Source organism: Pseudomonas sp. GP01-A4, from assembly GCF_058780865.1.
Genome location: NZ_JBYSWF010000001.1, coordinates 1 through 57,671, shown reverse-complemented (window position 1 = coordinate 57,671; position 57,671 = coordinate 1). Strand labels below are relative to the sequence as shown.

Annotated in this window: 46 protein-coding genes (1 of these 46 running past the window's edge); 21 read left to right on the top strand and 25 right to left on the bottom strand. The window is 62.2% G+C overall.

Translation table 11 applies throughout. From position 1 onward, the window contains the following. Together recG and AC3WKX_RS00225 are read left to right on the top strand one after the other, a co-directional pair. Positions 1–836, top strand: partial view of an ATP-dependent DNA helicase RecG gene (gene recG / locus AC3WKX_RS00230; RefSeq protein WP_102604141.1) — the end only. It extends 1,240 nt beyond the left edge of the window; only the last 836 of its 2,076 coding nucleotides appear in the window; the start codon falls outside the window, past its left edge; its stop codon occupies positions 834–836. A gap of 78 nt (positions 837–914) precedes the next feature. Beyond that, the gene (locus AC3WKX_RS00225; protein WP_087693715.1) at positions 915–2,315 is read left to right on the top strand and encodes an aminoacyl-tRNA deacylase and HDOD domain-containing protein; all 1,401 of its coding nucleotides are present in this window, start codon (positions 915–917) and stop codon (positions 2,313–2,315) included. A 135-nt stretch (positions 2,316–2,450) separates the two neighbouring features. Here the strand turns inward: AC3WKX_RS00225 and AC3WKX_RS00220 are convergent, their stop codons facing one another. The 13 genes from AC3WKX_RS00220 to tagH form a co-directional block, all read right to left on the bottom strand. Next, positions 2,451–2,831, bottom strand: coding sequence for a hypothetical protein (locus tag AC3WKX_RS00220; RefSeq protein WP_008439448.1), 381 nt, complete (start codon positions 2,829–2,831; stop codon positions 2,451–2,453). A gap of 125 nt (positions 2,832–2,956) precedes the next feature. Next, a complete protein-coding gene (tagQ, locus tag AC3WKX_RS00215) occupies positions 2,957–3,880 on the bottom strand; it encodes a type VI secretion system-associated lipoprotein TagQ (RefSeq protein ID WP_008439449.1) in 924 nt (307 codons plus the stop codon). An 84-nt stretch (positions 3,881–3,964) separates the two neighbouring features. Next, positions 3,965–5,677, bottom strand: a complete 1,713-nt coding sequence (locus tag AC3WKX_RS00210; protein ID WP_063033839.1) for a formylglycine-generating enzyme family protein — start codon at positions 5,675–5,677, stop codon at positions 3,965–3,967. After that, positions 5,670–6,854, bottom strand: coding sequence for an ABC transporter permease (locus AC3WKX_RS00205; protein ID WP_102604060.1), 1,185 nt, complete (start codon positions 6,852–6,854; stop codon positions 5,670–5,672). The genes AC3WKX_RS00210 and AC3WKX_RS00205 overlap by 8 nt, the downstream gene beginning before the upstream one ends. Then, positions 6,854–7,558, bottom strand: a complete 705-nt coding sequence (locus AC3WKX_RS00200) for an ABC transporter ATP-binding protein (RefSeq protein ID WP_102604059.1) — start codon at positions 7,556–7,558, stop codon at positions 6,854–6,856. The genes AC3WKX_RS00205 and AC3WKX_RS00200 overlap by 1 nt, the downstream gene beginning before the upstream one ends. Beyond that, positions 7,558–10,566: a serine/threonine-protein kinase gene (locus AC3WKX_RS00195; protein WP_102604058.1), complete on the bottom strand. Its 3,009-nt coding sequence runs from the start codon at positions 10,564–10,566 to the stop codon at positions 7,558–7,560. The genes AC3WKX_RS00200 and AC3WKX_RS00195 overlap by 1 nt, the downstream gene beginning before the upstream one ends. Further along, a complete protein-coding gene (locus AC3WKX_RS00190; protein ID WP_003213320.1) occupies positions 10,563–11,282 on the bottom strand; it encodes a PP2C family protein-serine/threonine phosphatase in 720 nt (239 codons plus the stop codon). The genes AC3WKX_RS00195 and AC3WKX_RS00190 overlap by 4 nt, the downstream gene beginning before the upstream one ends. Next, the gene (tagF, locus tag AC3WKX_RS00185) at positions 11,283–11,936 is read right to left on the bottom strand and encodes a type VI secretion system-associated protein TagF (protein WP_008439457.1); all 654 of its coding nucleotides are present in this window, start codon (positions 11,934–11,936) and stop codon (positions 11,283–11,285) included. After that, a complete protein-coding gene (gene tssM, locus AC3WKX_RS00180; RefSeq protein ID WP_102604057.1) occupies positions 11,933–15,433 on the bottom strand; it encodes a type VI secretion system membrane subunit TssM in 3,501 nt (1,166 codons plus the stop codon). Before tssM ends, tagF begins: the two co-directional genes overlap by 4 nt. Then, positions 15,430–16,719 carry a DotU family type VI secretion system protein gene (locus tag AC3WKX_RS00175; RefSeq protein WP_003213328.1) on the bottom strand — a complete coding sequence of 430 codons (1,290 nt, stop codon included), beginning with the start codon at positions 16,717–16,719 and terminating at the stop codon, positions 15,430–15,432. Before AC3WKX_RS00175 ends, tssM begins: the two co-directional genes overlap by 4 nt. A 6-nt stretch (positions 16,720–16,725) precedes the next feature. Beyond that, complete coding sequence (tssK, locus tag AC3WKX_RS00170) at positions 16,726–18,060, bottom strand: type VI secretion system baseplate subunit TssK (protein ID WP_003213330.1); 1,335 nt, start codon at positions 18,058–18,060, stop codon at positions 16,726–16,728. Positions 18,061–18,074: 14 nt separating this feature from the next. Further along, positions 18,075–18,581, bottom strand: coding sequence for a type VI secretion system lipoprotein TssJ (tssJ, locus tag AC3WKX_RS00165; protein WP_003213332.1), 507 nt, complete (start codon positions 18,579–18,581; stop codon positions 18,075–18,077). A 52-nt stretch (positions 18,582–18,633) separates the two neighbouring features. Continuing rightward, complete coding sequence (gene tagH / locus AC3WKX_RS00160; protein ID WP_102604056.1) at positions 18,634–19,965, bottom strand: type VI secretion system-associated FHA domain protein TagH; 1,332 nt, start codon at positions 19,963–19,965, stop codon at positions 18,634–18,636. 403 nt (positions 19,966–20,368) lie between these two features. Between tagH and tssA the strand changes: the two genes are divergently transcribed. The 12 genes from tssA to AC3WKX_RS00100 all read left to right on the top strand — a co-directional run bounded on the left by tssA (position 20,369) and on the right by AC3WKX_RS00100 (position 37,489). Further along, entirely contained in the window at positions 20,369–21,388 is a 1,020-nt protein-coding gene (tssA, locus tag AC3WKX_RS00155; protein WP_102604055.1) for a type VI secretion system protein TssA, read from the top strand. Between the two features lie 54 nt (positions 21,389–21,442). Next, complete coding sequence (tssB, locus tag AC3WKX_RS00150) at positions 21,443–21,949, top strand: type VI secretion system contractile sheath small subunit (protein WP_003213340.1); 507 nt, start codon at positions 21,443–21,445, stop codon at positions 21,947–21,949. A gap of 2 nt (positions 21,950–21,951) precedes the next feature. Then, a complete protein-coding gene (gene tssC / locus AC3WKX_RS00145) occupies positions 21,952–23,448 on the top strand; it encodes a type VI secretion system contractile sheath large subunit (RefSeq protein WP_003213343.1) in 1,497 nt (498 codons plus the stop codon). A gap of 153 nt (positions 23,449–23,601) precedes the next feature. After that, positions 23,602–24,090 carry an Hcp family type VI secretion system effector gene (locus AC3WKX_RS00140; RefSeq protein ID WP_003213345.1) on the top strand — a complete coding sequence of 163 codons (489 nt, stop codon included), beginning with the start codon at positions 23,602–23,604 and terminating at the stop codon, positions 24,088–24,090. A 78-nt stretch (positions 24,091–24,168) separates the two neighbouring features. Next, positions 24,169–24,684, top strand: a complete 516-nt coding sequence (tssE, locus tag AC3WKX_RS00135) for a type VI secretion system baseplate subunit TssE (RefSeq protein WP_003213348.1) — start codon at positions 24,169–24,171, stop codon at positions 24,682–24,684. Beyond that, positions 24,681–26,540 carry a type VI secretion system baseplate subunit TssF gene (gene tssF / locus AC3WKX_RS00130; protein ID WP_063033828.1) on the top strand — a complete coding sequence of 620 codons (1,860 nt, stop codon included), beginning with the start codon at positions 24,681–24,683 and terminating at the stop codon, positions 26,538–26,540. The genes tssE and tssF overlap by 4 nt, the downstream gene beginning before the upstream one ends. After that, positions 26,504–27,547 (top strand): type VI secretion system baseplate subunit TssG, encoded by a 1,044-nt coding sequence (gene tssG, locus AC3WKX_RS00125; protein ID WP_008439466.1) that lies wholly within the window; start codon positions 26,504–26,506, stop codon positions 27,545–27,547. Before tssF ends, tssG begins: the two co-directional genes overlap by 37 nt. After that, positions 27,540–30,197, top strand: coding sequence for a type VI secretion system ATPase TssH (gene tssH / locus AC3WKX_RS00120; protein WP_102604054.1), 2,658 nt, complete (start codon positions 27,540–27,542; stop codon positions 30,195–30,197). The genes tssG and tssH overlap by 8 nt, the downstream gene beginning before the upstream one ends. A gap of 158 nt (positions 30,198–30,355) precedes the next feature. Beyond that, positions 30,356–32,296 (top strand): type VI secretion system Vgr family protein, encoded by a 1,941-nt coding sequence (locus AC3WKX_RS00115; protein WP_102604053.1) that lies wholly within the window; start codon positions 30,356–30,358, stop codon positions 32,294–32,296. Between the two features lie 15 nt (positions 32,297–32,311). Then, a complete protein-coding gene (locus tag AC3WKX_RS00110; RefSeq protein ID WP_003213356.1) occupies positions 32,312–32,746 on the top strand; it encodes a DcrB-related protein in 435 nt (144 codons plus the stop codon). Positions 32,747–32,758: 12 nt separating this feature from the next. After that, complete coding sequence (locus tag AC3WKX_RS00105) at positions 32,759–37,066, top strand: RHS repeat-associated core domain-containing protein (protein ID WP_102604052.1); 4,308 nt, start codon at positions 32,759–32,761, stop codon at positions 37,064–37,066. 15 nt (positions 37,067–37,081) lie between these two features. After that, the gene (locus tag AC3WKX_RS00100) at positions 37,082–37,489 is read left to right on the top strand and encodes an Imm44 family immunity protein (RefSeq protein WP_102604051.1); all 408 of its coding nucleotides are present in this window, start codon (positions 37,082–37,084) and stop codon (positions 37,487–37,489) included. Between the two features lie 117 nt (positions 37,490–37,606). On the opposite strand, the gene AC3WKX_RS00095 is transcribed toward AC3WKX_RS00100, so the two are convergent. The 3 genes from AC3WKX_RS00095 to AC3WKX_RS00085 all read right to left on the bottom strand — a co-directional run bounded on the left by AC3WKX_RS00095 (position 37,607) and on the right by AC3WKX_RS00085 (position 39,438). Continuing rightward, the gene (locus AC3WKX_RS00095; RefSeq protein WP_003213368.1) at positions 37,607–37,882 is read right to left on the bottom strand and encodes an HU family DNA-binding protein; all 276 of its coding nucleotides are present in this window, start codon (positions 37,880–37,882) and stop codon (positions 37,607–37,609) included. A 191-nt stretch (positions 37,883–38,073) separates the two neighbouring features. Next, entirely contained in the window at positions 38,074–39,222 is a 1,149-nt protein-coding gene (locus tag AC3WKX_RS00090; protein ID WP_087693724.1) for an NAD(P)/FAD-dependent oxidoreductase, read from the bottom strand. 48 nt (positions 39,223–39,270) lie between these two features. Beyond that, the gene (locus AC3WKX_RS00085; protein WP_003213373.1) at positions 39,271–39,438 is read right to left on the bottom strand and encodes a rubredoxin; all 168 of its coding nucleotides are present in this window, start codon (positions 39,436–39,438) and stop codon (positions 39,271–39,273) included. 195 nt (positions 39,439–39,633) lie between these two features. Here AC3WKX_RS00085 and AC3WKX_RS00080 point away from each other — a divergent pair, with 195 nt between their 5' ends. Together AC3WKX_RS00080 and ubiA are read left to right on the top strand one after the other, a co-directional pair. Continuing rightward, on the top strand, positions 39,634–40,197 hold the full coding sequence (locus AC3WKX_RS00080) for a chorismate--pyruvate lyase family protein (protein ID WP_003213376.1): 564 nt from the start codon (positions 39,634–39,636) through the stop codon (positions 40,195–40,197). Further along, a complete protein-coding gene (gene ubiA / locus AC3WKX_RS00075) occupies positions 40,197–41,087 on the top strand; it encodes a 4-hydroxybenzoate octaprenyltransferase (RefSeq protein WP_003213378.1) in 891 nt (296 codons plus the stop codon). Before AC3WKX_RS00080 ends, ubiA begins: the two co-directional genes overlap by 1 nt. A gap of 33 nt (positions 41,088–41,120) precedes the next feature. Here ubiA and AC3WKX_RS00070 read toward each other — a convergent pair whose 3' ends face one another. Further along, a complete protein-coding gene (locus tag AC3WKX_RS00070; RefSeq protein ID WP_003213380.1) occupies positions 41,121–41,501 on the bottom strand; it encodes a COG4315 family predicted lipoprotein in 381 nt (126 codons plus the stop codon). A 152-nt stretch (positions 41,502–41,653) separates the two neighbouring features. Between AC3WKX_RS00070 and phoB the strand changes: the two genes are divergently transcribed. The 3 genes from phoB (at position 41,654) to AC3WKX_RS00055 (ending at position 45,174) form a co-directional block, all read left to right on the top strand. Then, a complete protein-coding gene (phoB, locus tag AC3WKX_RS00065) occupies positions 41,654–42,343 on the top strand; it encodes a phosphate regulon transcriptional regulator PhoB (protein ID WP_003195617.1) in 690 nt (229 codons plus the stop codon). 43 nt (positions 42,344–42,386) lie between these two features. Then, on the top strand, positions 42,387–43,709 hold the full coding sequence (phoR, locus tag AC3WKX_RS00060) for a phosphate regulon sensor histidine kinase PhoR (protein WP_003213382.1): 1,323 nt from the start codon (positions 42,387–42,389) through the stop codon (positions 43,707–43,709). Between the two features lie 124 nt (positions 43,710–43,833). After that, the gene (locus AC3WKX_RS00055; RefSeq protein WP_003213385.1) at positions 43,834–45,174 is read left to right on the top strand and encodes a hemolysin family protein; all 1,341 of its coding nucleotides are present in this window, start codon (positions 43,834–43,836) and stop codon (positions 45,172–45,174) included. Between the two features lie 117 nt (positions 45,175–45,291). On the opposite strand, the gene AC3WKX_RS00050 is transcribed toward AC3WKX_RS00055, so the two are convergent. From AC3WKX_RS00050 to AC3WKX_RS00015, 8 genes are all read right to left on the bottom strand, one after another. Continuing rightward, on the bottom strand, positions 45,292–45,942 hold the full coding sequence (locus AC3WKX_RS00050) for a M23 family metallopeptidase (RefSeq protein WP_102604050.1): 651 nt from the start codon (positions 45,940–45,942) through the stop codon (positions 45,292–45,294). A gap of 236 nt (positions 45,943–46,178) precedes the next feature. Next, the gene (locus tag AC3WKX_RS00045; protein ID WP_003213389.1) at positions 46,179–47,078 is read right to left on the bottom strand and encodes a response regulator; all 900 of its coding nucleotides are present in this window, start codon (positions 47,076–47,078) and stop codon (positions 46,179–46,181) included. Between the two features lie 124 nt (positions 47,079–47,202). Further along, positions 47,203–47,964: a phosphate signaling complex protein PhoU gene (gene phoU, locus AC3WKX_RS00040; protein ID WP_003213392.1), complete on the bottom strand. Its 762-nt coding sequence runs from the start codon at positions 47,962–47,964 to the stop codon at positions 47,203–47,205. 72 nt (positions 47,965–48,036) lie between these two features. Continuing rightward, on the bottom strand, positions 48,037–48,870 hold the full coding sequence (gene pstB, locus AC3WKX_RS00035) for a phosphate ABC transporter ATP-binding protein PstB (RefSeq protein WP_003213395.1): 834 nt from the start codon (positions 48,868–48,870) through the stop codon (positions 48,037–48,039). Positions 48,871–49,009: 139 nt separating this feature from the next. Beyond that, positions 49,010–50,680 carry a phosphate ABC transporter permease PstA gene (gene pstA / locus AC3WKX_RS00030; protein WP_008439475.1) on the bottom strand — a complete coding sequence of 557 codons (1,671 nt, stop codon included), beginning with the start codon at positions 50,678–50,680 and terminating at the stop codon, positions 49,010–49,012. A 15-nt stretch (positions 50,681–50,695) separates the two neighbouring features. Continuing rightward, positions 50,696–52,729 (bottom strand): ABC transporter permease subunit, encoded by a 2,034-nt coding sequence (locus AC3WKX_RS00025; protein ID WP_173406109.1) that lies wholly within the window; start codon positions 52,727–52,729, stop codon positions 50,696–50,698. A 430-nt stretch (positions 52,730–53,159) separates the two neighbouring features. Further along, a complete protein-coding gene (locus tag AC3WKX_RS00020; RefSeq protein ID WP_003213401.1) occupies positions 53,160–54,149 on the bottom strand; it encodes a phosphate ABC transporter substrate-binding protein PstS in 990 nt (329 codons plus the stop codon). A 329-nt stretch (positions 54,150–54,478) separates the two neighbouring features. Continuing rightward, positions 54,479–55,768 (bottom strand): MFS transporter, encoded by a 1,290-nt coding sequence (locus tag AC3WKX_RS00015; RefSeq protein ID WP_003213403.1) that lies wholly within the window; start codon positions 55,766–55,768, stop codon positions 54,479–54,481. A gap of 457 nt (positions 55,769–56,225) precedes the next feature. On the opposite strand from AC3WKX_RS00015, the gene AC3WKX_RS00010 reads away from it, so the two are divergent. After that, entirely contained in the window at positions 56,226–56,630 is a 405-nt protein-coding gene (locus tag AC3WKX_RS00010; RefSeq protein ID WP_003176975.1) for an acyl-CoA thioesterase, read from the top strand. Positions 56,631–56,688: 58 nt separating this feature from the next. Continuing rightward, the gene (locus AC3WKX_RS00005) at positions 56,689–57,588 is read left to right on the top strand and encodes a D-hexose-6-phosphate mutarotase (RefSeq protein WP_102604048.1); all 900 of its coding nucleotides are present in this window, start codon (positions 56,689–56,691) and stop codon (positions 57,586–57,588) included. Positions 57,589–57,671 lie beyond the last annotated feature (83 nt).

Sequence of the window (57,671 nt, the reverse complement as noted above, 5' to 3'; positions counted from 1 at the left end):
TGGGCGGCCGCATGAGCCCGCACCAGTTGATCATGACCGCCACACCGATCCCGCGCACCCTGGCCATGAGCGCCTACGCCGACCTCGACACTTCGATCCTCGACGAACTGCCGCCGGGCCGAACGCCGGTCAACACCGTGCTGGTCACCGACACCCGCCGCGTCGAAGTCATCGAACGGGTGCGCGGCGCCTGCGCCGAAGGCCGTCAGGCGTATTGGGTGTGCACGCTGATCGAAGAATCCGAAGAGCTGACCTGCCAGGCCGCCGAAACCACCTATGAAGACCTCACCAGTGCCTTGGGTGAACTCAAGGTCGGGCTGATCCACGGTCGCATGAAGCCGGTGGAAAAGGCCGCAGTAATGGCCGAGTTCAAGGCCGGCAACCTGCAATTGCTGGTGGCGACCACGGTGATTGAAGTCGGCGTCGACGTCCCCAACGCCAGCCTGATGATCATCGAGAACCCCGAGCGCCTGGGCCTGGCCCAACTGCACCAATTGCGCGGCCGCGTCGGCCGGGGCAGCGCCGCCAGCCACTGTGTGCTGCTGTACCACCCGCCGCTGTCGCAGATCGGTCGCCAGCGCCTGGGGATCATGCGCGAAACCAACGACGGCTTCGTGATCGCCGAAAAAGACCTCGAACTGCGCGGCCCCGGCGAGATGCTCGGCACCCGCCAGACCGGCCTGCTGCAATTCAAGGTCGCCGACCTGATGCGCGATGCCGACTTGCTGCCCGCCGTGCGCGACGCGGCCCAGGCGTTACTGGAGCGTTGGCCGGAACACGTCAGCCCGCTGCTGGATCGCTGGCTGAGACATGGGCAGCAATACGGCCAAGTGTGACGGCTGACTCACTTAGACAACCCTCACTTGTATCAAGCTGGTTATACTCCAATGACTGTAGGAAATTGGATTCAGGCCATGTCAGAAGTTGCCCTCGCCACAGCCCCACCGACTGCACCCTCGGTGATTCGGACGCTGCTTGCAAAGCTCGCCATCAGCTACACGGAAGTTGCCGAACGCCCCGGCCTGAACCCGGCGCAGAAGGTTCAAGCCGTACTGCTCGATGATGCCGTGGGTGCACTCATGGTGCTGTTTCCACAGAACCAGTTGCTGGACCTTAATCGCCTCGCCGAGCTCACCGGTCGGCGCCTCACGGCCGTGTCGCCGGAGCGCCTGGAGCGCATGCTCGGCAAGCACAGCCTGAGCCTGCTGCCCGGCCTGCCGCCGCTGACCAGTTCTCCCTGCCTCTACGAAGAAAGCCTGTTGCGTGAGCCGACCGTGCTGGTGCACTCGGGCGAAGCCGGGCTGCTGCTGGAGATTTCCAGCGACGCGTTCAAGAGCATGCTGACCAAGGCCAGCGCCGCGCATTTCGGCGAGCCGCTGAGCAACATCCGGCCAAACCTGGATCGCCCCAACGACGACCGCGAGGAAATCACCCAGGCGATGCAGGCGTTCACCGCCCGCCGTATCCAGCAGCGCCTGGAAGCCACCATCGAAATTCCGCCGCTGGCCGATACCGCGCAAAAGATCATCAAGCTGCGGGTCGACCCCAACGCCACCATCGACGACATCACCGGCGTGGTCGAAACCGACCCGGCCCTGGCCGCCCAGGTGGTGAGTTGGGCCGCGTCGCCCTACTACGCCTCGCCGGGCAAGATCCGCTCGGTGGAAGACGCCATCGTGCGCGTGCTGGGCTTTGACCTGGTGATCAACCTCGCACTCGGCCTGGCCCTGGGCAAGACCTTGAGCCTGCCCAAGGACCACCCGCAACAGGCCACGCCGTACTGGCACCAGTCGATCTACACCGCCGCCGTCATCGAAGGCCTGACCCGCGCCATGCCCCGCGCCCAGCGCCCGGAAGCCGGCCTGACGTACCTCGCCGGCCTGCTGCACAATTTCGGCTACCTGTTGCTGGCCCACGTCTTCCCGCCGCACTTCTCACTGATCTGCCGGCACCTGGAGGTCAACCCGCACCTGTGCCACAGCTACATCGAGCAGCATCTGCTGGGCATCAGCCGCGAGCAGATTGGTGCGTGGTTGATGCGCTATTGGGACATGCCGGACGAACTGTCCACCGCCCTGCGCTTCCAGCACGACCCGACCTACGACGGCCAATATGCGGAATACCCGAACCTGGTGTGCCTGGCCGTGCGCTTGTTGCGCAGCCGCGGCATCGGCTCGGGGCCGGATGAATCCATCCCGGACGAACTGCTTGAGCGCCTGGGGCTGACCAGGGACAAGGCAGAGGACGTGGTGAGCAAGGTGCTGGACGCGGAAACGTTGTTGCGCGAGTTGGCGTCGCAGTTCAGCCAGGGATAAATCGGGCGCCTGTTACACCGTATTCGCGAGCAAGCCCGCTCCCACATTCGACCGAGTTCCAACTTTGGAATGGGATTGAATGTGGGAGCGGGCTTGCTCGCGAATGCAGGCGACGCAGTATTGCTGAAGAACCCCCTAGCCTTTGGGCTTTTTCTTCGGCTTCAAATACTTGGTCAACCCCTGGAACCAGATCACCAGCGCCGGGTTGCCCTTGATCTGGATCGACTTGTCCTGAATCCCCGTCATGAACGCCAGTTGCTTGTTCTTCGCCTGCATCGTGGCGAAGCCGTAGGCGGCGTCTTTGAAGGCGATGGCAAACGCAGGCGCGGGATGAACACCCGAGCGGCTGGTAATGCGCTGGTCTTTGACGATGAAGTGACGGGCAACCTTGCCGTCGAGGGTCTGCAACTGGAACGCCAGGTCCTTGTCACCCAACTGCTGCTGGAACGCAGGGTTGGTGCGGCTGGCTTTGCCCATCAACAGGCCAAGCATCCAGAGAAGAAAACGAAATTTCATGCACACGGCCTCAGTGTAATTATTGGGTGGCCGCAGCAGTTTAACGATTTGTGCAAATAACGCTACCGATCTCCCGTTTTAGCAGGAGATCGGCTGGCGTTTAACGCTTATAGCAACAAATTTCCTCAGACGTTAGGGCAAGGAACCGGTGCCCAATCCGCCAGGTTTGGATCACGGCAAGTGCCTTCGATCTGCGCTTTACCGGCGCTGGCAACCTGCTTGCTTTCAGCTTGCTTGGTCTGGGCGGTCTGGATGGTTTTCTCGGTGGCTACGGCTTCTTTCGGCACGGTTGGCAGTACCGGCTTTTTCGCGACTTTTACCGGCTTCTTGCCTTTGGTTGGCGTCACCACCGGCGTGGTATCGGCAGTCGCAACAGTGACCACGTCGGCGCGTTGTACGCCCACTTGTTGCAGATCCTGTTCGTACGCCTGGGTGTAGTTGTTCAGGTCTTCGCTGGCCTTGCCGTTCACCGCGACGATCAGGTCGTTGGACTCTTTCAGGCCCGAGACGATTTCTGCCAGGCGCTTGCGGCCTTCAACGTCGTTGACGGTCTTGGCCTTGCGGTCGGCCACCAGCTTGGTGAACGCGCTCTGGTAGCACTGCTGGGACGCCTTGGCGTACGCGGTGCTGCGGTCGATGTCGGAGGCACGCTTGTTGACGTCGGTGGCGTAGGAGGCGATGCGCTGGTTGTCATCGGTGATCTGCTTCTGGCGCTCGGTGTAGTAACCCGCTGCACCACCGGCCAGGGCGCCGCCCGCTGCACCGATGGCAGCGTTGCGGCCGCGCTTGTCGGAGTCGCCGGTCAAGGCGCCCAGCAATGCACCACCGGCCGCACCCAGGGCGGCACCGGTGACCACCGACTTGGTCAGGTCCGAATCGGTAGCACGCAGGTGCTGCACCGGCTCGTAGCAGTTCGGGTAGTACTCGACCTTGGTGGTCGAGGCGACCTTGTTGGTCGGTGACGTTGCGCAACCGGTCAGCACCGTGCTGAAGCCTGCGGCAATCAGCAGCAGATGACGCTTGGAAACCGCCTTACGGGAAAAAATCATCGTTGTGTTCTCTTTTAAGTTTGACTTGCCCAGCGCGGCCCACCGCCGCCTGAGTCCCTTCCAAGCTCGCTGTACAACCAGCGGTCAAGACCGCTGACCGCTCGCTGCGAGCAATTCCTTCAAAATCGTCGCCGGGTCGGCCCGCTGTTGCTTGCGGTAGTTGCCCACATGGCGAACGAATAACGTCGCACGCGTCACCAGGCTCTTGCCCAGTACCGGCTTGCGATCCAACTCTTCCTTGATCCGTTGAAACTGCGCCTGGATCACCGCATCGGTGTAGCGCGTGCCGGTGGCCAGGTTGTCGATGTAGATCGCCACCGCGCCGTCCAGCGCACTGCGCCCATTGGTGATCGCCGTGGCGAACAGCTGCGCGCTGGCCTCATCCTTGGCGTCGATGGCCTGCTGGCGGCTCTTCTGCAAATTGATCAGGCGGATGTTGTAGTTGTTGATGGTCTCGGCCACCAGGGCCGCGGACTGAATCAGGTTGCCGGCCGCTTCTTCGCGCTGCTGGGCGATCAGCGAGACGTTGCGCTTGAGCTCTTCGTTGACGAGGCCGAGCTCGGCTTGCAGGCGCGGGTCGACGCTGGCGGCAATGATGCTGTCCAGGCGCTTGGTCGGGTCCTGGGCGTCGTCGATGGCATCGGTCAGCGAGGCCAGGCGACCTTCCTTCTGCCACTGGGCGAACAGTTCCTTGTAGCGCGAACGCGGTGCCGACAAGGCGCCAATCGCCACGCGAAAGCCGGTGGTCTCGTTGCTTTGTTCGGTGCCGTCGGCGGCGAACAACGGGTACTCGCGGCGCATGCCGGTGAACAGCGTGCCCTCGCCTTCCAGATAATTACCGCCCTTGACCACAAAGCCACCGTAGGTGCCCTGACGACGCCCGGCGTGCACCAGTTGGAAGGATTCCTGGACCATTTCCGCTGCGTTGCCGATCACATCGAACATGCCGATCGGGTTGGGCAGCTTGGTGCCAATGGGCATCAGCCGTGCGGCTTGGCCGGTGCCACCCGCGACCTGATTGAACACCGCGTAATCGGCAAGGGGGCCGTCGCTTTCGCTGCCCTCGGTACGCCGTGGAAACAGCCGGCCTTCCAGGTCCTGACGGCTCACCGCCTGGCCACCGCGCGCGGCGAACTCCCACTCCACTTCGGTAGGCAGGCGCACAAAGCCCAGCCCGCCGTCATCTGCCGAAGCACCGCGACCACTCACCGGCAACAGCTCGCGGTGATATTTCATCAACCAGGCGCTGTACACCGCCGAGAAGCGTTCGGCTTCAAAGCGCGACAGCTTGACCTTGGGCAAGCGCGCCGCCATCCCGGTAGGTACATCGCACGCCGGGGCGGGTTCGCCACTGGCCAGGGATTGCGCCTGGGACATGACCTGCGCATATTGCCGCGCAGTGACTTCGTACTTGCCGATGAAGTACAGCATCGGCTTGAGCGGGGTCTTGGCGTCGGTCTTCGGCATCAGCGGCGCAATGACCTTGTTCCAGTCCTTGGGCAGGTCCTTGAGGGTGAACTGGCCGTTGATGAAGTCGCGGCGATAACCGGAAATGAACGACTGCTGATAGCCCGCTTCACCTTCGCTGAACGGGTAGCCGAGGCTGATCTCGCGGTCATCCAGGGTGCCCTGGGCCAGCACGTAGGCATAGCGAAACACCATGTTGCCTTCGCAGGGCAGCGGCAGGCTGACGTCGTCCGGCAACGGCTTGGGGTTGTCCAGCTTGTCGCTCGCCTCATCGGCCCAGGCCACGCAGGACAGGGTCAGCGCCACGGCGGCGCCCAGTAACTTATACATCTCTGATTCCTTCAGAAGCCTGGATACGCGCCACACGCCAACCACCACACGCCGCCGCCACGGCGCTGACGCCGAGGACAGCTGCCAGGGCCAGGCCGTAGTGACGCGCCAGCAGGTGACTGGCGTATTCGCCCGGCACCTGCACGAATAATTGGTTCAGGCCGGACTCTGCCAAGCCATATAAAAGCCCACTCAATACAGCGGCAAACCCCGCGCTGTAGAGCGCCTGCAACACCACAAACAGCAACAACCCGGCGGTGGAAAATCCCAACAACCGCAATACCGACAGCTCCCGGCGCTTGCGTGCAACCGACGCCAGCGCCGCGGCAAAGATCGCGGCAAACGCGCCCGCCAACGCCAGCCCGGCGATGATCCAGAACACGATCGACAGGTTGCGGCTCAACGACTGCACCTGGGCGATGGTCTGGGCCTGGGTCGACACCAACAGATTCTGCCCGGCGAAATACACCCGCAGCGGCTCCACATCCACCAGGCGCCGCGCATACAAACGGAACGCCGGGTATACCCGTTGCTCGCTGACGCCCACCGCATCGCCGTCCCAGCCAAACGCCGGCACCGCGCGGCCATCGCGATAATCTTCCGCTGCTTCCAGCAAGCCCAAGGGTGCAAACAATCCATCCCGGGCGAAGGCTTCCAGCGGCGCTACCTGCAGCACTTGAACCCGCAGGCGTTGCGACTCGACGCGCCCCGCCACCTGGCGCCCAAAACTCGCCTCCAGCCAATCCCCGGCCTTTGCCCCGAGCTTTTCGGCAGCGGTGTGGCTCAGCACGATCTGATCCAGGCCCTTGGGCATCGGCAGGCCGGCCAGCAATGGGTCGTTGGCGGCGGTCGGCAGCATCTCCACCGTCACCGCCCCCAACTGCGCCGTCGCCGCAATCTGCCGGGTGCGCGGCAAGGCGAACGCCACGTCGCTGCGCTGGCGGAGCTGCTCGACAAATTCACTGCTGAATCGACCACCGCCCAACGGAATAATTTCCCGGGTGGCCGGGTCGTTCTCCAAACGTTCGGTCAAACTGCTAACCAGTCCAAATTTCAGGCCGAACAACACCAGCAACGGCGCGATCACCGCCACCAACGCCAGCACCGAACACAACGACAGCCACGCATCGTTGCGGTAATCCTGCCAGGCCAGGGAAGCCACCAGGGCGATACGCATCAGCACGCCTCCCCAAGGGTGGCGGTGACGCCGCCGTCGGCGTCGCGACGGCAACTGATGCGCCGCACCTGCAAGCCGCTGGCCCGGGCCAGGGGTTCATCATGGGTGGCGATCACGCAGCACGTGCCGTTATGCCGGGCCTGGGCCAACAGCGCCTGCATCACCCGCTCGGCGTTCAACGGGTCGAGCGCAGCGGTGGGCTCATCCGCCAGCAACAGCTGCGGACCGTGGGCCAGGGCTCTTGCGCAACTGACCCGCTGACGCTGGCCGACGGACAACGCCGCCGGCTTCTTGTCCAACTGATCAGTGATTTCCAACTGCTCGGCCAACCGCGCCACGCTGCCGTCGTCTTTCAAACCCAGGAGTTGCCGCGACAACGCAATGTTGCCGCGCACATCGAGAAAACCCAGCAGGCCGCCGGTTTGCAGCACGTAACCCAGGTGCCGACTACGCAGGTCCGCCAGCGAGCTTTGCTGATCACTACGCCAAAGCCCGGCAATGTCGACGCGGTTGAAATCGAACTGCCCGACCTGATCCGGCGCCAATACCAGCGCGAGCAAATCCAGCAAGGTGCTCTTGCCACAGCCACTCGGCCCGACCACCGCCAACTGTTCACCCGCACGCAGTTGCAAGCCCGGTATCACCAGGCTGTAGCGCTGGGCACCAACGCCCCGGCTCTTGTGCACTGCGCTCAAGTTCAGCATTACGGCAGCGTCGACAGCGGCACGCGGTACAACGCATCACCCGGCTCGGCATCGCCGAAACGGACCCAGTTGGCCACATCGTTATGGAAGGTTTCGTAGAGGCGGATCTTCGAGTCCAGCTCGTCGATAAAGTCTTCCTGCTCGGCCACGCTCAACGACAGCCACAAATCCTGGGTCATGTTCAGCGACTTGCTGCGGTACGGCAGGCCTTCCAGGTATTCGCCAAGGATGCCGCCGTCCGCCAGGTTGCCGCCTTTTTTCAAGGCCTGTGGATCACGGCTCATATAGGCCGAGGCGCTGGCGATTTCCTGGAAGAAATCCTTCGGTGAGGTCTGGGTTTTGCGCGCGGCGTCGACGATCAGTTTCAAGGACTGCTGCAAATCGTTGAGCTGCAATTTGGTCAGCATCACGCACACCTGAAAGGCCGGCAGCGCGGTGTTGGTCAGGTCGCGATCGGCGGTCCAGGCACTCACCAGTTGCGGCGCCTGGCTCGCGGTTTTGCGGCCAAGGAAATCCATGTGCATCGCGTAACCGACGGCGGCGGATTTGTCCGTCAGGGTCGGCGCGGCACTGAGCAGCGGCACCGGCTGCGGTGTGTTGCTGCGCACCTGATGCACCAGGTTGGCGAACACCGTGCCGATCTCGTCGACCCGCTCGCCGAACTTGCGTACATCGCCACCGGGCACCGGCGTGTACAGGTCGCCGATCTGCGGGTTGGCGTCGGCGGTAAGTGTTCGATACTGGGTTTCGGCGCCGCTGTGGGTTTTCTTCCCGGCGTCGGTGCGCAGGTGCAAGGCGTAGATCTTGATCTGCTTGCCCAGCGCCGCCTGGCGGACTTCGGCTTCGTTCATCTGGGTGGTGGCGAACGGGTCGTTCTTGCGCAGCGCACCGGCGTCGGTCACCAGCAGGATCAAGCGCCCGCCGTAGCCGGACCAGTCCATGCCTTCCACCGCCTGCATGACACCGGCGAACGCGTCTTCGTTGAACGAGTGGCTGGACACCGTCGACGCTTTGACCTGCCGCGCCATGTCGAGGAAGCGCTGCGGGTCGCGCCCTTGGTCGAGGGTGATCAGGGTCTTGGCTACATACTCCAGGCCGGGGGTTTTCTTGATGCTGTTGCGAAAACCCACCAGGCCAAAGCTCACGCTGTCCAGTTCGCCACGCTCGGCGATGCGGGTTTGCAGCTCGTGGACCACGTCGCGAACCTGGTCGATGTAGGGCTGCATCGACACCGTGGTGTCGACCACCAGCACCACCGCAGTGCGGAAGGCATCGGCGCTGGCGTCGGTCACCGGCGTTCGAGCGACAGCCTTGGCGATGACATCAGGTGTGCTGCCAGGGTCGATGGAGGCGACGTTGAGCAGCTGCACCGGCTGGCCGTTTTCGTCGAAGCTCTCCTTGGAGTCGAAGATCGGCAGCAAATAGAACTGGTTCTGCGGGACGGCGCTTGCGGTCGGCTCCAGGGCCAGCACCTGCTGGTTGTCCTCGGTGTTTTTCTGCACCTTGAGCAGCAGGTTTTTCGCCGCTGCGGGATCGGCTAAAAGCTTCTCCACTTCAGCGGACTGACGCAGGAACATCACCGGCGCCCGACCCGAACGCTCGGTGAACTTGAGCACCAGGCTCTGCTTCCAGTCGCTGGCTTGCGCCGCCGGCAGCCAACCGTCGCTGCGCCCGTCGGTGGCGGCGCCAACCCGCAGCCAGGGGCTGCCGTCGACGTCCTTGCGTTGGTAGACATAGAGCACGGAAAACGCCGGCAAACCTTCGCCAGGCGCCCCGCCCGCTTCGTGGGAAAGCTTGGCGCCAGGCTTGCTCAGTACCCGCTGGAACAGGGTTTTCTTGCCGGCCATCAGCAACGGGCGTTGACCGCCGTCAACCTGCGCCGCTACCGGTTGCGCGGCAGGCGGCGTGACGGCCTTGGCCGCCTCGACAACCGGCGGCGCGGCGGCTGGCGCGTCATCTTTCAACCACCAGTAACCTGCGCCCGCAATTGCCAGCGCGACCGCCACGGCAACTGCCGCCAACGCCAGCACCGGCCCACGGTTTTGTCCGGACACGGCCGAGTGTTGCGTCGGCGTCACCACCGGTTGCCGCACGGGTTGTGGCTGCGGCTTTTCGGTCGGGATTTCGATGGAAACCGGCGTGAGTCCGGCCAGGTCATTGGAGACCGCAACCGGAATCGGCAGGGGCCGAATCAACGTCGCCTCTACCTGCTCCTCCTTCGGCAACTGATCCAGCGCCAGCAGCAACGCCGCCGCATCCGGGAAGCGCTCCGCCGGGTCCTTGGCCAGCAGCTTGCGCAGCACCTCCTGATAGCGCCCGTGGTGCACCGGCAATTCCGGCAGCGGTTCAGTCAGGTGTGCCAGTGCTGTGGAAAGCGCATCGGTGCCGTTGTAAGGCAACTTGCCCACGAGGATTTCATAGAGCACCACGCCCAGCGCATACAGGTCGGCGCGCCCGTCAATTTCCTGGCCCCGGGCCTGCTCCGGGCTCATGTAGCTCGGCGTGCCGACGGCAAATCCGGCCTGGGTGAACTGCGTGCGGTCATCCAGGGACTTGGCGATGCCAAAGTCCGACAACACCGCCGTGCCATCCGCGCGGAACAGAATGTTCGCCGGCTTCACATCGCGGTGTACCAGGCCCTGGGCGTGGGCATAACCCAGCGCCGAGGCGATCTGGCGGATATACGTCAGCCCCTGCTCCGGCGTCAGTCCCGCGGCGATCCGCTCCTTGAGCGTGCCATTGGGCAGGTATTCCATGGCCATGTAGTACAGCTCACCGACATTGCCGATGTCATGGATGGTCACGGTGTGCGGGTGGGACAGGCGCGCCAGGGTCTTGCCTTCGCGCAGGAAGCGCTCGCAGAAGCTCGGGTCGGCCGCCAGCGCCGCCGCCATGATCTTCAGCGCCACCTTGCGCTCCAGGGAACGCTGGGTCGCCAGGTACACGCTGGCCATGGCGCCAACGCCGATTTCGCCTTCGATGTCGTAGCCGGGAATGATGATGTTCATGTCGACACCTTCACAACGATGGCGGTGATGTTGTCCGGCGCGCCGCGATTGAGCCCCAGGTGCACCAGGCTGCGGACGATTTCGTCCGGCTCGGCATGGCTTAGTACTTCGCGGATCTCGTGGTCTTCGACGGTCTTGTTCAGGCCGTCGCTGCACAGCAGGTAACTGTCGCCGGGGGCGATCAACAGGTCGACCGACGACAACGCCAACTGTGCTTCCACGCCAATCGCGCGGGTGACGATATTCGCCCGTGGATGCACCCGCGCATCGGCTTCGCTGAGCAGGCCGCTGTCCTGCAAGTCCTGCACGTAGCTGTGGTCGCGGGAAATGCTTTCCAGCAGGCCGTCGCGCAGGCGATACAGGCGGCTGTCGCCGGCCCACAGGCACACGCCGCGCAAGCCTCGGGTGGCGAGCAACACCACGGTGCTGCCCATCATGGTCACGCCACGGTGGGCGGTTTCTTCGCGCACCGCGCCGTTGACTCGCAACAGGTCGCTGCGCAACGCCGCCGTGTATTCCTCAAGGGAACGGCCCACGGGAATGCTGCGCAGGCTGTCGACAATCAGGCTGCTGACGTAATCCCCCGCCGCGTGCCCGCCCATGCCGTCGGCCACCACCCACAGGCCGTTTTCCGGCAGGTCGAGGCAAGCGTCTTCATTGACTTGGCGAACCATGCCGACGTGGCTTTTGCTGGCGGATTTGAACGTGGACCGCATCTACACAACACCTTCTTGGCCGAGCAAAAATTGCGCAAAATCGTCGGCAGCAGGCAAGCCCTGACACCGCATTAAACCGGGAGAAATCTGTTGCGAACCACGGCCCCACCACAGGCTCGCGCCTTCGCAGGCCTGTTCGGCAAGCGCAGTCATCCGCGCTTGGGGGTCTGTGGCGTTGACACGCTGCAAGCCCGCAAAGCGACTACCCAAGGTGCGAGGTTGGCAGGCTGGAGCGCCGAGGGATTCGATCCCGCCGCTGAAACCTTCGAAGCTGGCGCCGGCGTCCAGCGTGCTCAGCAACAACTCTTCCACCTGTTCAAACCAGGTGTCCGGGCCGCCAACGACGGAGGCCGGGTCGGTGTCGTGATCCAACAGCGCAGCCACCGTCAGCGGGAAATAGCGCCCCACCCGGTCGATGCTCGGCATCACCACGCCCACCGCCGCGTCCGGCCCGCACACACCCGGCGCCAACACGAAGCGCCACAATGGGCTGACCAGGTAAGCATTCAGCCAGTCAGCCCCGAGGCGGGTCTGGCTGGCGAGCAATCCGGACGCCAGCCAACTGTCCCAAGGGCCGATAAAACTCTGGGGCAGCGCGCGGCTGACAAAGTCGCCGCGGCACGCCAACTTGCCGTAGAAACCCAGCGTGGTCATAGCCGCTCCGGCAGGCTGAAGCCGTTAAGCACGCGGCTCTTGAACGGGTTGAAGGCACTGTTGGCCCGCAACTCGTAGGAGATGCTCGCGCCGTCGACCCGCAGACGCAGGTTGAAGCGGTCCGGCGAATTGCCGGCGGTCAGGTCCGATTGCTCCAGCAGACGAAACCAGGCCCACGGGCCGTCCAGCGTCACGCCGGAGCGCCCGCTGGCTGACGGCGGCATGATGGAAATGCGCACCACGCCAATGCTGCCGGGATTCGGCCACTGCATCGCGACCGGCCGGCTCGGGCCGTGGTCATAGCTCAGTTGCTGGCCGTCCAGGTCCAGCAGGAACTGGGTGATGGTCGCGTCCATCGCCACCGGCTTGAGTTCAAAGCGCACGATCGGCTGGGTGCCACCGGCGCGGAAAAACGCATCCCGAATGGTCGCCGCACGCTGGAAGGTTTGCAGCACGCCCGGCGCGATGCCGAGCTTCTGCGCCGCGCCCGGCTGCCAGCGCCAGGTTTGCGTGGAGGTGTCGACGTAAGGTTGCAGGTACTTGCGGAAGTAATTGTCCATCACCCCGCCCACCCCGAAGAACTGGCCGAAGTCATCCAGGGTCGCGTCCCGCGCACTGCCGGGCGACATCGGATAACGCCCGGCCAGGGACTGGCGATACACGTTCACCACTTCGCTGACCCACGCCGCATTCAGCTGGTTACGCACCCCGCCCATCATGCTGTTGGTGGTGGAGTTGACCACTGACTTGACCATGCCCTGCACCAGCGGCGGCTGGCGTTCGGCATTCAGGCTGACCCGCGTGGCCGCAGCCGCCGCCTGGTTTTTCGCTTCGCCGAGCAACGCATCGCCACTGGCACCGACCATGGCGCTGACCTGCACATACAGCGCGTTCATGTCCGCCAGCAGGCCATCGATGGCCGCCGGTTCACCTTCGTTCTTGCTGACGATGCTGTTGAGTTCAGCGAAGTGCGCCGTCACCGGATCTTCACTGGCCGCCGGTGCATCCGCGGTCGGTTGGTCCTGGCCAAGCAGGCTGCCGAGGCGTTCCTTGAGCTTGTCCACGCCACCTTCCACCGGCGCGCCCTTGGCAGCCAGCAGGCGTTCTTCCGCCTGCAGGTCGGTCTCCTTGGAGACCGCCACCAGCAGCTTCTTCAGCGGCGAAGTCGGCCCGGAAATCACCCGCAAGACGTCGGCCGCCTGGGCCACGCTGGTGATCGGCACAAAGTCGATATCCGCCAGCAACGCATCCCACTGGCGTTGATAATCCTGGAAGTACAGGCGGCGCACATCGGCGGCGAGGCTGACGACGTTTTGTTGGTCGGCCTGCTCGCGGCCCAGTACCCACTGCTCTTCAGCAAGGGTGCCGGTCTGGTTCAGGCTGGCCAGCAGGAAGCCCTGGCGATAACCCTTGGCGGTAAAGAAACCGCTCAACGGTTCGCCCAACGGCTTGCCGCTCTTGCGACTGAACACCAGCGCCGCATCACGGCCCGCCGCTTCGTTGATGCGAAAGTCCGGCACGCCTTCCGGCAGTTTCTGGCGCTTGATACGGTCGTAGACGCGCTGGGCCACTGGCAGTTGCTGCAGTTGCCGACGCAGGTCGTCGATCAAGCGCGGGTCGAGACGGGCGCTGGGCGGATGCCGCTCGAACAGGGCCTGCAAGTGCCCGATCAATGCCTGGCGTTGGTCTGCCGGCAGGTCGCGCGGCAGGTTGCGGTCCCAGTCGAGGGCGATCCAGGCCTTGATGAAGTCCGGGTCGTAATGCTCGCTGTCGGCGAGCATCAGGTAGGCCTTCAAGCCTTCGTAGAGGAAGTCGGAATTGCCGCCGCCGTGCAGTTGCTCTTCGATGCGCGTCACCAAACGGGGCGCGAACACGGCGATCAACAGCTTGCGGTAGACGCTGGAGGATTCGGCTTCGAGCATGTCGCCCTGATACAGGCCCAAGCCTTCGGACCAGCTCGGCGAGTCGCCCGCGAGGTTCTTCACGGCGTTAAGCAGGGGCAGCACCGCGAGTACTTCGCGCTGTGCCGGGCTGAGGTTCTGCACGGTCTGGCCCAACGGCGCGACCTTCTGGTCAACCTGGGCGATGTAGGCCTGGTTGGCGCGATAACTCACCCACCACAACGTGCTGACGACCAGTACCAGCGCCACGGTTGCGGCCAGCACACCCCGGGCAATCCACTTGCGACGGCGCTCGACCTTCGGGTTGACGCCCACCAGGCCACGCTCGGCAAACGCCACGGCGGTGAACAGTTTTTCGATGAAGTAACTGCGCCCGGTGCCGGTCTGGCGCGCCAGGTGCTGGCGGTCCAGGTTCATGCTCTGGGCCATGGCGCCGATCAAGCGGTCAATCGGGCTGCCTTCCTGGGTGCCGCTGGTGAAGTACACACCGCGCAGCAAGACGCGCTCTTCAAAGGCGTTGGGTTTGAACACGCCTTCGAGGAAGCCTTGCAGGCAATCCTTCAACGCGCCGAACTGCTGCGGGAAACCGTAGATCAGGTCGCGCCGCGCCGGGTCGCGTTCCTGTTGCAGGCGCTCCACCAGGCGCTCGTTGAGGCGCTGTTCCAGGCCGGCGAACTCGCTTTGCAGATGGGCCAGCGGGCTGTCGCTGTTCTTGCCGTCGTCCAGGGCGAAGGTCATGCCCCACACTTGGGCGCGCTCTTCCTTGCTCAGGTTGTCGAAGAACTCCATGAAGCCCGGCACCAGGTCGAGCTTGGTGAGCATCAGGTAGATCGGGAAGCGCACGCCCAGTTGGGTGTACAGCTCCTGGATGCGCAGGCGGATCGCGGCGGCATGGGCGGCACGCTCGGCGTCGCTGCCCAGCAGCAGGTCCGAGAGGCTGATGGCGATAAACGCACCATCAATCGGGCGCCGGGAACGCTGCTTTTTCAGTAGGTCGAGAAAGCCCAGCCAGGCGGCTTTATCCACCGTGGAGTTGCTGTCCTGGGTGGTGTAGCGGCCAGCGGTGTCGAGCAATACGGCCTGGTCGGTAAACCACCAATCGCAATTGCGCGTACCGCCCACGCCCCGTACCGCACCGGCACCCAACTGCGCCGCCAAGGGAAAGTGCAGCCCGGAATTGACCAGCGCGGTGGTCTTGCCCGAGCCCGGCGGGCCGATGATCACGTACCACGGCAGCTCATACAGGTTGCGGCGCTCGTCACCGCCCAGCTTGGCCTTTTTCAACAGGGCCAGGGCTTCGTCCATGCGCTGGCGCAGGGTCGCCAGCTCTTCGGCGGTGGCGACGCTGGCAGGGTCTGGCGGGGTTTCCGCCGCGAGGCTGCGCATCACTTCGGCGGCCTGGCGCCGGGCCTGGATAATCCGGAATACGCGGTAGGCAATCCACACCGCGAACACCAGGATGATCAGCGCCCAGCGGCGCCCTTCCGGCACCAGCACATCGAGCAACGGGCCCACAAACCAGATGATCAGGCTCAAGGCGATCAGGCCCAGCAGCGGGATCACCCAGCGAATCACAAAACTGAAAAACGCCTTCACTCGACGCCCTCCGCCAATACGGTGATTTCTACCCGGCGATTGCGCGCACGGCCTTCGGCTGTGGCGTTGGTCGCCACCGGCTCGGTGTCGCTGCGGCCTTCGGCGCTGAAGCGTTCCGGCTGGCCGGTCTTGGCCGCGAGAATCTCCAGCACCGACTTGGCCCGCGCCTCGGACAGCGCCCAGTTGGACGGAAAGCGCAGGGTCGCAATCGGACGGTTATCGCTGTGGCCGGTGACCCGCACCTGGCCCTTGACCTTGCGGATGGCGTCGGCAATACGCAGCATCAGCGGCTGGAAGTCATCGACGATGCTGGAGCTGGCCGAGGCGAACAGTTCATCACCACGGATGGTCACCACGGAGCGGTCGACGGCATCTTCCACGGCTACGCGACCGGCCTTGATGTCTTCCACCAGGAAGCCTGCCAGACGCGGTCGCTCAATGATTTTCGGCTGGGCCACCGGACGGTCGATGGCCTGCACCGGGATCTCCCCCAGGGCATGAATATTCTTGAACACCGGCTCGGCATCCGACGCCAGTTTCATCCGCAATCCGAACAGCAACGCCAGCAACAATGCCACGCCGATGGCCACGGCGATCCACGGCGGCATGAACTGCGCCAGGCGATCACGGGCCACGGTTACGCCGCGCCAATGGGGCGACAGCTCGCGCTCATGTTCGCCACGGGCACTGCGAATCGCCGCCGCGGTACGCTCGCGCAAGGCTTCCAGCTGGCTACGGCCGTCGTTCATCACGCGGTAGCGACCTTCGAAACCCAGGCACAGGCACAGGTACAGCAGTTCCAGCAGGTACAGGCGTTCCCGCGGGCTTTGCAGGCAGTGATCCAGCAATTGGAAGACCTTTTCGCCGCCCCAGGCTTCGTTGTGCACGGTGATCAGCAGGCTCTGCTTGCCCCAGTCACTGGCACTGCCCCACGGCGTACTCAGCACGGCTTCATCGAGGGCGGTGCACAGCGCGTAACGCGCCAGCAGCACGTCATTGCGGGCCACGCCGGCCGCCTCGGCACGTTCTTCGAACTGGCGCAGGTAAGCCAGCAGCTGCGCACGCAGGCTCGCTGGCGCAGGGTGCGAGATCGTGTTGCGCAGGCGCGTCAGCAGCGCCAACAACGGGCCGGCGGCGCTTTCCAGCGGGTTCAGGCCCTGGGCCTTGCCGGTCAGGATCGGCGCAGCGGGCATCGACAGCGGCGCCGGCTCTGCGCGAACAGGCTCCGGCGCGCGGCCACCGGGACGCGGCATGAACTGGGTGCGGTCATCGTCATTCGGATGCATCGCGGATTACCCTCGGATGGCCCAGAAAGCCAGGTTCAACCCCGGGAACTGGCCGGCGATGTGGAACGCAAAGCCACCGGAATTACCCAGTTGCTGCCAGTGCTCGCTGCCCCGGTCCAGCTCGTAGTAGGTGGAGCCTGCGTGGTACGGAATCTGCCGTGGCGCCACCGGCAGCGGCAGCAGGCCGATGCCCGGCAGTTGCAGGTTGACCAGGTCGCGGATGTGTTCCACCGAGCCAACTTTGCTTTGCTGGCCGAAGCGCGCGCGCAGGGTTTCGCCCGGCACATCGGCGCGCACCACCAGGATGAAACTGGCGCTGTCGATCAGGGTTTTGTCGGCCAGCATCGCCACGTGCACGCCGTAGGCTTTCTCGACAATCGGGATCGGCGTGGCCTTGCTGTCGATCAGCATCGACAGCGCCTCGCGCAGGGCCTGCATCACCGGGGTGAAGCTCAGGGCCAGGTCGTCATGCTGGTACTGCGGATATTCGTGGGGGCGGCGGCCCGTGGTGGAGAAGGTCGAGAACTCGCCGGCCAGGCTCACCAGCTCACTGAAGAAACGCTCCGGGTGCAGCGGGCTCAACTGACTCAGGTGCTGGATCAGCGGCTGGGCGCGGTTGACCAGTTGCAGCAGCATGAAGTCGGCAATCTCCGAAGCACCACCGGCGCCCGAAGCCACCACGCGCCCGGCCAACGCTTCGCCGCGCTGGTGCAGCAGGCCCAGCAGTTCGCTGCGAAACGCGGTCAGCGGTTTGCTGGCCGTCACGTCGAGGACCGGCGGGATGTAGCTCTCGTCCAGCACCAGGGCGCGGTCGGCGCGTTTTTCCTTGATGCGCACCAGGCCGATGGCCGCGTAATCGCTGATGCCATCCTGGGCGGTCAACAGGCGCAAGGCGCGGGAGCCGACCGCCACCGGCGCACGGTTTTCGAAGGGCGCGTTGTCGTCGCGCACTTCACGTACCTGGCTGACATAGCGCGCGGCTTCCAGGGCCTCGCCTTCGTCGACGGTGTCGCGGGCGCCGGCACGCTTGAGGGGCAACGCCAGGTACACCAGGCCATCGCGCAAGTTGTCGTCGATATTCAGCGGGCTCGGCGCCAGGTCGTCCTGGGGGATATTGAACGGTGTGCCATCCGGTAACAGGCCGCGTGCCGAAACGATCGCCAGCTTACCCTGGGCCAGCAGGCCCTGGTCGATCAACAGTTCGGAAAAGCCCCAGGCCCCCGCCGACAACGGGCGGCTGCGCGCATCGATCAGGTTTTCCAGGTAACGGTCATGCTGCTGGAAGTGCTGCGTTCCGATGAACATGCCTTCCGACCAGACCACGCGATTGTTCCAGGACATGGGGGCTCCGATTCTTATTGGGCAGGGCTGGATGGGGGAACCACGACGTCGGCACGCACGGCATGCACATCGAGGCTGATCTGGTATTCGGTGTATTGGCGTGCCGGCACGTTGAGCACCGTGCGCCACTCGGCGCGGTCCAGTTCGCGATAGCCCACCAGCAGGCCGATCTGGCGGGTGGACGGGTCGAGGTCGCGCTGGATGCTCAATTGCTGGCCGGGCAGGATCACCACTTCGTCCTGGTCGAGCAGGTCGAGGCCGAGGGTCGACTGTGCGCGATCGGCCAGGGCGAAGTAGTCGGAACGGCTGAAGGTGGCGGCGTTTTTCAGTTCGAAAATCCGCACCCGTACCGGGGCTGCCTGGCCATTGGCGCCGGGGTTGAGCCCGGCGATGGCATGGAAATGCAGCTCGACGGCGGCGGTGTCTGCCTCAGCTTCGGCGGCCTCGGGCTTGGCCGCATCCTTGGCACACGCCGTCAGCAGAAGCGCGGTGGCGACTGCGAGTAAAAACCTGGGAATCATCCTGCGTCCTCAATGACGTACTTAGCTATCCGTTGTTCCATGTACTGCGTTGTTAGTGACGCTGTCGGCTGCTGTGCGCTTCGTAGGCACGGCTGAATTCACGCCCGAACAGGTCCTGGAAATCTTCCTGGGCCTCGCGGGAAATATTGCTGTAGAGCTCGGTGAACTGCTGCCAGTACTGGGCCTGGCGCGAGCCGTTGAAAATGCTCGATAGCCCGCCGGGCTTGCCCATGCGCTCTTCGAGCTGCGCCGGTTCAAAGCGCGTCAGCAGGTGCTTGATGGCGGCTTCGACCCCGGCCATGACGGCCAGTTGGTGGGCGCGCAGATCGTCGAAACTGTCGCGCACGGCCAAGTCCGGTGCCATAAACGCCTGATTGCTGTGGCGTAGGAGCAGCAGTAGCGCTTCATCGGCATTCGGGGCGAATTTCAACGGATTGTTTTCCACCGGTTGAATCACCGTCTGCTGCATGCGGAACTCGCCCTTGAGGCTGCTGCGGGCACGCAACACGTCGATCAGGCCTTCGACCATCAGCCGGTAACTGCGGCCGATGCTTTCCATCTGGGCTTCGGCCTGGGCCTTGTCCAGGCGCAACTGATCGAGGCCCGCACCGCGCAGGAAGGCTTGCAACAGGTCGGGCTGGCTGGCATCAGCCACCGGGAGCGGGCGCTCGACCTTGGGCGGCTCGATAACCGGCGGCTGTGGCGGTGTTGGCGGCGGCGGTGCAACAGACCTGGGTGCCGGGGCATCGCCGAACAGATCCCAGTCTTCGGGGATTACTGAGCCCGAGACCACCGGCGCAGGCGGCTCAGCCACGGGCAGCGGTGTCGGCGGGCGGAAGTCGTGCAGCTCGGCCGGCACGTGATCGTGCACGGTGGCCGGCGGTACGCTGGTGGGCGCGAGGAAGTCGAACAGGTCCGGCAGGGTGTCCATCGACGAGGCGCCTTGGAACTGCGGCGCGATCACCGGAGGTGGCGTCGGGGCCTTCACGGCGGCGCCCATCAGGGCTTCGAAACTGTTGGAAGCGTCACCGGTGAAAGACGGGGTATCTGTCACTTTCAGGTTGAAATCGATACGCGCCTGGATCTCGTAATCGCCGATGCGGATCAGTTCGCCGTCCTGCAATGGCTCGCTGCTTCCCCGCCGCAAACGAATACCGGCATGCACTAACTCAACTCCATTAGTGCTGTTATCAGTTAAGTAGTAACGACCATCTTTGTACTGAATAACGCAATGTTGCGTGGAAACAAGACGTTCTGGATCAGGCAGTACCCAGTCATTTTCGGAACCGCGGCCAATAGCCATCACTCCCTGGTCCAGGGACTTTTCAGAACACTGGCCAGGGGTAATCTTGTGATAACTAGTGATAGTCAAGCACAGCGACATCTTGCCTCCTTGCTGATACTTCGCGCGCGGCCGTTCCCTGGGAGAAATGCTCCGAGAGATCCACGACAGATCCTTTCAAAACCTTGAAAGCCTGCTTCAACCCGCGTAATTGCTGATCTTAACCGGCCTGTATGACAAAAATCCTGCCTCGGCACCTGCTTCGACTGATCAGTCGCACAAGATGTTAAGCACCGCACATCTGTCATAGAGGGCGAATAGCTTACCTTGACAAGGCATAAGTACTACACCAAAAATGCACAACTTCTTGAACACCAATGATGGCACTTTGAAATCAGCATGATGTCAAAGCGCTAAATAAGACCAAGAAAACATGCAAAGTTCCTCGCGCAACTAATGCATGAGTTGCCCGTCATCTAACGGGCTGATAGGGAGATCGAATTTAGTGGATGTGCCTCTGCTGCTCGCCGCCGTTTCCGCGACTTCGCCCTGTGGCGAAGACTTGGAATATGACGCCGATTACTTGCATCTTGAGCGTGCCGCACAGGGTCAACCCGAGCGCAGCATGGGCGACTCGATCCTGCCTGCCGAACCTCCGGAATGGCGCAGCATCCAGCAGCAAAGTCTCGACCTCCTGCAACGCAGCAAAGACCTGCGCATCACCCATTTCCTGTTGCAAGCCGCCCTCGCCCTCCAGGGCATTGCAGGGCTTGCCGACGCACTCGCGCTGATCAACGCGCTGCTGCGCGAATACTGGGCCGACCTGCATCCACGCCTGGATGCCGATGACGACAACGACCCCACCGTGCGCATCAACGCCCTCAGCGGCGTGGCCAGCGACGCGAACATCCGCCTGCTGCGTGAGGCTATCCTCACCCGTTCCCGCACCTTCGGGCCCGTCAGCCTGCGCGCCGCGCTGAATGCCAGCGGGCTGCAGAGTTTCCCCGGCGAAAACCTCGGTGCCGAACAGCTTAACGGCGCATTCCTCGACAGCGATGCCGAGCAACTGCAAACCACCCGCGACGCGCTGAACGCCGCCCGCGACGCCTGTGAGGCCATCGAACAATACGTCAGCGACCAGGTAGGTTCCGCCCAGGGCGTGGACCTCGCCCCCTTGAAGCAACTGCTCAAGCAGGCCGCGCAGATACTTAACCAATACGCCCCACACAGCGGCGCTGCCAGCGAGCCCGAGGTTGTCAGTGACGACAATGCCCCCTCGGTTGAATACGCCGCCGCGCCCGTTGCAGCACGCCCGACCGGCGACATCGCAAGCCGCGATGAAGTGCTGCGCAGCCTCGACAAGATCCTTGCGTACTACACCCGGCACGAGCCTTCGAGCCCGCTGCCGGTGCTGTTGAACCGGGCGAAGAATCTGGTGCACGCCGACTTTGCGGCCATCGTGCGCAACCTGATTCCCGACGGCATGTCCCAATTTGAAAATCTGCGCGGGCCGGACAGCGAATAAGCGTACGGATCGCGCAGTTACAACACCGTCGCTCAAGCGACCAGGAGCAGCAACGTGGCGAAGCAAAGTTCTCAGAAATTCATCGCGCGCAACCGTGCGCCTCGGGTGCAGATCGAGTACGACGTCGAGCTCTACGGCGCCGAGAAAAAGGTCCAGCTGCCCTTCGTCATGGGCGTGATGGCCGATCTCGCCGGCAAGCCCGCCGAACCTCTGGCGCCTGTGGCCGACCGCAAGTTCCTTGAAGTGGACGTCGACAACTTCGACTCGCGCCTCAAGGCCATGCAGCCACGCGTCGCGTTCCACGTGCCCAACGAGCTGACCGGCGAAGGCAACCTGAGCCTGGACATCACCTTCGAAAGCATGGACGACTTCAGCCCCGCCGCTGTGGCGCGCAAGGTCGATTCGCTCAAGCAACTGCTCGAAGCCCGCACCCAGCTGGCCAACCTGCTGACCTACATGGACGGCAAGACCGGCGCTGAAGAAATCATCATGAAGGCGATCAAGGACCCGGCACTGCTTCAGGCACTTGCCAGCGCGCCCAAGCCTGCAGGGGAGCAGTAATCATGACTGACAATACCGCCCGCGAAGGCACCCAGATCCTGGGTACCACCGAAGAAGCCAGCGAGTTCGCGAACCTGCTGCTGCAAGAATTCAAACCCAAGACCGAGCGTGCCCGCGAAGCCGTGGAAACCGCTGTGCGCACCCTGGCCGAGCAGGCTCTGGCCCAGACCGACCTGGTGTCCAACGACGCGATCAAGTCGATCGAATCGATCATCGCCGCCATCGACGCCAAGCTCACCGCCCAGGTCAACCAGATCATCCATCACCAGGATTTCCAGCAGCTGGAAAGCGCCTGGCGTGGCCTGCACTACCTGGTGAACAACACCGAGAGCGATGAGCAGCTGAAGATTCGCGTGCTCAACATCTCCAAGCCGGACCTGCACAAGACCCTGAAGAAATTCAAGGGCACCGCGTGGGACCAGAGCCCGATCTTCAAGAAGATGTACGAAGAAGAATACGGCCAGTTTGGCGGCGAACCTTACGGTTGCCTGGTGGGCGACTACTACTTCGACCAGTCGCCTCCCGACGTGGAGCTGCTGGGGGAGCTGTCGAAAGTCTGCGCCGCCATGCACGCACCGTTCATTGCCGCCGCTTCGCCAACCGTGATGGGCATGGGCTCGTGGCAGGAACTGTCGAACCCGCGCGACCTGACCAAGATCTTCACCACCCCGGAATACGCCGGCTGGCGCTCGCTGCGTGAATCGGAAGACTCGCGCTACATCGGCCTGACCATGCCGCGCTTCCTGGCGCGCCTGCCGTACGGTGCCAAGACCGATCCGGTGGAAGCCTTCGCCTTCGAAGAAAACACCGACGGTGCCGACAGCTCCAAGTACACCTGGGCCAACGCCGCTTACGCGATGGCGGTGAACATCAACCGTTCGTTCAAACACTTCGGCTGGTGCTCGCGCATCCGTGGCGTGGAGTCGGGCGGTGAAGTCGAGAACCTGCCGGCCCACACCTTCCCGACGGATGACGGTGGCGTGGACATGAAGTGCCCGACCGAAATCGCTATCAGCGACCGCCGCGAAGCGGAACTGGCGAAGAACGGTTTCATGCCGCTGCTGCACAAGAAAAACACCGACTTCGCTGCCTTCATCGGCGCCCAGTCGCTGCAGAAACCGGCCGAATACGATGACCCGGATGCCACCGCCAACGCCAACCTGGCCGCGCGCCTGCCGTACCTGTTCGCCACCTGCCGTTTCGCCCACTACTTGAAATGCATCGTGCGCGACAAGATCGGTTCCTTCAAAGAGAAGGACGAGATGCAACGCTGGTTGCAGGACTGGATCCTCAACTACGTCGACGGTGACCCGGCGCACTCCACCGAAACCACCAAGGCCCAGCATCCATTGGCTGCCGCCGAAGTGATCGTGGAAGACGTCGAAGGCAACCCGGGGTACTACAACTCCAGGTTCTACCTGCGCCCGCACTACCAACTCGAAGGGCTGACCGTGTCGCTGCGCCTGGTATCGAAGCTGCCTTCGGCGAAAGGCGCGTAACACCGTCGCTCGTTCCCACGCTCCGCGTGGGAATGCCGCCCGGGACGCTACGCGTCCCAGTGACGCAGAGCGTCACAAGATGCGTTACCACGCAGAGCGTGGGAACGATCAGCGTTAACAAATTCTGTGGCTGAGACCACACAGGGAGAAAACATGGCTGTTGATATTTTCATCAAGATCGGCGACATCAAGGGCGAGTCCATGGACAAGGCCCACAAGGACGAAATCGACGTGTTGAACTGGAGCTGGGGCATGGCCCAGTCCGGCAACATGCACGTGGGCGGTGGCGGCGGTGCGGGCAAGGTGAACATCCAGGACCTGTCGCTGACCAAGTACGTCGACAAGGCCTCGCCCAACCTGATGATGCACTGCGCGAGCGGCAAGCACATCGACAAGGTCACGCTGACCGTGCGCAAGGCCGGCGGTGAAAGCCAGGTCGAGTACATGATCATCAACCTGGAAGAAGTGCTGGTCACCTCCCTGAGCACCGGCGGTTCGGGCAGCGATGACCGCCTGACCGAAAACGTGACCCTGAACTTTGCCCAGGTGATGGTGGACTACCAGCCACAGAAAGCCGACGGCACCAAAGACGGCGGCGCGATCAAGTTTGGCTGGAACATTCGCTCCAACACCAAACGCTGATTGCCCCTGTAGCCGCCACCCCAAGTGGCGGCTGCAAGCCCCCTGTTCCTCTCGCAACCCGTCCGTGGAGCTGCTTTGGTGGTAACTGAAATTGCTTCCCGCGATCGCCTGCAACCGTCCCTGCTGGACCGGTTGACCGACGATGACCCGACCAATCCCAAGGAAAGCGCCGACAAACGCGTGCTGTCCCTGAGCCAATTGAAAGCCTCGGTGCTGCGTGACCTGACGTGGCTGCTCAACACCACTTCACTGCTCAACGCCGATGCCACGCTGCACACGCCTGCCGGTACGTCGGTGGTCAATTACGGGCTGCCGGCGCTGGCGGGCAACAGTGTCTCCAGTGTCGACATCAGCGCCCTGGAAGCCTTGATTCGACAAGCCATCGCCACCTTCGAGCCGCGCATCCTGCGCCACACCTTGCGGGTCAAGGCACGCGTCGGCCACGGTGAGATGAACCACAACGCCCTGAGTTTCGAGATCGAAGGCGACCTGTGGGCGCAGCCGGTGCCGTTGCGCCTGTTGCTGCAAACCGACCTGGACCTGGAGTCCGGCCATGTGCGTGTGGTCAATGCCGACCAGCGGAGACGCCCATGAACCCGCGCCTGCTGGAGCTGTACAACCAGGAACTGCACCACGTGCGCGAAAGCGCCGCCGAGTTCGCCAAGGAATACCCGAAGATCGCCAGTCGGCTGACCCTGTCCGGCATGGACTGCGCCGACCCGTACGTCGAACGCTTGCTCGAAGGCTTTGCGTATCTCACGGCCCGGGTCCAGCTCAAGCTCGACGCCGAGTACCCGACCTTCACCAACAACCTGCTGGAGATCGCCTACCCGCACTACCTGGCGCCGACCCCGTCGATGACCGTGGTGCAGTTGCAGGCCGATCCCGATGAAGGCTCCCTGGCCAGTGGTTTTCCACTGCCCCGCGACACCGTCCTGCGCGCCGCCTTGGGCCGCGAAACCCAGACCTGCTGCGAGTACCGCACCGCGCACCCGGTGACGCTGTGGCCGTTGCAGGTCGCCCAGGCCGAGTACTTCGGCAACCCGTCCGCCGTGCTCGGGCGTTTGGCTGCCAGCGAACCCAAGGCCAAGGCCGGCCTGCGCCTGACCTTGCGTACCGGCGCCGAGCTGCCGTTCAACAGCCTGGCCCTGGATAATTTGCCGCTGTACCTCAGCGGTGCCGACGAACAACCGTTCCGCCTCTACGAACAACTGCTGGGCAATGCCTGCGCGGTGTTCGCGCGCAAGCCCGGTGGTGACTGGGTTGAGCGCCTGCCGCCGGATGCCTTGCGCTCCCGGGGTTTCGACGACGCCGATGCGGCGATGCCGGTGGTGCCGCGAGCGTTCCAGGGCTATCGCTTGCTCCAAGAATACTTCGCCCTGCCCCACCGTTTTCTGTTCGTCGAATTCGCTGAACTGAGCCGCGCCGTCAAACGCTGTGACGGCCAGGAACTGGAACTGATCGTGCTGTTCGACCGTCACGATCCAAGCCTGGAAGGCAGCGTCGGCAAGGCGCAATTCGTGCCGTTCTGCACCCCGGCAATCAACCTGTTTCCCAAGCGTGTGGACCGGATTCACTTGTCCGAGCGGGTCAACGAACACCATGTGATCGCCGACCGCACGCGACCGATGGATTTCGAGATTCACTCCTTGAGCGGCATCACGGGCCACGGCACCGGACCGGAGCAGCCGTTCCTGCCGTTCTATGCAGTACGCGATCCGTCGCGCTATGGCCGTGACCAGGCTTACTACACGGTGCGTCGCGAACCCCGCGTGTTGTCCAGCGACCAGCGCCGCAACGGGCCGCGCTCCACCTATGTGGGCAGCGAAACCTTCGTCAGCCTGGTGGACACCCAGCAAGCCCCGTACCGCCATGACCTGCGCCAACTGGGCGTGACCGCACTGTGCACTAACCGCGACTTGCCGCTGTTCATGAGCGTGGGCAACGGCAAGACCGACTTCACCCTGGCCGACAGTGCGCCGGTCTTGGCCGTGCGCTGCGTCGCCGGGCCAAGCCGCCCGCGCGCCAGCCATGCCCATGACGCCAAGGCCTGGCGCCTGATCAGCCAGTTGTCGTTGAACTACCTGTCGCTGAGCGAGCAAGGCCAGGGCGCCGCCGCGCTGCGTGAACTGCTGCGCCTGTATGGCGACAGCAACGACGCCGCCCTGCAATTGCAGATCGAAGGCCTGCGGGAAGTCAGCAGCAAGGCGGTGACCCGGCGCCTGCCAATGCCCGGCCCGATCGTGTTTGGCCGCGGCCTTGAGATCACTCTGGAATTTGATGAAAACGCGTTCCGCGGCACCGGCGTGTTCCTGCTCGGTGCGGTGTTTGAACGGTTCCTGGCACGCTACGTGTCGATCAACAGTTTTACCGAGACGGTGATCCGTACCACCGAACGCGGCGAGATCATGCGATGGAAAGCCAAGCCCGGACGCCGTCCGACCCTGTGAGTACCCTGGATGCAATGCATCAGGAGCCCTGGGAATATGACTTCTTCCAGGCGCTGCGGCGTATCGAGTGCGAATCGCCGGACCTGCCACGCCTGGGGCATTCCCTGCGCCTGGCGGATGACCCGCTGCGTCTCGGGCAGCAGGCCGATTGCACCTTTGCGCCGGCCACATTGGCCTCGGTCGAACCTGGGGCTGAAGGCCAGCCGGCACGGCTGGAGCAGTTCTTCTTCGGCCTCGGCGGCCCCAACGGCCCGCTGCCGCTGCACATCACCGAGTACGTGCGTGAGCGCCAGCGCAACAACGCCGACAGCACCAGCAAGCGCTTCCTGGATGTGTTCCACCATCGCCTGCTGACCCTGTTTTATCGTGCCTGGGCCGAGGCACGGCCGACCGTCAGCCATGACCGCCCGGACGATGACTACTGGTCGGCGCGCCTCGCCGCATTGAGCGGTCGCGGCACCCCGAGCCTGCTCAACCAGGGCCTGATCCCCGACACGGCGAAGCTGCATTACAGCGGCCACCTGTCGGCACAAACCCGCTATCCGGACGGCCTGAAGGCGATTCTCGGCGAGTACTTCGGCCTGCCGGTGGAGATCGAAGAATACGTCGGCCAATGGCTGGAGCTGCCCGAACGCAGCCGCGTGAGTGTCAGCGCCAACCAACTGGGCGTGGACTTTTGCCTGGGCAGCCACGTGTGGGACCGCCAGCATAAATTCCGCATTCGCCTGGGCCCGCTGAAGCTCGATGACTACATGGGCATGCTGCCCGGCAGCCAGCCGTTCAACGAGCTGGTGGCGTGGGTCGCCGAGTACCTGGGCCACGAACTGGACTGGGACCTGAACCTGATCCTGCAACAACCGGAAGTGCCGGCCCTGCAACTCAACGGCCAGTTCCGCCTGGGCTTCAACACCTGGCTCGGCCAACCCGAGCATGACGCCAACGACCTAATCCTGGCCCGGCATTACGCCGAACACGCCAACACCTCAAGGAATCCAGAGCATGGGTGAAATCAGTCGCGCCGCACTGTTCGGCAAACTCAACAGCGTGGCCTACAAGGCCATCGAAGCCGCCACCGTGTTCTGCAAGCTGCGGGGCAACCCGTACGTGGAACTGGCCCACTGGTTTCACCAGTTGCTGCAACTGCAGGACTCTGACCTGCACCGCATCATTCGACAGTTCAATGTCGAGCCGGCGCGTCTGGCCCGCGACCTGACCGAAGCCCTGGACCGCCTGCCCCGTGGCTCGACGTCGATCACTGACTTGTCGTCCCATGTGGAAGAAGCGGTCGAGCGTGGCTGGGTCTACGGCAGCCTGATGTTTGGTGAAAGCCAGGTACGCACCGGTTACCTGGTGCTGGGAATTCTCAAGACGCCGAGCCTGCGCCACGCGCTGTTGGGCTTGTCCGGTGAGTTCGACAAGATCAAGGCCGAAGCCCTGAGCGAACGCTTTGACGAATACGTCGGCGACTCGCCCGAAAATGCACTGAGTGCCAGCGACGGTTTCAACGCCGGTGCTGTACCGGGCGAGGCCAGCGGCGCCATGGCCCCGAGCGCGATGGGCAAGCAGGAAGCCCTCAAGCGCTTCACCGTCGACCTGACCGAACAGGCCCGCAGCGGCAAGCTCGACCCGATCGTCGGGCGTGACGAAGAGATCCGCCAACTGGTGGACATCCTCATGCGTCGCCGCCAGAACAACCCGATCCTTACCGGTGAAGCCGGCGTCGGCAAGACCGCCGTGGTCGAAGGCTTCGCCCTGCGCATCGTCGCCGGCGACGTACCACCCGCGCTGAAAGATGTGGAACTGCGCAGCCTCGATGTCGGCCTGCTGCAAGCCGGCGCGAGCATGAAAGGCGAGTTCGAACAACGCCTGCGCCAGGTCATCGAAGACGTCCAGGCTTCGCCGAAACCGATCATCCTGTTTATCGACGAAGCCCACACCCTGGTAGGTGCCGGTGGCGCCGCCGGGACCGGTGACGCGGCCAACCTGCTCAAGCCTGCCCTGGCCCGTGGCACCTTGCGTACCGTGGCCGCCACCACCTGGGCCGAGTACAAGAAGCACATCGAAAAAGACCCGGCCCTGACCCGCCGTTTCCAGGTGGTGCAAGTGGCCGAGCCGTCGGAAGACAAGGCGTTGCTGATGATGCGCGGCGTGGCTTCGACCATGGAAAAACACCATCAGGTGCAGATCCTCGACGAAGCGCTGGAAGCGTCAGTGAAGCTGTCCCACCGCTACATTCCGGCGCGTCAATTGCCGGACAAATCCGTGAGCCTGCTGGACACCGCCTGCGCCCGCGTCGCCATCAGCTTGCACGCGGTGCCGGCAGAAGTCGACGACAGCCGCCGCCGTATCGAGGCACTGGAAACCGAGCTGCAAATCATCGCCCGCGAGCACGCGATCGGCATCGCCATCGGTGCGCGCCAGACCAACAGCGAAGCGCTGCTGAACGCCGAACGCGAGCGCCTGGCCACCCTGGAAGCCCGTTGGGCCGAAGAGAAAACCCTGGTGGATGAGTTGCTCGCCACCCGTGCGACGTTGCGCGAAAAATCCGGTGTCGTGGACAGCGGCGATGATCAATTGCGTGCCCAATTGGTAGACCTGCAACAACGCCTCAGCACCCTGCAAGGCGAAACCCCGCTGATCCTGCCGACCGTGGATTACCAGGCCGTGGCCTCGGTGGTCGCCGACTGGACCGGCATCCCGGTGGGCCGCATGGCCCGCAACGAACTGGAGACGGTGCTCAACCTCGACCAGCACCTGAAGAAACGCATCATCGGCCAGGACCACGCCTTGCAGATGATCGCCAAGCGCATCCAGACCTCCCGCGCCGGCCTCGACAACCCGAGCAAGCCGATTGGCGTGTTCATGCTCGCCGGCACCTCCGGCGTGGGCAAGACCGAAACCGCCCTGGCCCTGGCCGAAGCCATGTACGGCGGCGAGCAGAACGTGATCACCATCAACATGAGCGAGTTCCAGGAAGCCCACACCGTGTCCACCCTCAAGGGTGCGCCACCGGGCTACATCGGCTATGGCGAAGGTGGCGTGCTGACCGAAGCCGTGCGGCGCAAACCCTACAGCGTGGTGCTGCTGGACGAGGTGGAAAAAGCCCACCCGGACGTGCATGAAATCTTCTTCCAGGTGTTCGACAAGGGCGTGATGGAAGACGGCGAAGGCCGGGTGATCGACTTCAAGAACACCTTGATCCTGCTGACCACCAACGCCGGTACCGAGCTGATTTCCCAGGTCTGCAAAGACCCGGCGAACATCCCCGAGCCCGAGGAAATCGCCAAGGCCCTGCGCCAGCCGCTGCTGGAGATTTTCCCGCCGGCGCTGCTCGGCCGCCTGGTGACCATTCCGTACTACCCGCTGAGCGACGAGATGCTGAAAGCGATCACCCGCCTGCAACTCAACCGCATCAAGAAGCGCGTGGAGAACACCCACAAAGTCGCCTTCGATTACGACGACGACGTGGTCGACCTGATCGTGTCCCGCTGCACCGAAACCGAAAGCGGCGGGCGGATGATCGACACCATCCTCACCAACAGCCTGCTGCCGGACATGAGTCGCGAATTCCTCACCCGCATGCTCGAAGGCAAGGCGCTGGCGGGCGTGCGAATCAGCACACGGGATAACGAATTGCACTACGACTTCAACGATTGACCTGACGGAATGCGATCAAAACTGTGGGAGCGGGCTTGCTCGCGAAGACGGCGTATCAGTTGATGCATCCGGTGACTGATTCACCGCGTTCGCGAGCAAGCCCGCTCCCACAGTTGGAGCCGGTTCCTACAGTTATTACGCTATTTACGGGTTAACCGATGTTATTCAACCAAGCCTCACGCCTGGCCAAGATCACCAGCCCCCTGGGGCCGGATGTGCTGCTGCTCAATGAAATGGGTGGCGGCGAAGAGCTGGGTCGGCTGTTCAATTTCGAACTGCAGCTGACCTCGCTGGACGCCAACATCGACCTCAACCAGTTGCTGGGCAAGCCCATGAGCCTGAACCTGCAACTGGCGGACGGTGGCGAGCGGCACTTCCACGGTATCGTCGCCCGCTGCAGCCAGAACATCGACCAGGGCCAGTTCGCCAGCTATCAGGTGACTTTGCGCCCGTGGTTGTGGCTGCTGAGCCGCACCTCCGACTGCCGGATTTTCCAGAACCTGAGCATCCCGCAGATCATCAAGCAGGTGTTTCGCGACCTGGGTTTTTCCGACTTCGAAGACGCCTTGAGCCGCCCGTACCGCGAGTGGGAATACTGCGTGCAGTACCGCGAGACCAGCTTCGATTTCGTCAGCCGCCTGATGGAACAGGAAGGCATCTACTACTTCTTCCGCCACGAGCAGGACCGCCACGTGCTGGTGCTGGCCGATGCCTACGGTGCCCACGCCAGCGTGCCCGGCTACGCCTCGGTGCCTTACTACCCCAAGGACGAGCAGCAGCGCGAACGCGACCATATGCACAACTGGCACCTGGCACAGGAAGTACAACCCGGCTCCCTTGAGCTCAACGACTACGACTTCCAGCGTCCCAGCGCGAGCATCGACGTACGCTCGGCCATGCCGCGCCCGCACACCGCCGGCGACTACCCGCTGTACGACTACCCCGGCACCTACGTCAAAAGCGAAGACGGCGAACACTACGCCCGCACCCGCATCGAAGCCCTGCAAACCCTGCACGAACAAGTGGAGTTCAGCGGCAACGCCCGGGGCCTTGGTTCCGGCCACCTGTTCAGCCTCACCGGCTTCAGTCGCCGCGACCAGAACCGCGAATACCTGATCGTCGGCGCCCGCTACTACATCTCCCAGGAAAGCCTCGAAAGCGGCGGTGGCGCGCCTTCGGCGCAGTTCGAAAGCACCCTTACCTGCATCGACGCGCAACAGAGTTTCCGCCCGCTGGCCAACACCTACCGGCCCATCGTCAAAGGCCCGCAGACGGCGCTGGTGGTGGGGCCCAAAGGCGAAGAAATCTGGACCGACCAATATGGCCGGGTCAAGGTGCATTTCTATTGGGACCGCCACGACCAGTCCAACGAAAACAGCTCATGCTGGATTCGCGTATCGCAGTCCTGGGCCGGAAAAAACTGGGGCTCGATGCAGATCCCACGGATCGGCCAGGAAGTGATTGTGAGCTTCCTGGAAGGCGATCCAGACCGGCCGATCATCACCGGCCGGGTGTACAACGCCGAGCAGACCGTGCCTTACGACTTGCCGGAAAACGCCACCCAAAGCGGGATGAAAAGCCGCTCCAGCAAAGGCGGCACACCGGCCAACTTCAATGAAATCCGCATGGAGGACAAGAAGGGGTTGGAGCAGCTGTACATCCATGCCGAGCGTAATCAGGACATCGTAGTGGAGGTGGATGAAAGCCATTCGGTGGGGCATGACCGGAACAAGAGTATTGGGCATAACGAGACGGTGACGATTGGGAACAATCGAGTGCGCATCGTCAAGCATCAAGACATCCTCTCGGTGGGCCAGAGAAAGACCGACAGCATCAGCCAGAGCTACGTGATTGAAGTGGGCGAAAACCTGCGATTGGTCTGCGGTAAAAGCATCCTGGAGTTGAACGCCAGCGGGCAGATCAACCTGAGTGGCGTAAATATCAGCTTCCACGCCAGCGGCGATGCCGAATTCAATACCGGCGGCGTCCTGCACCTGAACAACGGCGGCGGCCCCGGCGCAACACCCGATGGTCAGGGCATGAAAGCCAGCATCGACGCCAATATCAAAGCCGCGTTCCCCGCGCCTAAAAGCTCCTGACGAGACCTGTTTTCCATGACGTACCGAATTAACGAATTTCAGTTCCAACTGCCGGCCGGCGAGCTGCAGGACGCTACGATCAATATCCTCAAGTTCCCCGAGCTGGGCACTTCCTTGATCATCAGCCGCAGCTTCCTCACCGATGGCGAAACCCTGCACAGCAACTTCGACGAACAGCTCAAACGCCTGGAAAAACAGGTGCAGGATTTGCGCTATCAACCGGGCGTCGGTGTCCGTCTAGGTGCAACAAAGGAAGTAGAAGGCATAGAGCTCCGCAGCCAGTTCAGCAAGGGCAGTGACAAGGTGTTCCAGTACCAACTGGCTCTGGTAATCCCGGGCACACGCAAGATGCTCGCCTTGAGTTATGTGAAGGCAGACAAGCTGGGCGATGCCGAGGCGGCGCACTGGGCGACGATCAAAAACTCATTGTCGTTCGACGCGATTTCCTGATGGGCACCATGCATGTCTGATGCTCTATGGGCCGCTCGCATGGGCGACGCGCTCTCCCACACCTCAATGATGGCCGACATCCTCGGCGGTGTGTTGGAGGTGGCGGCCAATATCGCGATCACTGCAGTAGCGACTGCTGCCGTGGTGGCTGCTACCGGTATCACCGTCGCTACCGGCGGACTCGGATGCGTCCTGCTCGGCGCAGTGGTGGGCACAGTTGTCGGCCTTCTCATGAGCAAGAGCGGGGCGGACAAAGGCCTCACCAATTTATGCGACAGCTTCAGCAACGCCCTGTTTCCGCCCACGGTACAGGCGAATATTCTCACCGGTGCCACCGATACCCTGACCAACAACCTTCCCGCCGCACGTGCCGCGGGGGCGATCAGCTCGCATGTCGCGCCAGCCGGAACCGAACTGGAAGAACCCGCACCCGAACCAGAAGCCAGTTATCTGGATATGGCCGAGAGCTTCTTCTCCCAAATGTGGCGCCCCACGGTGGCTACTCCCACACCAGGAGCCGTGCCCAAGCCTCTGGACTTGGTCACCTGCATGAAGCATCCACCGATGCCTCCGCAGTTCCTGGCCGAGGGTTCGGATAAGGTCACGATCAATGGCCAGCCTGCGGTGCGCAGTGGTGATCGTAGTACCTGCGATGCAACAGTGGTGTCGTCCGGGTTGATTTCATCGAACGTGACCATTGGCGGCGGGTCAGTGGTGGTGCGGGAAATACGCAGTGGCAAGACGCCGGGCGTGGGGTTGGCGGTCACCGCGTTACTGATGCTCAAGGGCGGCAAGGGCAAGTTCTTCAGCAAGTTGCCGTGCATGCTGATTGGCGGGGCTACTTCGATGGCCGTCAGCAGCGCGATGGACGCGATGACCAACGCTGCCATGGGCTCGTCGAATCCGGTGCATGCTGCAACGGGAGCGAAGGTGCTGGGCGGCACCGATGAACTGGATTTTGTACTGCCCGCCATCCTGCCGATTGACTGGCAACGCTTCTACAACAGCCGCGACGAACGCCCAGGCACACTGTTCGGTACAGGCTGGAGTGTGGCTTATGAAGTATGCGTCGAAATCCAACCTCATCCAGAAGGCGGTGAAGCGCTGGTCTACACCGACGAGCAGGGGCGCCCTATCGACATGGGCTCGATCCCGTTGGGGGGGGCGGTGTTCAGCCCCGGCGAAGGGCTCTCTGTGCGTCGGCACCTCAACGGGCAGTTGCTGATTGAAAGTGACGACGGCCTATATCGTTTGTTTGAGCCCACAGCCAACCCGTCGCTGCTGCGCCTGATTCAACTTGGCGACCGCAACGACAACCGCATTCATCTCGACTACGACCAGGCCGGACGCCTGGTACGCCTGCGCGATACCTTCGACTTGGTGCAGGTCGAGTTGATACGCGAACATGAGCACGTCACTCGCGTCGAACGCCTATTCCCAGATCAACGTCGCGAAGTGCTCGTCAGCTACGGCTATGACGCCAGGGCCAATCTGGCAGAGGTGCGCGATGCCTCTGGCCAGGTGCAGCGGCGCTTCACGTACGATGCCGGGCACCGAATGGTGGAGCATCAGTTACCCACCGGGTTGCGGTGCTTCTATGAATGGGCACTGATTGAAAACTCAGAGTGGCGAGTCGTCCGACACTGGACCGATGAAGGTGACTCCTACCAGTTCGACTATGACTTGAAGGCGGGCCTCACCCGTATCATCGACGGCTTACAGCGCGTCAGCACCCGACATTGGAATACTCAGCACCAGATCATTCAATACAGCGATAAGCTGGGGCAAACCTGGCTGTTCGAGTGGAATGACGAACGCCAACTTCTCAGCGCCACCGACCCGCAAGGTGGACGCTATGAATACAAGCATGATGACGCCGGCAACCTGATCGGCGAAACGGACCCGTTGGGCCGCAGCGATTCAACGTTGTGGCTTGAACACTGGGCGTTACCCCTGGTGGAGACCGACGCCGCCGGCAACAGTTGGCAGTATCGCTATGATCCTCGCGGCAATTGCGTTGCCGAAACCGACCCGCTGGGCCACATCACCCGCTATCGCTATGACGCCCACGGCCAGGTCGTGGAAATCATCGACGCCTCCGGTAAAAGCAAAAAACTGCGTTGGAATCCGTTCGGGCAATTGGTCGAACACATTGATTGCTCGGGTTATCCCACGCGTTTCAGCTACGACGAGCGCGGCTATCTGCAGGTGATCACCGACGCGCTTGGCGAGCGCACTCAATTCAGCTACGACCTCCAGGGGCGCTTACTCAGCAACCAACTGCCGGACGGTCGCATCGAGCTGTTTCAACGCGATGTCAGCGGCCAACTCGTGGGGTACACCGACCCTGCCGGACATACCACGCTCTACCAGCACAATCGACGTGGCCAGATAAGCCTGCGCACCGACGCTCATGGCCGGCAGGTGAAGTTCGGCTATGACAGCTATGGGCGCCTGCAAGCACTGACCAACGAGAACGGCGAACGTTATCTCTTTGCCTGGGACGCCGGGGATCGGCTGACTGAGCAGCAAGACCTCGATGGCAGTGCCAAAAGCTACACCTACAATCCACTGGACCATATCACCACGGTGACCGCCACTCCGGCCCCCTACGGCAACGGGCTAGGCCTGGTTCCCGAGACGCCGCCAGCGCCCATTGTCCATCAAATGGAACGTGACGCAGTAGGTCGGCTGATCGCCAAAACCACCGACGATGGGCGCACCGACTACGCCTACGACCCGCTGGACCAGCTCACCGCCGTCACCTTCACCGACCTGCTGGGCAATACCCAAGCCCTTGGTTTCGCTTACGACGCCCTCGGCCAAATGCTTGCCGAACAGAGTTCTATGGGCACCCTGCAGCACCACTACGACGAACTCGGTAATCTTATCCAGACCCAGATTCCCGACGGACGCTGGCTCAATCGCCTGTACTACGGCAGCGGTCACTTGCATCAGGTCAATCTCGACGGCCAGGTCATCAGCGACTTTGAACGCGACCGCCTGCACCGCGAAGTACTGCGCACCCAAGGCCGACTCAGCACCCGCAGTGAGTATGACCGCAGCGGCCGTCTACGCTCACGCCAACACCGCCTTACAGGCCTGCCATCGTTGATGCCAGCGACAGCGCAAAAGCAGTTCGAGTATGACCCTGCCGACAACTTGGTCGGCAAGTTCGACCAGCAATCTGCCATACAACATCGCCAACTGCTGCACTACGATGCCACTGGCCGCATCATCGCCAGCCAGGACAGCCTGCACGGCCAGCGCGAAACGTTTGCCTACGATGCCGCCGCCAACCTGCTGGATGGCCCGCAGTCAGGCGCTGGGCTGGTCGTGCATAACAAACTGCTGACCTATCAGGACAAGCGTTATCGCTATGACGCGTTCGGTCGGATGATCGAAAAACGCAGCGCAGCGCGTGGCTTGCAACGCTTCGCCTACGATGCAGAAAGCCGGCTGATTGAAGTGCGCAATGAAAACGGCAGCGTAGTCAGGATGATCTACGACCCGTTGGGCCGACGCATTGAGAAAAACGAACATGGCAACGACGGCTATCCCCTGGGGGGAACCCGGTTTACCTGGGATGGGCTGCGGTTATTGCAGGAGCATAAACACAGCCAGACCAGTCTTTACATCTATGAAGATGAAGGCAGCGAACCCTTGGCTCGCGTTGACGGCACCGGGCCGCTGCAGAAAATCCGCTACTACCACAACGACCTCAACGGACTGCCGGAGCAACTGACTGAAGCTGACGGGCATAATGTCTGGCGAGCGACATATCGTGTGTGGGGCAATACGGTTGAGGAAGTGCGCGAGCCGTACTACATCGAAGAACAGAACCTGCGCTTTCAGGGGCAGTATCTGGACCGGGAGACGGGGCTGCATTTCAATACTTTCAGGTTTTATGATCCGGACGTGGGACGGTTTACGACACCGGATCCGATTGAGTTTGACGGCGGGCTCAATTTTTATCAGTACGCCCCCAATCCAATATCCTGGATTGATCCATGGGGACTGGCCCCCGAGCTTTATTACCTGATTGCGAAAAAGGACGGCTTTTATGACGAGATGGCATGGGGCCATAAAAAGCCAATAGGCCAAGTCTATTTGAAAAAAGGTGAAGTTTGGAAAGTCGGTGAAACCGTCAATCCGAATCGGCGATATACCCAAAAGTGGCTGAAATCCAAAAATCTTGCCTACAAAAGGGTTATGGCAGCACCGACGAAGGGCAATATGCAGGTATGGGAAAGATTAAAAATCGGAAAATATTTTAAACGCCGAGGAAAACTACCCCCGGGCAACAAATGCAGGCACTGACATAAGGAATACTTTATGCGAGTCGATACGACATCGGACTCACCGAGTTGGACAAAGGTCTTTGAAATCACCGACGAGCTAAATGGCCTGAGTGAGATTCTTGAAAAAAAGTATCCCACCCTCGACTGGGAACTGGCGGTCTGCATGCGATGCCTGCCGAAGAACCTGGAACGAAAAACATTTTGCCGTTATTACGCAAAAGACAAAATGTTCGGTCTGGATATCGCCATGGACGAGGAAGATTTTGTTCCACTGAAAAAAGACATAGCTGCTCAGCGCAAATTAATAGGTGCGGCATTCATTACATTTTTTGTTGAAAGTATTAAGAAATACGAGAAAAAACTCCCCAATCTGCAACCGGTATCGGCGCTACTAATTGCGGATGTACAGCAATGGTGTATTGAGAACGAGTGGACAGCTTGAAGCTCAACGATTGAGCAAGGATTGCCCACCCACAAAAAATGGGCACCCGACCCAGTCGGCGTGCCCATTTTTTATCCCGCGCTCACACTCGCATGTGCGTAGCGCAGGCTTCTTTACTTACGGATTGACGCTGTCTTTAAGCGACTTGCCTGGCTTGAACGCAACGGTGTTGCTCGCCTTGATTTTCACCGGCTCGCCGGTTTGCGGGTTTTTGCCGGTGCGGGCGCCGCGGTGGCGCTGCAGGAAGGTGCCGAAGCCCACCAGGGTGACGCTGTCCTTGCGATGCAGCGCGCCGGTGATTTCTTCGAGTACGGCGTTGAGTACGCGGTTGGCCTGTTCTTTGGTCAGGTCTGCTTTTTCTGCAATAGCGGCTGCGAGTTCTGGTTTACGCATAAGTGAAGCCTCTTTGACGGTTTTTTGTTGTTATGTCCGTGCTGCTCTCTATCGGAGCAGCGCCCAAGGCGCCGCAGGCTCTACTCTGCGGCAGACGGGAGTGAGGATGGCATGCCATCGGGGCCTGCGCCAGTCTCACGGCGACCTTTCTACGGTCAAAATGATGCTTATTCCGACAGAACGACCAGCATTTACGCCAGCAGCGGCGGAAGTTCTTTGTTGAGGGCCAGTTTTTCCATCACGGCCGTGCCGGTCAGGGCGTAGCCCAGCAGTCGGCCGCTGGCGTCGCGGCACAAGGCCTTGATGTCGCCGCCCTGCCCTTCGACGCTCCACACGCCTTCGGTGCCCCGTGGCGGTGGCGAGACGACCAGCGGGCAGACCGGGGTTTTTACCGTGACGGGCATAGGGCCGTAGCTGACGGCCGTCGCGTTACCCGCCAGGGTCTGGGCCAGGGCGCGGGCGCAGCTCATCAGGGGCATTACGTACAGCAGGTTCAGGCCATCGACCTCGGCGCAGTCGCCCAGGGCGTAGATGTTGGCGTGGGAGGTCTTGAGGTGGCGGTCGACCATGATCCCGCGGTTGATCTGCAACCCGGCGGCGGCGGCCAGGTCGACACGCGGGCGCAGGCCGATAGCAGACACCACCAGGTCACACTGGATCACTTCGCCATCAGACAAGTGGGCTTCCAGGCCGTCAGCGGTGCGCTGCAGGCGATTGAGCACCGGGCCCAGGTGGAAACGCGCCCCCAGGCCTTCCAGACCGGCCTGCACCGCTGCGGCGGCTGCCGGGTGCAGCAGGGTCGGCATGACTTGCTCGCACGGCGCCACCAGGTCGATCTCGTAGCCGCCGAGGATCAGGTCGTTGGCGAACTCGCAGCCGATCAGCCCGGCCCCCAGCAACAGCACCCGGCGTTTTCCGGCCGCAGCGGCACGAAAGCGTGCGTAGTCTTCGAGGTCGTTGATCGGGAAAATCAGCTCGGCGGCGTCGCCCTGTACCGGCACCCGCACGGTTTCTGCGCCCCAGGCCAGGATCAGGTCGCGATAGGCCACCGCTTCCTCACCGATCCACAAGCGCTTGTGGCCCGGGTCGATGCCGCTGATGCGGGTGTGGGTACGCACTTCGGCCTTCAGTTGCTCGGCCATGGCGCCCGGTTCAGCCATGCTCAGGCCATCGGCTTCCTTGTTCTTGCCAAAGCCGGTGGAGAGCATGGGCTTGGAGTAGGAGCGCCCGTCATCTGCGGTGATCAGCAACAGCGGGGTTTCGCTATCGAGCTTGCGAAACTCCCGAGCCAGGTTGTAACCGGCCAAACCCGTGCCGACGATCACGACAGGTGCGTTCATTCCTTTCTCCTTGTAGTACGGTTCTTGAATTGCGATTTAAATCAGCAATCAGCCGATTTCGATCATTTCGAAATCCATTTTGCCCACGCCGCAGTCCGGGCACAGCCAGTCTTCGGGGACGTCCTGCCACAGGGTGCCCGGCGCGATGCCGTCATCCGGCCATCCGTCTTTCTCGTCGTAGATCAGGCCACAGACGACACATTGCCACTTCTTCATTACTTGTTTCCTCAGGTCCAGGCGCGTTGGCCGACGGTCGATAGATGCAACCTTGCCGTGCGGCTCAGGGCGTTTTGTACTGATCAGCAGGCGCAGATGCAAGCATGATCGACGCATGGGCCTGGCGCACTCCGGCAAAAGTCCAGGGCACCATGGTAAGCTCGCCGCCTCATTAACTGCCAATAATGACCCTCCGTGCCGCATTCAAACGCCCTTCCCGATGCTTGCCGATGGCTGACCCAGAGCCTTCTGAGCCCACTGCCCGCGCCGCTGACACTCAACTGGCTGTTCGATGAAGGTTCGCTGACCCGGCGCCTGACGCGCCTGTCCGACGATGGCTTCAGCGTGACGCCGTTGTTCGAAGGCTGGCAGCCACTGCGAGACGACGAATGCGCCACCCTGGACTTGCCCGCCGCCAGCATCGGCTGGGTGCGCGAGGTGTATTTGCGTGGCCATGGCCAGCCGTGGGTGTTTGCCCGCAGCGTGGCGGCCCGCAGCGCCTTGCAGGGCGACGGCTTGCACATGGACGAGTTGGGCAGCCGGTCTCTCGGGGAATTGCTGTTTTGTGACCACGCCTTCACGCGCCAGGCCATCGAGGTGTGCCGCTACCCACGGGAATGGCTGCCCCCGGCGGACCAGGCCGATCACCTGTGGGCGCGCCGCTCGCGCTTTGATCGCGGGCCGCTGAGCGTGCTGGTGGCCGAGATCTTCCTGCCCACCCTGTGGCAAGCCGTGCACGACCATCCGGAGCGTTTCTGATGTACCAGCGCCTGCTCAAATCCCTGAATCACCTGAACCCAAGGGCCTGGGACTTCATCCAGTTGACCCGCATGGACAAGCCCATCGGCATTTACCTGCTGCTGTGGCCCACGCTGTGGGCGCTGTGGATTGCCGGCAAGGGTTCGCCATCGCTGCTCAATATCCTGATCTTCGTGCTCGGCGTGGTACTCACCCGGGCCGGCGGTTGCGTCATCAATGACTGGGCCGATCGCAAGGTCGACGGCCATGTGAAGCGCACCGAACAGCGCCCGCTGGTCAGCGGCAGGATCAGCTCGAAAGAGGCCCTGGTGTTCTTCGCGGTGCTGATGGTCATCAGTTTCCTGCTGGTGCTGCTGACCAACTCCATGACGATCTGGCTGTCTCTGGGCGGCCTCGCGCTGGCGGCCAGCTACCCGTTCATGAAGCGCTACACCTATTACCCGCAGGTGGTATTGGGCGCGGCGTTCTCGTGGGGCATGCCGATGGCGTTCACCGCCGAAACGGGCAGCCTGCCCGCCGCTGCCTGGCTGCTGTACATCGCCAACCTGTTGTGGACGGTGGGTTACGACACGTACTACGCCATGACCGATCGCGACGATGACCTGAAAATCGGGGTCAAATCCACCGCGATTCTGTTCGGCGATGCCGACCGGGTGATCATCCTGACCCTGCAGGGCCTGGCATTGGTGTGCCTGTGGCTGGCGGGGATGCGTTTTGAGCTGGGCGGCTGGTTCCACCTGGGCTTGCTGGCGGCGGCCGGGTGTTTTGCCTGGGAGTTCTGGTACACCCGGGACAAGGACCGGCTCAAATGCTTCAAGGCGTTTTTGCACAACCACTGGGCCGGGTTGGCGATTTTTGTCGGGATTGTCGCGGACTACGGGTTTCGGTGAGAGGCCAGGCCCCTCACCCTTACACGGCTCACATCAAGGCTTGGCGACCTTCCAGGCCCCGTCCATTTTGCCTTCGCCGGTCATGTCACCGGCCTTCTTGTCCATGATGAAGGTGTAGAGCGGCTTGCCGCTGTAGGCCCACTGGCTTTTCTGGTCGTCACGGGTGATCACGGTCCACTTGCCCATTGGCTTGTCGGTGGATTCGGCCATCAACGGCGGCCAGTTGGTGGCGCACTTGTCGTTGCACATGGATTTGCCATCAGCGTCCTTGGCAAAGGTGTAGAGGGTCATGCCGTTGTGGTCCACCAGCATCCCGTCCTTGGTCATCGCCGGGTCTGCCGCAAACGCCAGTGTCGGCAGCGTTAACGCGGCCGTTACCAGCAGGGCTTTCCAGGAAAAAGTACTGTGAGTCATGGGAACCTTCCTTTTGTGGTTGTCAGGATTCGGACCCAAAGCGTAGTCCAGAGAGGCAAGGATTGCCCAGGCGACTAAATTACTGTCACACGACTGCAATAATTCCGTTATCTAATGCGGCGCAAGACAGTTAAATGACAAGAGGATTTAGCATGGTTGGCAGGAGCATTCTGATCGTTGACGACGAAGCGCCCATTCGCGAGATGATCGCCGTTGCGTTGGAAATGGCCGGCTATGACTGCCTGGAGGCGGAGAACTCCCAGCAGGCCCATGCCATTATCGTCGACCGCAAGCCGGACCTGATCCTGCTGGACTGGATGCTGCCCGGCACCTCCGGCATCGAACTGGCCCGCCGCCTCAAGCGTGACGAGCTGACCGGGGATATCCCGATCATCATGCTCACCGCCAAGGGCGAAGAGGACAACAAGATCCAGGGCCTGGAAGTCGGCGCCGATGACTACATCACCAAGCCCTTTTCCCCACGGGAACTGGTCGCCCGTCTGAAAGCCGTTCTGCGCCGTGCCGGCCCCACCGATGGTGAAGCGCCTATCGAAGTCGACGGCCTGATCCTTGACCCGATCAGCCACCGCGTAACCATCGACGGCAAACCCGCCGAGATGGGCCCCACCGAATACCGCCTGCTGCAATTCTTCATGACCCACCAGGAGCGCGCCTACACCCGCGGCCAACTGCTGGACCAGGTCTGGGGCGGCAACGTGTATGTGGAGGAGCGCACCGTCGACGTGCATATCCGCCGCCTGCGCAAAGCCTTGGGCGACGCTTACGAGAATCTGGTACAAACCGTGCGCGGCACCGGCTACCGGTTTTCCACCAAAGGCTGAGCCAGCCCGAACTGCCCAGACAGCTGAAAGGACGCGTGTTTAAGTGAACCAAAACTGGCATGGCACCCTGATCCGCCACATGCTCCTGTTGATCACCGGCTGCCTGCTGGTGGGCCTGGTCAGCGGCTATTACGGCTGGAGCCTGGCCGTCGGCCTGGGCCTTTACCTGGGCTGGACCCTCAAGCAACTGCTGCGCCTGCACGAATGGCTGCGCCAGCACAAACCCGACGAAGCACCACCCGACGGCTACGGCCTGTGGGGCGAGGTGTTCGACAGCATCTACCACTTGCAACGCCGCGACCAGCGTGTACGCGGGCGCCTGCAAGCGGTGATCGACCGGGTACAGGAGTCCACCGCCGCACTGAAAGACGCGGTGATCATGCTCGACAGCGACGGCAACCTGGAATGGTGGAACCGCGCCGCAGAGACCTTGCTGGGCCTCAAGACGCCCCAGGACAGCGGCCAGCCGGTGACCAACCTGGTGCGCCACCCGCGTTTCAAGGAGTATTTCGAGCAGGACAACTACGAAGAAGCCCTGGAAATCCCGTCACCGACCAACGACCGCGTGCGTATCCAGCTGTACCTGACGCGCTACGGCAATAACGAACACTTGATGCTGGTGCGCGATGTCACACGCATCCATCAGCTGGAACAGATGCGCAAGGACTTCGTCGCCAACGTCTCCCACGAACTGCGCACACCGCTGACGGTGATCTGCGGTTATCTGGAGACGCTGCTCGATAACGTCGAAGACGTGAACCCGCGCTGGACCCGTGCCCTGCAACAGATGCAGCAGCAAGGCTCGCGCATGCAAACCCTGCTTAACGACCTGCTGTTGCTGGCCAAGCTGGAAGCCACCGATTACCCCTCGGACAACCATCCGGTGCCGGTGCAAAGCCTGTTGCAGACGATCAAGAGCGACGCCCAGGCATTGTCCGGGCAGCGTGAACAGCAGATCACCCTTGAAGCCGACCCATCGATCCTGCTCAAGGGCAGTGAGGGCGAGTTGCGCAGCGCGTTTTCCAACCTGGTGTTCAACGCCGTCAAATACACCCAGGACAAAGGCAACATCCGCATCCGCTGGTGGGCCGACGACCAGGGCGCACACCTCAGCGTGCAGGACTCCGGGATGGGTATCGACGCCAAGCATTTGCCGCGCCTCACCGAGCGTTTCTACCGCGTCGACTCCAGCCGCAACTCCAACACCGGCGGCACCGGGCTCGGCCTGGCCATCGTCAAACATGTGCTGCTGCGCCATCGCGCGCGGCTGGAAATCAGTAGCGTGCTCGGCCACGGCAGTACCTTTACCTGCCATTTCCCGCCGGCCCAGGTGACACATTCCCGGGTCCTTCATCAGGACGAGTGACCCTCCGCCCGGAAGCCGCCACTAGGCAAGCGCCCCGTCAGCCGCTACATTGGCGGACTTGCGCCTGCCTTTCAGGCCCACCTGCTCACCCTTTTCGATTAGACGGAACCCGCAAAACCCCATCATGGACCCTTCCCCTGGCATCACCCTCGCGACACTCTTCGCCGACTTCGGCATGATTCTTTTTGCACTGATCCTGGTACTGCTCAACGGCTTTTTCGTTGCGGCGGAATTTGCCATGGTCAAACTGCGCTCGACCCGGGTCGAGGCCATCGCCCACAAGAACGGCTGGCGCGGGCAGATCCTGCGCACCGTACACAGCCAGCTCGACGCCTATCTGTCGGCCTGCCAGTTGGGTATCACTCTCGCCTCCCTGGGCCTGGGCTGGGTCGGTGAGCCGGCCTTCGCGCACATCCTCGAGCCGTTGCTGGGGGCGATCGGTGTGCAGTCGCCGGAAGTGATCAAGGGCGTGTCGTTCTTTGCCGCCTTCTTCGTGATCTCGTACCTGCACATCGTGGTTGGTGAACTGGCGCCCAAGTCCTGGGCCATTCGCAAGCCCGAGTTGCTGTCGCTGTGGACCGCCGTGCCGCTGTACCTGTTCTACTGGGCCATGTACCCGGCGATCTACCTGCTCAACGCCAGTGCCAACGCCATCCTGCGCATCGCCGGCCAAGGCGAGCCTGGCCCGCACCACGAGCACCATTACAGCCGTGAAGAACTGAAACTGATCCTGCACTCCAGCCGTGGCCAGGACCCGAGCGACCAAGGCATGCGCGTGTTGGCCTCCGCCGTGGAAATGGGCGAGCTGGAAGTGGTGGACTGGGCCAACTCCCGGGAAGACCTGGTGACCCTGGACTTCAACGCACCGCTCAAGGAAATCCTGGCGCTGTTCCGTCGCCACAAGTTCAGCCGCTACCCGGTGTACGACGCCGTGCGCAACGAGTTCGTCGGCCTGCTGCACATCAAGGACCTGCTGCTGGAACTGGCGGCCCTGGACCACATTCCCGAGTCGTTCAACCTGGCCGAGCTGACCCGCCCGCTGGAACGCGTATCGCGCCATATGCCGCTGTCGCAACTGCTCGAGCAGTTCCGTAAAGGCGGCGCGCACTTCGCCCTGGTGGAAGAGGCCGACGGCAAGGTCATCGGCTACCTGACCATGGAAGACGTTCTGGAAGTACTGGTAGGCGACATCCAGGACGAACACCGCAAGGCCGAGCGCGGCATCCTCGCTTACCAGCCGGGCAAATTGCTGGTGCGTGGCGACACGCCGCTGTTCAAGGTGGAGCGCCTGCTGGGCGTCGACCTGGACCACATCGAGGCCGAAACCCTGGCCGGGCTGATCTACGACACCCTGAAACGGGTGCCGGAAGAGGAAGAAGTGCTGGAAGTCGAAGGCCTGCGCATCATCATCAAGAAGATGAAAGGGCCGAAGATCGTGTTGGCCAAGGTGCTATTGCTCGACTAGGGCACACCCCCTGTAGGAGCGAGCTTGCTCGCGAAGGACGTTAACAATAACGCTGGGACCCTGACACCCGGCAGCGCCCTCAGGTTTTTCGCGAGCAAGCTCGCTCCTACAAAAGCCTTACCGCGTGCCCAGCGCAAAGTTGGGCAACGCCTGCACCGGCTGGTTGAATTCATAGGGAATCGACACCAGCCCCGACGCCGTCGTGCGCTGCACCACAAAATGCAGATGCGGCCCGCTGCTGTTGCCGGTATTGCCCGACAGCGCCAGCGGGCTGCCCACCGCCACGCGCTGCCCTTCCCTGACGCTGACCGACCCTTGCTTGAGGTGCAGGTACACGCCTTGCGTGCCGTCATCGTGCTGCACCCGCACGAAATTGCCCGATGGATCGCTGCCGCGCCCGGTCTGCTCGTTCTCGGTTTTCAGTACGACACCGCCACGTGCCGCGATGATTGGCGTGCCTTCAGGCATGGCAATGTCCATCGCATAACGGCTTTTGAGCTCGGAGTGGCTGAAGGTACCGTTGGGGCCTTGGGTGAGACGGAACGGACCGCCACGCCAGGGCAAGGGATAACGATAGGAAGCGGGTTGCGACGGATATACAGGCTTGGGAATCACCCGCTCCTGATACACAAACGCCTGCGCCCCGGGCGTGTACCGGTCGCTGAAGACCACAGCGCCGTCAGCATCGATAGACTTGTAGAGGGTCATGGACATCGCCGGCATGACAACGGCGAACAGTCCACACAACAGCAGTGAGCGCACGAGCATCGGGTTGGCCTGCCAGGGACGACTGAATGGCAGGCTAACAAGGGATCATGACAGTGCTATGTGAACCAAACACTAACCCTGTGGCGAGGGGGCTTGTCCCCCGTTGGGCTGCGCAGCGGCCCCAGTAGAGTTATCGCGCAGGGTCAGGCAGAACTCAATTACAGGGTTTGGGGCCGCTACGCAGCCCAACGGGGGACAAGCCCCCTCGCCACAGGTTTTTTGGAGACCCCATCAAGTCACGCACCCGGCACAAAATGCTTCTGTGCGGTCCCGCGGGCGATCAGCCGCGAAATGTAGTCAAGCTTCTGCGCATCCTGGTCGATAAACCGGAAGGTCAGTTGCAGCCAGTCACTGTCGGGCTTGGGCTCGTAGGCCACCACGGCATGCAGGTAGCCATTCAGACGCGCCACTTCAGCGTTCTCACCCTGCTCCAGGTCGAGCACGGCGCTTTCCAGTACCTGAGGCAGGATTTCACCACGACGCACCACCAGCAGCGCCTCCTTGATACTCAGGGCCTTGATCACACACTGCTGGGTGCCACTGGACAGGCGCAGCTGGCCCTGGCCACGACCGCTGGCAGGCGACGCTGCCGCAGCCACCTGCACCGGCGGGCTGTTGAGCAGGCCTTTGCTGGGCGCGGCCACCGGGGCCGGCTTGACTGCGTCAGGCTTGCCACCAGTGAGGGCGCTGAGGGAATCGTTACCGAACGCCGAGTTCATCTTGGTCGGTGCGCTGGCGATCAGCGCGTCGAGGCGGCCAATCTTGTTCAGTGCCTGCTTGACCTTGTTCAGCAACTGCTCGTTGGTGAATGGCTTGCTGACGTAGCCGGAAACCCCGGCCTGGATCGCCTGCACCACGTTTTCCTTGTCGCCACGGCTGGTCACCATGACGAAAGGCATGGCTTTGAGATGAGGCTGTTCACGGCACCAGGTCAACAGTTCCAGGCCGGACATTTCCGGCATTTCCCAGTCGCACAGCACCATGTCGAAGGTTTCGCGCATCAGGATGGCCTGGGCCTTTTTGCCGTTCACCGCATCTTCGATCTTGATCCCCGGGAAGTAGTTACGCAGGCACTTCTTCACCAGGTCGCGAATAAACGAGGCGTCATCCACCACCAATACACTGACTTTGCTCATCGACCCTTCATCCTATAAAAACCCCGGCAAGCATAACGCTTCGCTGATGGCGTTTTGCCAAAAATTCCAACACCACAAACGAAAACGCCCGACCAAAGGCCGGGCGTTTATTTCTCGGGCAATCTTACTTATCGTCAGGAACGCCCGGAACATTAGGGATTTGATCGGTCGTACCTTCAACTTCTGCTTTCATCCGCTTGAGGCCCATGTGCCGCACGTCGGTACCCCGCACCAGGTAAATCACCAGTTCCGAGATGTTGCGTGCGTGGTCGCCGATGCGTTCCAGCGAACGCAATACCCAGATGATGCTCAGTACCCGCGAGATAGAGCGCGGGTCTTCCATCATGTAGGTCGCCAGTTCGCGCAGCGCCGTCTTGTATTCGCGGTCGATGGTCTTGTCGTATTGGGCCACCGACAACGCCAGCTCGGCGTCGAAACGGGCAAACGCGTCGAGGGCGTCGCGAACCATGTTGCGCACCTGGTCACCGATGTGGCGCACTTCGACATAACCACGCGGCGCTTCGCCTTCCTCACACAACTGGATGGCGCGGCGGGCGATCTTGGTGGCTTCGTCACCGATGCGCTCCAGGTCGATCACCGACTTGGAGATGCTGATGATCAAACGCAGGTCGGACGCCGCCGGCTGACGACGGGCCAGGATGCGCAGGCATTCTTCGTCGATGTTGCGTTCCATCTGGTTGATCTGGTCATCGATCTCGCGCACTTGCTGGGCCAGGCCCGAGTCGGCCTCGATCAGCGCGGTGACGGCGTCGTTGACTTGCTTCTCCACCAGCCCGCCCATGGCCAGGAGGTGGCTGCGCACCTCCTCAAGCTCGGCGTTGAACTGCGCGGAGATGTGATGGGTAAGGCCTTCTTTGCTAATCATGTTGGCGTCCTTGGAACGTCCAGTAAGGTGCGGTCGACCGCAGCATCAGTTCAGTGAGCAACCAGCCACCTGCTAGCCGTAGCGACCGGTGATGTAGTCTTCGGTCTGCTTCTTCGCCGGGTTGGTGAACAGGGTATCGGTGTCGCCAAATTCCACCAGCTTGCCCATGTACATGAACGCGGTGTAGTCGGAAACCCGCGCCGCCTGTTGCATGTTGTGGGTCACGATGACGATGGTGAACTTGGATTTGAGTTCGTAGATCAGCTCTTCGACTTTCAACGTGGAGATGGGGTCGAGTGCCGAGCACGGTTCGTCGAGCAGCAGCACTTCCGGCTCCACGGCGATGGTGCGGGCGATCACCAGGCGTTGCTGCTGGCCGCCGGACAAACCGAGGGCCGACTCGTGCAGGCGGTCCTTGACCTCGTCCCACAGCGCCGCGCCTTTCAGTGCCCACTCAACGGCTTCGTCGAGGACGCGCTTTTTGTTGATGCCCTGGATGCGCAGGCCGTAGACCACGTTTTCGTAGATGGTCTTGGGAAACGGGTTGGGCTTCTGGAACACCATGCCCACCCGGCGCCGCAGCTCGGCCACGTCTTCGCCCTTGCGGTAGATGTTGGTGCCGTACAGGTTGATCGCGCCCTCGACGCGGCAGCCGTCCACCAGATCGTTCATCCGGTTGAAGGTGCGCAGCAGGGTCGACTTGCCGCAACCGGACGGGCCGATGAAGGCGGTCACGCGCTGCTTCGGAATGTTCATGCTGACGTCGTACAGCGCCTGCTTGTCGCCGTAGTACAGGCTCAGGCCCGGGACTTCGATGGCCACGGTTTCCTGGGCCAGGCTCAGGCTCTGCTTGTCGCGACCCAGGGCTGACATGTTGATGCCGTGGGAATGGGTTTCATGTTGCATGGGATGCTCCCTGTGCTACCAATTCGTTTTGTGGGAGCGGGCTTGCTCGCGAAGGCGTCAGGTCAGTTGACCCATGTATGACTGATACACCGCATTCGCGAGCAAGCCCGCTCCCACATTTAGTCCGCGTTCACTTCAATTAACTGTCCAGCGCTTTGTATTTTTCGCGCAGGTGGTTACGAATCCACACCGCCGACAGGTTGAGCGTGGCGATCACCAGCACCAGCAGCAAGGCGGTGGCGTACACCAGCGGCCGCGCGGCTTCGACGTTGGGGCTCTGGAAGCCGACGTCATAAATATGGAAGCCCAGGTGCATGATCTTCTGGTCCAGATGCAGGTACGGGTAGTTGCCGTCCACCGGCAGCGACGGCGCCAGTTTCACCACACCCACCAGCATCAGCGGCGCCACTTCACCCGCGGCGCGGGCCACGGCGAGGATCATGCCGGTCATCATCGCCGGGCTGGCCATCGGCAGCACGATCTTCCACAGCGTTTCCGCCTTGGTCGCGCCCAGTGCCAAAGAACCTTCACGTACGGTGCGAGGAATCCGCGCCAGGCCTTCTTCAGTGGCCACGATCACCACCGGTACCGCCAGCAGCGCCAGGGTCAGGGATGCCCAGAGCAGGCCAGGCGTACCAAAGGTCGGTGCCGGCAAGGCCTCGGCGAAGAACAGCCGGTCAACCGAGCCGCCCAGTACGTACACAAAGAAGCCAAGGCCGAACACGCCGTAAACGATGGCGGGTACACCGGCCAGGTTGTTCACCGCGATGCGGATGATCCGCGTCAGGGTGTTCTGCTTGGCGTATTCACGCAGGTACACCGCCGCCAGCACGCCGAACGGGGTCACGATCATCGCCATGATCAGGGTCATCATCACGGTGCCGAAGATCGCCGGGAAAATCCCGCCTTCGGTGTTGGCTTCCCGTGGATCGTCGCTGAGGAATTCCCAGACCTTGCTGAAGTAGAAACCAACCTTGGTCATGTAGCCCATGGCGTTCGGCTGGTAAGCGTGCACCACCTTGCCAATGCCGATTTCGATTTCTTTGCCGTTGGCATCGCGGGCGGTCAGGCTGTCGCGGTTGAACTGGGTGTGCAGGTCGGCCAGGCGGGCTTCGATATCCTTGTAGCGGTTGTTCAGTTCGGCGCGGCCGCTGTCCATGTCGGCCTGGGCGGTGGCGTCCAGCTTGCCTTCCAGCTCCAGCTTGCGACCGTGCAGGCGGATGCGTTCGAGGCCGGCGTTGATGGCGCCGATGTCGGACTTCTCGAGGGTCTTGAGCTGGGCCGCGAGCTTGTTGACGCGGTCCACGCGGGCTTGCAGTTCCGGCCAGGCCGCCTCGCCTTCGGCGATCACCTTGCCGTCCTGCTTGACGTTGACCAGGGTGCCGTAGAAGTTGCCCCACTCACGACGCTCGATGGCCATCAACTCGACCGGCTTGGTCTGGTTGGTCAGCCACTCGCCGACGATCCAGGTGAAGTCATTGCCGTTCAAGTCACGGTTGCCGACCTTGATCAGCTCGCGGGTCATGAACTCCGGGCCTTGGTCCGGCACCGGCAAGCCAGCGCTTTTCAGGCGCTCGCGGGGCACTTCTTCTTTCTGCACCACTTCGCCGACGACGATGTGATTTTCCTGGCCCGGCACGTTGTAGTTGGCCTGGATCAGGTCGGCCGGCCAGAAGTGGCCCAGGCCACGCACGGCAATCACGGCCAGCAAACCAATGGTCATGATGACCGCGATGGACACCGCGCCACCGCTGATCCAGACGCCCGGGGCGCCGCTCTTGAACCATCCATTCAGGGAGTTCTGTTTCACAGACTTCTACCTTTCTTAAAGCGACGAGTATTTCTTGCGCAGACGCTGACGAATCAGCTCGGCGAGGGTGTTCATGATGAAGGTGAACAGCAGCAGCACCAGCGCCGAGAGGAACAGCACGCGGTAGTGGCTGCCGCCGACTTCCGATTCGGGCATTTCCACCGCGACGTTGGCTGCCAGGGTGCGCAGGCCTTCAAACAGGTTCATCTCCATCACCGGCGTGTTGCCGGTGGCCATCAGCACGATCATGGTTTCACCGACCGCGCGGCCCATGCCGATCATCAGCGCCGAGAAGATGCCCGGGCTGGCGGTCAGGATCACGACGCGGGTCATGGTCTGCCATGGCGTGGCGCCCAGGGCCAGGGAGCCCAGGGTCAGGCCGCGCGGCACGCTGAACACGGCGTCTTCGGCGATGGAGTAGATGTTCGGGATCACCGCGAAACCCATGGCCAGGCCGACTACCAGGGCGTTGCGCTGGTCGTAGGTGATGCCCAGGTCGTGGGAGATCCACATGCGCATGTCGCCGCCGAAGAACCAGGTTTCCAGGTACGGGCTCATGTACAACGAGAGCCAGCCCACAAACAGGATGACCGGGATCAGGATCGCGCTTTCCCAGCCATCCGGGACCCGCAGGCGGATCGACTCAGGCAGGCGGCTGAAGACGAAGCCGGCCACCAGGATGCCGATCGGCAGCAGCATCAGCAGGCTGAAAATCCCCGGCAAATGCCCTTCGACATACGGCGCCAGGAACAGGCCGGCGAAGAAGCCGAGGATCACCGTCGGCATCGCTTCCATCAATTCGATCACCGGCTTGACCTTGCGGCGCAGGCTCGGGGCCATGAAGTAAGCGGTGTAGATCGCAGCGGCAACGGCCAGTGGTGCGGCCAGCAGCATGGCGTAGAACGCGGCCTTCAGGGTACCGAAGGTCAGGGGCGCCAGGCTCATCTTGGGTTCGAAATCGGTGTTGGCGGCGGTCGATTGCCAGACGTATTTAGGTTCGTCGTAGTTTTCGTACCAGACCTTGCTCCACAGCGCGCTCCAGGAAACTTCCGGGTGCGGGTTGTCCAGCAGCAGCGGTTGAAGCTTGCCGCCGGCCTCGACGATCACCCGGTTGGCCCGTGGCGACATGCCGAAGATACCGTTGCCGTCGACCACCTGGTCCACCAGCAACGTACGGTGGGCAGTGCTGTGGAACACACCGAACTTGCCGGAAGCGTCGAGGGCGGTGAAGCCTTTGCGACGTTCTTCAGCAGTGATTTCAACGATAGGCGCGGTGCCCATCTGGAAGGTACGGATCTGCTTCAGGCGTTGTTCGCCGTCCGGGTCGCGGGCCATGAACCACTGCGCCAGGCCACCGCTGGAGTTACCGATGATCAGCGAGATGCCGCCCACCAGTTGGGTGCTGGCCGTGACTTGCGCCACGCCGTCTTCCAATAATTTGTAGCGACCGTTGAGGCTCTTGTCCCGCAGGCTGAAAACGTCGGCCTGGGCGCGACCGTTGATCACGTACAGCCACTGCTGGCGCGGATCAACGAAGATGGCTTTGACCGGCTCGGTCATTTGCGGCAGTTCGATGCGCTTCTGCTCGGTGGTGACTTCCTCGGTCATCATGTTTTCTTCACGGCTGATGGACAGCACGTTCAGATGGGCACCACTGGAACCGGCCACCACCAGCGTCGAGTCGGTCGCGTTCAAGGCGACATGCTCAAGGGAGCGGCCCTGTTCGTCGAGGACGATTGGTGTTTCGCCGTAAGGGTATTCGACGGCGGGCGAGATGGTCTTCTTGCCGTCCGGGTACGACACTTTATAGGTGTGACGGAACACCAGGGACTGGCCGTTGGACAGGCCGAGGATCACCAGCGGGCTGCCGGGCTGGTCTTCACCAATGGAGGCGACTGTCACGCCCGCCGGCAACGGCAGGTCAACGCGCTTGAGTTCGGCACCCGTGTCAACGTTGAAGAACAGCGCCTGGCCCTTGTCGGAAACCCGCATGGCGACCTGGTTCTGTTCTTCCATAGAGATCATCAGCGGCTTGCCGGCGTCCTGCAGCCAGGCAGGCGCGAGGGCCTCTTCCTTGGTCAGGTTGGCGCCGTGGAACAGCGGCGCGACCACGTAGGCGAGGAAGAAGAAGATCAAGGTGATCGCGCCCAGGACGGCGAGGCCGCCAATCAGCACGTACCAGCGGGTCAGGCGATCCTTGAGCGCGCGGATGCGGCGCTTGCGTTGCAGCTCAGGCGTATTGAAATCAATGCGCTTGGGGGGAGAAGTCGTCGTCATGGTGGAATTGGCCAGATCATTCATGCGCACACCCTAGCGATCCTGTATGACAGAAAGATGACAATGCAGTGACGCAAGAAATCCGCCGCGTAGCAGGGCTGGCAGCGGATTAAAAAATGGGAGGCGAGGTCCAGGTCTTACAGACCCCGCCCGGGCCTTGAACCGTGGGTAAACCGCGGTTCCAGGCAGGTTTACCGGCGGCTTATTTGCCACCTTCTTTCAGGCCCAGGTCAGCCAGGGCCTTGGCGGCAACTTTGGCTGGCAGCGGGATGTAGCCGTCTTTCACTACCACTTCCTGGCCCTGTTTGGACAGAACCAGCTTCACGAACTCGGCTTCCAGCGGGGCCAGAGGCTTGTTCGGGGCTTTGTTGACGTAGACGTAGAGGAAGCGCGACAGCGGGTATTTGCCGTTCAGGGCGTTTTCTTCGCTGTCTTCGATGAAGTCAGTGCTGCCTTTCTTGGCCAGGGCCACGGTTTTCACGCTGGCGGTTTTGTAACCGATGCCCGAGTAACCGATGCCGTTCAGCGAGGAGCTGATGGACTGCACAACCGACGCCGAACCAGGTTGTTCGTTCACGTTAGGCTTGTAGTCGCCTTTGCACAGGGCTTCTTCCTTGAAGTAGCCGTAGGTGCCGGATACCGAGTTGCGACCGAACAGTTGCACTGGCTTGTTGGCCAGGTCGCCGGTCACGCCCAGGTCGCCCCAGGTCTTGACGTCAGCCTTGGCGCCGCACAGACGAGTCGAGGAGAAGATCGCGTCGACTTGTTCCATGGTCAGGTGCTGGATCGGGTTGTCCTTGTGCACGAACACGGCCAGGGCATCCACGGCAACCGGGATCGCGGTTGGCTTGTAGCCGTACTTCTGCTCGAAGGCAGCCAGCTCGGTGTCCTTCATCTTGCGGCTCATCGGGCCCAGGTTGGAGGTGCCTTCAGTCAGTGCAGGAGGTGCAGTGGCGGAGCCGGCGGCCTGAATCTGGATGTTGACGTTCGGGTATTCCTTTTTGTAACCCTCAGCCCACAGGGTCATCAGGTTTGCCAGGGTATCGGAACCAACGCTGGACAGGTTGCCCGACACACCAGTGGTCTTCACGTAAGCCGGAATCGCCGGGTCAACACCAGCGGCTACCGCGTTAGCGGTCGCAACGCCAGCAGCGACAAAAGTCATTGCCGCCATCAAACGTTTCAGTTTCATGCCTTGCTCCTAGCAGATAGGGATAGTTGGATCGGGGCCAAGTATCGGTAGGCCGTGTGAACACTCTATGTCTGGAATATGACAATTAGATGAAAGGCCAGCATTTATGAAAAAGCTGACAGGAAGGAGAAACGTCAATAAATCCGGGGCTTGCGAGGAGGTTGGAGCGATTTCGTGGAAACAATCTGTAATTGTTGTAAGGCAAAATCTGTGGCGAGGGAGCTTGCTCCCGCTGGGTCGCGTAGCGGTCCCCAGAATGGAACCGCTGCGCAGTTCAACGGGAGCAAGCTCCCTCGCCACAAGGTTGTCCGGCAGTTTTCAAAAACGTGTCAGCGCCCGCGCTTCCACAGGTACCCACCCACCGCCATCCCCATCACGCACAGGGCCGCCACGTAGTAAGCAGGGCCCATCGGGCTTTCCTTCATCAGCAGCGACACCGCTAACGGCGTCAGGCCACCGAATACGGCGTAGGCGACGTTGTAGGAGAACGACAAACCGCTGAAACGCACCACCGGCGGGAACGCTTTCACCATGACATAGGGCACCACGCCAATGGTGCCTACAAACAGGCCGGTCAAGGCGTACAGCGGGAACAGCCAGTCCGGGTGAGCCATCAGGCTGTGATAGAGCGTCCAGGACGTTGCCAGCAACAAGGCACAACCGATGATCAGCACGCGCCCGGCACCAAAACGGTCGGCCAGGGCGCCGGAAGCGATACACCCCAGGCTCAGGGTGACGATGGCCAGGCTATTGGCCTGCAGCGCCACCGTTGGGCTGAAGTGGTAGATCGTTTGCAGCACGGTCGGCGTCATCAGGATAACCACGACCACACCGGCCGACAGCAGCCAGGTCAACAGCATCGACAGTACGATGGCGCCACGATGGTCACGCAACACCGCGCGCAACGGCAGCTCGGCCGCCAGGGTCTTGCGCTGCTGCATCTCGGCGAAGATCGGGGTTTCGTGCAGCCAGCGACGCAGGTACACCGACAACAGGCCGAACACACCCCCCAGCAGGAACGGAATGCGCCAGGCGTAATCCGACACCTGTTCCGGGCTGTAGAGCGTGTTGATGGCGGTGGCCACCAGCGAACCCAACAGGATGCCGGCCGTCAGGCCGCTGGTCAGGGTGCCGCAGGCATAACCGATGTGACGGGGCGGCACGTGCTCGGATACGAACACCCACGCGCCCGGCACTTCACCGCCAATCGCCGCGCCCTGGATCACGCGCATCAGCAGCAACAGGATCGGCGCCCACAGGCCGATCTGCGCGTAGGTCGGCAGCAGGCCCATGATCAGGGTCGGCACGGCCATCATGAAGATGCTCAGGGTGAACATCTTCTTGCGCCCCAGCAGGTCGCCGAAGTGCGCCATGATGATCCCGCCCAGCGGCCGCGCCAGGTAGCCGGCGGCGAAGATGCCGAAGGTCTGCATCATGCGCAGCCATTCGGGCATGTCCGCCGGGAAGAACAGCTTCCCGACTACCGTCGCAAAAAATACGAAGATGATGAAGTCGTAGAACTCCAGCGCCCCGCCCAAGGCAGACAGCGACAGGGTTTTGTAGTCGTTGCGGGTCAGCGGGCGCGACGGTTGCGCACTGCTTGCGGGCACGGAGGACATGGCAAGGCTTCTCTTATAGTAGTCAGGACGGCAAGCCCGGGACTTGCGGCAGGCTTGGCAAGATAGCAAATCGCTTGAAAAAGCACAGCGTTGAGCCGTTAACAGTTCAGATCCGCGAAATATTTCCGTAGCAGACGTGCAATTAATATGAGCAGGAGCACAGTTGCCGGAAAAAGCCGCGATACAGCGTCTATTTACCGACCAAATGAGCGTCGGGAGGTCGTCGTGGCGCCGACGGCTCGATATACTCGGCCCTTGCAAGCGCCAGACCCGCATCCTTGAGGGGCTGCTGTGCCAAAACGCCGTTGGTTATACACCAGCCGATTTGGCAGAGTTTCCCTTTAGTACGCCTTACGAGAAACGCATCGAGCGGTGTATGTTGGTGCTGAAACGTTTTTCCAGAAGACGGCTATCCACTTGAAATACCCATGAAGCGTCACGGGTCAGAGGCACCGGCATGATCGAACTCGAACAAGAAGATCCTATCCCGCAAGGCGATCTCGCCCTGCAAATCACCGCACTCCCGCGTGAAACCAACGGTTTCGGCGACATCTTCGGCGGCTGGCTGGTCGCGCAGATGGACCTGGCCGGCACCGCCATGGCGAGCAAGGTTGCCGGTGGCCGCGTAGCCACCGTGGCGATTGATCGCATGGCATTCCTGGTGCCCGTGGCCGTCGGCGCGCAGTTGTCCTTCTACACCCAAGCCCTGGAAATCGGCCGCAGCTCGATCCAGATGATGGTCGAAGTGTGGAGCGACGACCCGCTGTCCAGCGAATGGCGCAAGGTGACCGAGGCGGTGTTTGTGTTCGTTGCCATCGATGGCAGCGGCCGCACCCGCTCGGTTCCGTCGCGGGCGCGTTAAACATCGCGACGTTTTGACGGTCCATTGCCCCATTGTCTGCCATTGAGAGCGCGCGCCTATGTCTACGCCCAACATTGAAACCGTAAAACTGGATGAGCTGAACGCTTGGCGCATCCGCCACAACGGCGCCGAATTGGTGGTGGCCCAGCAAGGCGCGCACATCGTGAGTTACCAGCGCACCGGCGAGAAGCCGCTGATCTGGCCCAACGATCAGGTGGTGTTCAAGAAAGGCAAAGGCATTCGTACCGGCGTGCCGGTGTGCTGGCCGTGGTTTGGTGTGTTCGACCGCAACCCGCAGAGCGTCAAGGCCATGTACCAGGGTGCCGAGCCGGCCGGTGCCCATGGTTTCGTGCGGACCGCTGACTGGACGTTGGCTGGCGTTGAGGCTGAAGGCACAGCGCTGAGGGTTGAGCTGGAACTGCCAGTGCCTGAAGGTGGCTTCCCGGGTTGGCCGCATCAGGTTGACCTGAAGATGAGCATCCTGCTGGATGATCAACTGCACATCCGCCTGACCAGCCACAACCACGGCGCCGAGACCGTCAGCCTCAGCCAGGCGCTGCACAGCTATTTTGCGGTCAGCGATGTACGCAACGTGCAGGTCGACGGCCTGGACGGGCGGGACTATATCGATACCGCCGACGGCTGGACCCAAAAGCAGCAATCCGGGCTGCTGCACTTCACCGCCGAGACCGACCGCATCTACCTCGACACCCCGACTCAAGTGAACATCGTCGATAAAGACTGGCAGCGCCGCGTTCAACTCACCAGCACAGGCTCGCGCTCGACGGTGATCTGGAACCCGTGGACTGAACGTGCCAAGGCTTTCAGCGACATGGCCGACGACGGCTGGCAGGGCATGTTGTGCATCGAGACCGCGAATGTGCTGGACGATGTGGTGACGCTGGCGCCGGGTGAAAGCCATACCCTGGGCGTGAGCATCAGCGGTATCGCCCTGTAACCCCAATCAAAAATGTGGGAGCGGGCTTGCTCGCGAATGCGGTGTTCCAGTTAGTGCATGTGCTGACTGACACACCGCATTCG

Bases quoted from the DNA above. Each gene is read 5' to 3' on its own strand.
- AC3WKX_RS00225 (WP_087693715.1), top strand. From the start codon at position 915: ATGTCAGAAGTTGCCCTCGCCACAGCCCCACCGACTGCACCCTCGGTG.
- AC3WKX_RS00220 (WP_008439448.1), bottom strand. From the start codon at position 2,831: ATGAAATTTCGTTTTCTTCTCTGGATGCTTGGCCTGTTGATGGGCAAA.
- tagQ (WP_008439449.1), bottom strand. From the start codon at position 3,880: ATGATTTTTTCCCGTAAGGCGGTTTCCAAGCGTCATCTGCTGCTGATT.
- AC3WKX_RS00210 (WP_063033839.1), bottom strand. From the start codon at position 5,677: ATGTATAAGTTACTGGGCGCCGCCGTGGCGCTGACCCTGTCCTGCGTG.
- AC3WKX_RS00205 (WP_102604060.1), bottom strand. From the start codon at position 6,854: ATGCGTATCGCCCTGGTGGCTTCCCTGGCCTGGCAGGATTACCGCAAC.
- AC3WKX_RS00200 (WP_102604059.1), bottom strand. From the start codon at position 7,558: ATGCTGAACTTGAGCGCAGTGCACAAGAGCCGGGGCGTTGGTGCCCAG.
- AC3WKX_RS00195 (WP_102604058.1), bottom strand. From the start codon at position 10,566: ATGAACATCATCATTCCCGGCTACGACATCGAAGGCGAAATCGGCGTT.
- AC3WKX_RS00190 (WP_003213320.1), bottom strand. From the start codon at position 11,282: ATGCGGTCCACGTTCAAATCCGCCAGCAAAAGCCACGTCGGCATGGTT.
- tagF (WP_008439457.1), bottom strand. From the start codon at position 11,936: ATGACCACGCTGGGTTTCTACGGCAAGTTGGCGTGCCGCGGCGACTTT.
- AC3WKX_RS00175 (WP_003213328.1), bottom strand. From the start codon at position 16,719: ATGCATCCGAATGACGATGACCGCACCCAGTTCATGCCGCGTCCCGGT.
- tssK (WP_003213330.1), bottom strand. From the start codon at position 18,060: ATGTCCTGGAACAATCGCGTGGTCTGGTCGGAAGGCATGTTCATCGGA.
- tssJ (WP_003213332.1), bottom strand. From the start codon at position 18,581: ATGATTCCCAGGTTTTTACTCGCAGTCGCCACCGCGCTTCTGCTGACG.
- tagH (WP_102604056.1), bottom strand. From the start codon at position 19,965: ATGTCGCTGTGCTTGACTATCACTAGTTATCACAAGATTACCCCTGGC.
- tssC (WP_003213343.1), top strand. From the start codon at position 21,952: ATGACTGACAATACCGCCCGCGAAGGCACCCAGATCCTGGGTACCACC.
- AC3WKX_RS00140 (WP_003213345.1), top strand. From the start codon at position 23,602: ATGGCTGTTGATATTTTCATCAAGATCGGCGACATCAAGGGCGAGTCC.
- tssF (WP_063033828.1), top strand. From the start codon at position 24,681: ATGAACCCGCGCCTGCTGGAGCTGTACAACCAGGAACTGCACCACGTG.
- tssG (WP_008439466.1), top strand. From the start codon at position 26,504: ATGGAAAGCCAAGCCCGGACGCCGTCCGACCCTGTGAGTACCCTGGAT.
- tssH (WP_102604054.1), top strand. From the start codon at position 27,540: ATGGGTGAAATCAGTCGCGCCGCACTGTTCGGCAAACTCAACAGCGTG.
- AC3WKX_RS00115 (WP_102604053.1), top strand. From the start codon at position 30,356: ATGTTATTCAACCAAGCCTCACGCCTGGCCAAGATCACCAGCCCCCTG.
- AC3WKX_RS00110 (WP_003213356.1), top strand. From the start codon at position 32,312: ATGACGTACCGAATTAACGAATTTCAGTTCCAACTGCCGGCCGGCGAG.
- AC3WKX_RS00105 (WP_102604052.1), top strand. From the start codon at position 32,759: ATGTCTGATGCTCTATGGGCCGCTCGCATGGGCGACGCGCTCTCCCAC.
- AC3WKX_RS00100 (WP_102604051.1), top strand. From the start codon at position 37,082: ATGCGAGTCGATACGACATCGGACTCACCGAGTTGGACAAAGGTCTTT.
- AC3WKX_RS00095 (WP_003213368.1), bottom strand. From the start codon at position 37,882: ATGCGTAAACCAGAACTCGCAGCCGCTATTGCAGAAAAAGCAGACCTG.
- AC3WKX_RS00090 (WP_087693724.1), bottom strand. From the start codon at position 39,222: ATGAACGCACCTGTCGTGATCGTCGGCACGGGTTTGGCCGGTTACAAC.
- AC3WKX_RS00085 (WP_003213373.1), bottom strand. From the start codon at position 39,438: ATGAAGAAGTGGCAATGTGTCGTCTGTGGCCTGATCTACGACGAGAAA.
- ubiA (WP_003213378.1), top strand. From the start codon at position 40,197: ATGTACCAGCGCCTGCTCAAATCCCTGAATCACCTGAACCCAAGGGCC.
- AC3WKX_RS00070 (WP_003213380.1), bottom strand. From the start codon at position 41,501: ATGACTCACAGTACTTTTTCCTGGAAAGCCCTGCTGGTAACGGCCGCG.
- phoB (WP_003195617.1), top strand. From the start codon at position 41,654: ATGGTTGGCAGGAGCATTCTGATCGTTGACGACGAAGCGCCCATTCGC.
- AC3WKX_RS00055 (WP_003213385.1), top strand. From the start codon at position 43,834: ATGGACCCTTCCCCTGGCATCACCCTCGCGACACTCTTCGCCGACTTC.
- AC3WKX_RS00050 (WP_102604050.1), bottom strand. From the start codon at position 45,942: ATGCTCGTGCGCTCACTGCTGTTGTGTGGACTGTTCGCCGTTGTCATG.
- AC3WKX_RS00045 (WP_003213389.1), bottom strand. From the start codon at position 47,078: ATGAGCAAAGTCAGTGTATTGGTGGTGGATGACGCCTCGTTTATTCGC.
- phoU (WP_003213392.1), bottom strand. From the start codon at position 47,964: ATGATTAGCAAAGAAGGCCTTACCCATCACATCTCCGCGCAGTTCAAC.
- pstB (WP_003213395.1), bottom strand. From the start codon at position 48,870: ATGCAACATGAAACCCATTCCCACGGCATCAACATGTCAGCCCTGGGT.
- AC3WKX_RS00020 (WP_003213401.1), bottom strand. From the start codon at position 54,149: ATGAAACTGAAACGTTTGATGGCGGCAATGACTTTTGTCGCTGCTGGC.
- AC3WKX_RS00015 (WP_003213403.1), bottom strand. From the start codon at position 55,768: ATGTCCTCCGTGCCCGCAAGCAGTGCGCAACCGTCGCGCCCGCTGACC.
- AC3WKX_RS00010 (WP_003176975.1), top strand. From the start codon at position 56,226: ATGATCGAACTCGAACAAGAAGATCCTATCCCGCAAGGCGATCTCGCC.
- AC3WKX_RS00005 (WP_102604048.1), top strand. From the start codon at position 56,689: ATGTCTACGCCCAACATTGAAACCGTAAAACTGGATGAGCTGAACGCT.